Below are 55715 nucleotides of genomic sequence, written 5' to 3'. Positions count from 1 at the left end.
TGGGAGTGCTCCGGGAGGACTCCCCGGACGGCGCGCTGCCCCGGCCCCAGCCCGGCCTGGGCGACGTCGCCGCGCTGGTCGAGGAGTCACGGGCGGCCGGCACCGTCGTGCGGCTGCGCGAGGACGTCGACGACGCGGCGACGGTCCCCGGCCTCAGCGGGCGGACGGTCTACCGCGTCGTCCAGGAGGGCCTGACCAATGCGCGCAAGCACGCACCCGGCTCGGTGGCGGACGTGCTGGTCACCGGCTCCCCCGGTGCGGGGCTCGAGGTGGAGGTGACGAACCCGCTCGGCCCGACGCCGCCGTCCTCCCTGCCCGGCTCCTCCACCGGGCTGGTGGGCCTGAGCGAGCGCGTGTCGCTCGCGGGCGGCACGCTGCAGCACGGCGTGACGCCGCCCGGCCGCTTCCGCCTGCACGCCCGGCTACCCTGGCCAGGATGAACGCACCGGTGCGGGTCCTCGTCGTCGACGACGACCCGCTGGTCCGTGACGGACTCACCATGATGCTCGACGGCCTCGACGGGATCGAGGTGGTGGGGACGGCGGGTGACGGCGCCGAGGTGCCGGAGTCCCTGGCGCGGCACCCGGTCGACGTGGTGCTGATGGACCTGCGCATGCCGCGGGTCGACGGCGCCACGGCCACCTCCCTCCTGCGCGCGCGGTCCGACGCCCCGGAGGTGCTGGTCCTGACCACCTTCGACTCCGACGAGGAGATCATCGGCGCCCTGCGCGCCGGTGCCACCGGCTACCTCCTGAAGGACACGCCGCCGACCCGAATCGCGGATGCCGTGCGGCGGGCGGCCGCCGGGGAGTCGGTGCTCTCCCCGCAGGTGGCGCGCCGGCTGATGGACCAGGCGGTGGACCGGGCGGCACCGGCGGACCGCGCCCGGACCGAGCTGGCCCGGCTCACCGAGCGTGAGCGCGCCGTGGTGGCGGCGGTGGCGCGGGGCGAGACCAACGCCGAGATCGCCGCCGGGCTGCACCTCAGCGAGGCGACGATCAAGGCGCACGTCTCGCACATCCTCGCCGCCCTCGGCCTGAGCAACCGCACGCAGGTCGCGCTCCTGGCCCACGACGCCGGTCTGGTGTGAGCCTGGGGCCGATCGGCGAGCCTGTCCGGGACCGTTGGGCGTCCCGTGGTCTGGGGCGACGGCGCACCGGCCCAGCTACGCCCCGGCTCCGCGGCTCAGCGACTCAGCGACTCAGCGACTCAGCGACCGAGGTTCTCCACGAGCTCGACAGTGACCTCGTCGAGGCTGCCCACCTGTGTCGCGGTCAGCTCCAGCGCATCGGCGTCGGGCGGGAACGCCTCGTGCGGGACGGCGATCACGCGCATGCCGGCCGCGGCGGCCGACCGCATCCCGTTGGAGCTGTCCTCGATGGCGACGGCGCGGCGGGGGTCGACACCGAGCAGCTCCGCGACCTTGGCGTACCCGTCCGGGGACGGCTTCCCGCGCTCGACCTCCTCGGTGGAGACGGTCGCCCGGAAGTGGTGGTCGAGCCCGAGCTCGGCGAGCACGGTGTCGATGAGCCGACGCGGCGACGACGACGCGAGACCGAGCGGCCACCGCCCGGCCAGACGCTCGACCGCGTCGACCGCACCCGGGAGCGTCGGCAGATGCTCGTGGTAACGGGCCGCCATGTGGTTGATGGTTCGGTCCGCGACGGCCGGGGCGTCACCGTCGACGCCGATGGTGGTCGCCATGTACTCGGACCACTCCGGCGTCGACATGCCCAGCATCGCCTCGGTCGCACCGTCGGGCCACGGCACACCGTCCTCCGCGGCGAGGCCGCGGCGCACCTCGTCCCACATCGTCTCGGTGTCGGTCAGGACGCCGTCCATGTCGAAGACGACGGCTTCGATGCTGCTGGGCTCGCTCATGGTTCCCATCGTGCCCCACCGGCCCGCACGCTTCCTGCCGCGCTGGTGGACACTGGCACGGTGAGCGCGCCGACCCCCACCCCGAGCACCGACACCCTGCCGGCACCGGCACCCTCGCGACTGCGTTCGAGGATGCGCACCGAGGTGCTGATCGTGCTGGGCCTGTCGTTGGGGCAGTCGGCGGTGTACGCGGTGGTGAACATCATCGCCCGGCTCACGGTCACCACTCCGCTGGGCGAGCAGGCCACGGCGCTGAACCCGTCCCGCTCACCGCGCCCGTACCTCGACCTGACCTACCAGCTGCTGTCCATCGGCTTCGCCCTGGTGCCGGTGGCGCTGGCGCTGTACCTGCTCTCCGAGCCGGGCCGGCGGGCGACGGCGCGCATCGGGCTGGATCTGCACCGTCCGTGGCGCAACCTCGGCGCCGGCGTCGGACTGGCCGCGCTCATCGGTGTGCCCGGCCTGGGGCTGTACCTCCTGGGACGGGCGCTCGGGATCACGGTGGAGGTCCAGGCCGCCACGCTGAACGAGGTCTGGTGGACCGTTCCGGTGCTGATCCTCGCCGCGCTGCAGAACGCCCTGCTGGAGGAGGTGATCGTCGCCGGCTACCTCATCACCCGGCTCGAGCAGCTCGGCTGGCGCCCGCCGGCCGTGCTGGCTGCGAGCGCCGTCGTGCGCGGCGCCTACCACCTCTACCAGGGCTTCGGGCCGTTCGTGGGCAACGTGATCATGGGCCTGATCTTTGGCGAGTACTACCGCCGGCGACGGCGGACCATGCCTCTGGTGATCGCCCACACCCTGATCGACGTGGTCGCCTTCGTCGGCTACGCCTTGCTGCCGGAGAGCGTCCTCGCGGTGCTCGGCCTCGCGTGAGCGGCCGCCGACGTCTTCACCAGAGCCGCACAGACTGCCCGCGCGCCGCACACAAAAGCAGACGACTGACGGCACACCCCGCGCCGTAGACTCCCCGACATGAGGCAGGAGCTGGGGGAGGGCGGCACGGCTGTGTCCACGAACGCCCCCGCGGAGGATTCCTCGCCACGACGTGAGGTGCTGCTGGTCGACGCCCCGCAGACGCGGGTGCGCCGCCCGGGCGACCTCGTCGCGCTCGTCGCCTCCGCGCTCGGCATCGCCTTCGTGCTCGTGCTGGCCGTCTACGCGCACGCCACCACGCAGGGCGTCACCGAGGACGTCCAGTCCGCCGTCGCCAACACGCTGCGCCAGGTCCTGCTGCTCCCGGTGACGGTCCTCGAGGGCCTCGTGACCTTCTTCGTCCCGCTGGCGGTGCTGGTCGACCGGCTCGTGCGCCGCAGCTGGCGCTCGGCGCTGGAGGCGCTCGGCACCGGCGTCGCCGCCTACCTGCTGGCCCTGGGCGCCCTCTGGCTGCTCGACAACGTCGCCCCCTCCACCCTCACCCGCGGTCTGACGATCACCTCCGAGGGCGCGACGGTCATCGCGCTCAACGCCTACGCGGCGGGCATCGCCGGGCTGCTGACCGCCGTCGGGGACCGCTCGCACAGCCGGATGCTGCGGTGGTCGTGGAACCTGCTCTGGGTCGTCCTCGGGCTCTCCGTCGTGCAGGGCAACCAGACCCTGCCGGGCGCCGTGGTCGCCGTCCTCCTCGGCCGGTCCGCGGGGCTCGGGATGCGCTACGCCTCCGGCGTCCTGCACGAGCGGGCCACCGGGATCGCGCTGGTGCGCGGGCTGCGCCGGGCCGGGCTCGACCCCGTCCGGGTGGTCCGGATGGACCCGCTGCTCGCCGGCACCAGCGCCCAGGCGTGGACCGTCACCACGTCCTCGCCGATCGGGTACACCGAGCGGCTGCGCGAGCGCCGGAGCGACGCCGAGGATCACCAGCCCCTCCGCACGCACAAGGAGCCGGAGGTCACGACCGACGAGCCGCTGACGCCGGCGGACCTGCTCGCCGCCGTCGACCAGGAGGGCGCCAGCACCGCCGACACGATCGCGCCGGACGCGCTCACCGACCCCGACCGGGTGCTGCGCGCGGCGTCCTCCTCGGCGGCGCTGACGCTGGACGTGGAGAGCGCCCACCGCCTGTACGCCGTCTGGGGGGCCGACGGCACCCGGCACGACGTCACCGTCCTGGACGGCGACCGGCACGTCGTCGGCGTGCTCGCCAGCGTGTGGGACAGCGTCCGGCTGCGCGGGCTCGACCGGCGTCCGGCCACCACCCTGCGTGAGGCGGCCAACCGCGCCGCGCTGATGTCGTTCGCCACCCGTGCGGCCGGCGTGCGCGCGCCGGAGCTGGTGGGCATCACCGAGTCGCGCGACTCCGTCCTCATGGTGACCGAACACGTGACGGGCGCCCGGCACCTGGACGAGCTCGCCCCTTCGGAGCTCGACGACACGCTGCTCGACCAGGTCTGGTCGCAGGTGCGCGCCGCCCACTCCAAGGGCCTGGCGCACCGCGACCTGCACGCCGAGGCGGTCCTCGTCGACGCCATGGACGGGGTGTGGGTCCTCGACTGGGAGAACGGCGAGATCATCTCCTCCGAGCTGTCGCGGCGGCTGGACCTGGCGCAGCTGCTCGCGATGCTCGCGGTGCTCGTGGGCACCGAGCGAGCCCTGGCCTCGGCGGCCCGGGTGCTCACCCGGGACCAGATGGCGTCCATGGCCCCGCTCCTCCAGCCGGTCGCGATGCCTTCGCAGACCCGTGCGGCCGCTCCGGACCACCGGGACCTGCTCGCGACGCTGCGCACGGAGCTGGTCGCGCTCGTCCCGACGGCGGACGTCGCCCCGCTGCAGCTCGCCCGGTTCTCGGTCCGCACGGTCGTCACCATGACGCTCGCCGTGGCGGTCGCCTGGGTGCTGCTCTCCTGGCTCAACTTCGAGGAGGTCACCGCCGCGATCGCCGGGGCCAACCCGGCGTGGATGCTCGTCGCCTTCGTGATGGGCCTACTCACGTACGTCGGCTCGGCGATGGGCCTCGTGGCCTTCTCGCCGGAGAAGCTGAAGATGTGGCGCACGACCCTCGTCCAGGTGGCCGCCTCCGTCGTCTCGCTGGTGGCGCCGGCCGGTATCGGCCCGGCGGCCCTGAACCTGCGCTACCTCAACAAGGCGAAGATCTCCACGCCGCTGGCGGTGGCCACCGTGGGGCTCGTCCAGGTCTCGCAGTTCATCACCACGATCCTGCTGCTCGTCGTCGTCGCGCTGGTGACCGGCTCGGCCGGGACGCTCAGCGCCCCGGCCCCACCGGTGATCGCGGGCGTCGCCCTGGTCGTCGCCGCGATCGGCGTCGCCCTGCTGGTGCCACAGCTGCGGGCCTGGCTCTGGGAGAAGGCCGCGCCCACGCTGCAGCAGGTGTGGCCCCGGCTGGTGTGGGTCGTCTCCAACCCTCGGCGGCTCGTCGTCGGCATCGTGGGGAACCTCGTGATGACCACCGGCTACGTCATCGCCTTCGGTGCCTCGCTGGCCGCCTTCGGGTACCAGCTGCCGCTGACGAACCTCGCCATCACCTATCTCGCCTCGAACTCGATCGGTGCCGTGATCCCGTCGCCCGGCGGTATCGGGCCGGTCGAGGGTGCGCTCACCGGTGGTCTGACGCTGGCCGGGATCCCGGCCGCGACCGCCGTGTCGGTGGCCGTGCTCTTCCGGGTGCTCACCTTCTGGGGTCGCGTGCCGATCGGCTGGGCCGCCCTGCGCCACCTCCAGCGCAAGGACGCCCTCTGACCCGATGAGCTCTCGCCCCCCGTGGTTCCCCGGGCAGTACGGCCGTCCGGACGACGACGGCGCCGCCTTCACCGGTGAGCCGTACGCCGACGACTCCGAGGCGGAGCCGTACGCGCCCGCGTCGCTGCACACCGACGCCTCCAACCCGTACGGCGACGTGCCCGTCGACGCCGGAGGCCCGGACCCGGGCGAGGTGCCGGACTGGCTGAGCCGGTCGGCGGACCCGACCGGTCGGCCGCCGGGGACGGCGTCACCGGCCGCGGCGCAGGCCACCGACCTCGGCGACGGTGCGCCGACCGGGTACGAGAGCTTCTACGAGCCGGGCAGCCGCGGCCGCTCCTCCTGGAAGCCGCGCAAGCGCCGGTCGTTCCGCGCCCGGCGCCACGGCCCGCGCGGCGAGCACCGGGCGGACCCTTCGGGACTCGTCGCGAAGGCTTCGGAGGAGGCTGCGCCGTCGAGGGAGGGCAGCCCCGAGATCACTGTCAGGTACCCGGCGACGTCGTCGCCGGCGATGCGCTGGGGTGCCGTCACGGGCGGGAGCACCAGCACCGACACAGGCACAGGCACAGGCACCGGCAGCGCCGGCACGAGCGGCACGCCCTCGGGAAGGAGCCGCCGCGGACGCTGGGCCGTCGCGTCGGGACTCGGCGTGGGTGTCCTCCTGGTGCTCGCCGTCATCGGGGCGACGCTCGGCGACGACGACGAGCCGGACCCCACGACGGCGCCCACGCTCACCTCGCCCGCACCGTCGCCGAGCTTCTCGCCGCTGCCCCCACCGAGCCCGCTCCCCTCGCCGACCGCCGTCGCACCACCCGAGGGCGAGGTGACCGTCGGCGCCACCGTGGACGACGGACCCGTGCGGGCCGAGGTCCTCGGCGTGACGACCGGGCTGAGCGAGCTCAGCGGCACCACCGCGAGCGCCACGGCCGCGGGCGAGTACGTCGTCGTGCGGCTGCGGGTGACGGCGACCGCCCCGGGCGCGTGGTTCGTGGACACCGACCAGCGACTGACGGACGCCGACGGCACCGAGCACCTCCCCGACGTCGGAGCGGGGATGGCCGTGGACGGCAACAGGCTGTGGTTCGCCGAGCTCAAGGAGGGCGAGAGCGCCGAGGGCGTGGTGGTCTTCGACGTCCCGCCGGGCACCGTGCCGGCCACACTCACCGTGCACGGCTCGGCGACGGGCGCTGGAGCCCCGGTCGCGCTCCCCGTGGGCTGAGCCGCGTTCCATGCGGTCGACTGCCCGGTCGCCTCAGGGCCGGAGCAGGCCGGCGCGTTCCACGAGAACCGCAACGTCCACCCGGTTACGGACACCGAGCTTGGTCTGCGCACCGGACAGGTGGGTCTTGACGGTGGCGGGTGATAGGTAGAGCTGCCTCGCGACCTCGTCGTTGGTGAGCCCGCGCCCCACGGCGATGGAGACCTCGCGCTCGCGGTCCGTCAGCGCCCCCATCACCTCGCGCGCCTCCCGACGTTCCCGCTCGCCGTCGTCGCGGCCGAGGTGCTCAAGAACCTGGCGCGTGCTGCGCGGGGAGAGGACCGCGTCTCCCGCCACGACCGCGCGCACCGCAGCCTTGATCTCTTCTGGGGATGCTGATTTGAGCAGGAACCCCGAGGCACCTGCCCGGATGCATCCGATGACGGCTTCGTCGACGTCCCAGGTGGTCAGAGCGATGACGTGCGGCGCTCGCGCGAGTGCGCGGACCGCCGCGGTCGCGGTGATGCCGTCCGTGCGGCGCATGCGAAGGTCCATGAGAACCACGTCCGGACCGTGTCCGAGCACTGCCCCGACCACCTCATCGCCGTCCGCCGCCTCGGCGACGACCTCCAGGTCCGGCTCGCTGGTCAGGATCAGGCGCAGGCCGGAACGGACGAGAGGGTCGTCGTCGACGAGGAGCACGCGGTGCGGACGCGGGGACACATCCCGATCGTAGGGCGCCCCACCGACACAGATTCCTCCGCCCGGCCTACGAAGTGCTCCATGGCAGCTGGACGGTGACGCGGAAGGTGCGGCCACCGTCGTCGAGGCCATAGACGAGGGTTCCGCCGAGCAGCTCGACGCGCTCGGCCACGCCCTGAAGTCCGTGGCCGGCAGGACCCTGCACCGGACCGAGGTAGCGGTTGCGGGCGTCGATGGTCACACCCGTGACAGGCCCACCGCTGACGCTCAGGCGGATCTGCTCCCCCGCGGCGTGCTTGCGGGCGTTGGTCAAGAGCTCCTGGACGATGCGGTAGACCGCGCGCGAGAGGGTGGGCCCGGCCTGCTCGGCGCCGTCGAGAAAGATGGTCGATGAGACAGGTACGCCGGTGGTCACCGTCTCCTCGATCACCGTGGGCAGATCCACCAGAGTGAGCGCGGGAGCGGCCGGCTCGCCGCCGAGCGGGTGGCGCAGCACACCGAGCAGCGACCGCAGGTCCTCCATCGAGCTGCGAGCGCTCTCCCGCACGAGCTTGGCGCTCTCCGCGAGCTCCGGATCGGCGGTCGCGCGTGTCTCGAGTGCGCCGGCATGGAGGTTGAGCAGCGAGAGCCTGTGTCCGAGGACGTCGTGGACCTCCCGTGCGATACGTTCACGCTCGACCTGCCTGGCCAGCTGGTCACCGAGGCGCCCCGAGGTCTCGCTGACCTCGACCACCTGCTGTGATGCGACCGCGACCTCCCGCCGCGACCGGAGGACGAGTCCGGCCCCGACGGCGCCCGCCAGGAAGACCACCACCCAGATCCCGACGACCCACCAGCTCAGCTCGAACGGCACGTCACCGCCGAGGCTCGTCGGCGCGAAGACCTGCTTGAACAGGGAGGTGTCCTTCGTCGGTCCGGCGACGTCACGGATCGCCGATACGACGGTCACCGCGGTCACCGCGGCGACCGTCCACCAGACCTCCCGGCCCCGACGGCGAGCTACCAGCCCGGCGAGCGCGACGAGGGCGGTCGAGGTGCCGATCGGCAGCAGCAGGGCGACCGCGGTGGCTCCGAGGGTGACGGCCAACGGTGCCCGTCTCCGCCAGAACAGCGTCACGGGCATCGCCAGCGCGGCCAGGAGCCCGAGAAAGTTCGCGGCCATGGACCACCCGTCGGTCGCTTCGGCCGTGCGGGTGAACACCACCCCTGAGACGGACATGAAGACACACAGGACGACGTACGCAACGGTTCGCAGCCACCACCAGGTGTGATGCCCGCTCGGGGCCGTGCGCTCGGTCATGAGGCCAACGGTAGGGCGGTGCACCCACGTCTCGGCACCACCCAACGGCCGTCGATCGGACTGGAGCGCTCAGCCGGTCGGACAGGACCATCCGGCCGATCGGGCGATGCGAGCGACGAGGCGGGTGCCGGAGGCTCGAAGCACACGACCACCGGCCCGTCGCCGGTCCCCGCAACCGAAGGAGTGTCATGAGCACCAACCAGCCGTACCCGCCGATCGGCGGTCAGCCTGCCACCGTCCAGTCCCCCGTCCCGCCGGGTGCCCCGGGCTACGCGAGCCCGGGAGCACCGGGTCCGTCCTACGGCTTCCCGGGCCCACCGGAGCCGCCGGCCCCAGCACCCGAGAAGAGGAAGAGCTGGTTCGCCCGGCACAAGATCCTCACCATCGTCCTGGTGATCGTGGCCCTCGTCGCCCTCGGTCAGGCCGTGGGCAACGGCGGCGAGGAACCGGACGCCGTCCCGTCCGCTGCCGCACCCGCCGCACCCGCCGACAGCGATGCCACGGCCCCCGGCGACGTCGAGCCCGCCGACCCTGGCGACGGCGACGGGGCTCCCGCAGACGAAGCAGCCGCGGAGACCGAGGTATCGGCTCCGGATGCGACGGCGGCCGGCGTCGGGACCCCGGTCAGGGATGGAAAGTTCGAGTTCACCGTCACGGGCATCGAACCCGGCGTAGCCACGGTGGGCAACGAGTTCCTCAACGAGCAGGCACAAGGGCAGTTCGTCCTCGTGCACCTGACGGTGGCCAACATCGGCGACGAGGCGCAGGCCTTCTATGACGGCAACCAGACTCTCGTCGACACGGCGGGTCGCGAGCACTCGGCGAACACGGCGGCCGGCATCTATCTGGAGGACAACGACATGTTCTTCAACGACATCAACCCGGGGAACTCGGTCTCAGGTGCTGTGGTCTTCGACATCCCCGTCGACGCCGTCCCGGCGAGCATCACGCTGCACGACTCGATGTTCTCGGGCGGCGTCACCGTCTCACTGACCCAGTAGCGGCGAGCCATCGCCCACCGGTGACCGTCCGGACGGTCACTGCGCAGATGCCCGGACCAGCTGCGTCTGGTCTGGGCATCTGCGCGCCTTGACCAGACCGCGGTCCCGATAGGGTCTGCGGCGACGAGAACACCGAAGCTCGGTCGGCGACCCGGGGCCCGGGTGGCCGGTCGAACCGGCAGGCGACCAGGAGGCGAGGGATGCGGACTCGGCCCACGAGAGCGATGCATCTGGGCCAGGGCTCTGTCGGCTACGGACCGACCGACCGGTGGGTGCCGTGGGTCGTCGCCGTGGTGACCGCGGCGCTGTACTCGGTGTACGCGGTGACCCAGTGGCGGCTGCTGGAGGTGCCGTCCTGGGACCTGGGGATCTTCACCCAGCTGGCGAAGGCGTACTCCGGGCTCGACGCGCCGGTGGTGACCATCAAGGGCGAGGGCTTCAACCTTCTGGGCGACCACTTCCACCCCATGCTCGTGCTGCTCGCCCCGTTCTACCGGCTCTTCCCGTCCGGCCTCACGCTGCTGGTGGTCCAGGCGGTGCTGCTCGCTGTCTCGGCCGTACCGATCACAAGGGTGGCCCGCGAGCTCGTCGGTCGCGGACGCGGCACCGCGCTCGGCGTCGCCTACGCCCTGGGCTGGGGGCTGCAGGGTGCCGTCGCCGCCCAGTTCCACGAGATCGCGTTCGCCGTGCCGCTCCTCGCGTTCGCGCTCGCAGCGTTCCTGCGTGGCCGGTGGTGGGCGTGCACGGCATGGGCCGCACCTCTCGTCTTCGTCAAGGAGGACCTCGGCCTGACGGTCGCCGCCCTGGGCCTGGTACTACTCTGGCGCGGTCGTCGGCGTGCGTCCGGACAGGCCGCGAGCGGGCGACAGGTCCGGGCCGGGGCGTTCCTCGCAGCATGGGGCATGGTCTGGTTCGTGCTGGCGATCTGGGTGATCCTGCCGGCGCTGAACCCCGGCGGTACCTGGGACTACTACGACCGCGTGGGGTCGGAGGAGCAGCAGGGGCTGCTCGACGTCCTGCTGGGCGCGCTCGTCCCGGGCGAGAAGTACGTGACGCTGCTGCTCCTGGTCGCCGCGGCGGGCGTCGTCGGCGTCCGCTCCCCGCTGGTGTGGCTGTGGGTACCGACGCTGGCCTGGCGGTTCGTCGGCAACGTCGAGTTCTACTGGGGTTGGAGCTGGCACTACTCGGCGATCCTCATGCCGGTCGCGGCCGCGGCCCTGCTCGACGCCGTGACCCGGCCGCCGGACCCGAGCGCCGCGCGCCGCCCGGCCGCGCCGGGCGGCTGGGCGACGATCGGCGTGGGCGTCGCCGTGGCCACCACGGCGCTGATGATGCCGACGCTTCCGCTCGCCCGGCTGGTGGAGCCGGCCACCTACGCCGTGTCGGACCGTCACGACGGCGCGACGGCGGCGATCGATGCGGTCGCCCCCGGGAGCACCGTGGAGGCCGACATCTACCTCATGGCCTACCTGGTCCCCCGCGCGCAGGTGTACTGGGTGGGCAACGCGGGCAATCCGGCACCGGACTTCGTGCTGCTGGACACCCTGCGCCGCACGTGGCCGGACCGGGACATCACCGACGCCGCCGCCTTCGCCGAGTCGCGGCACGGCGTCGACTACGAGCTCGTGCTGGACGCCGACGGCTACCAGGTCGCCCGGCGAGTCGGGACGTCGTCATGACAGCAGCGACGCACGACGGCGCGGCGGACCGGCACCCGCCTGCCTACCTGCGTCCGGGGTCCTGGGCTGCCGTCGGGATCGGCGGGACGCTGGGCACCCTGGCCCGGCACGGCGTGGACACGCTGGCCGGGGCCGCCGACGCCCTGACGTGGTCGACAGCCGCGGTGAACCTGCTCGGGGCGTTCCTCCTCGGGCTGGTGCTCGAGATCGGCACCCGGCGCGCGACCGGCCATCGAGCACGCGAGGTTGCCTTGCTGCTCGCGGGGACCGGCTTCCTCGGCGCCTTCACCACCTACAGCACGTTCGCGGTCCAGATCGTCACGCTGCTGGAGCGGGACGCACGCGCGGCCCTGGGCTACGGCGTCGGGCTGGTGCTGTGCGGCCTGCTCGCCGCCGGCTGCGGGGTGCTGCTCGGCACGCGCCTCCGGCGCGGACGGTCCGGCCCGGGGGTGACCGGCGGAACGTCAGGACCGCCCGCGGCGGGCAGACCGCTCGATCCCCACGCGGCAGACCGACGGGTCGGTCCGCACACCACCGTCACACCGGATCCTCGCGCCACGGACGGACCTGCCGACGACGGAGCGCGCCGATGACCGTCCTCCTGCTCGCGCTCGCCGGCGGTCTCGGCGCGGTGTCGCGCTACCTCGTCGACGGCGCCGTCCGTGCCCGTACTCGCCCGGACAACCCTGCTGGAGTCCTCCTCGTCAACATCACCGGCTCGTTCCTGCTCGGCCTGGTCACCGGCCTGCTGGGGCAGAGCGCCGGCCCGCTGGCACTGGTCGTGGGCACCGGCTTCTGCGGCGGGTACACCACGTTCTCCACGTCGGTTGTCGTCGTCGTCGACCTGCTGCGCCACCGTCGGGTGGCCGCGGCGCTGCGGCTGGCGGCCGGCACGCTGGTGTCCACGGTGGCCGCAGCCGCCCTCGGCCTGGCGATCGGGACGACGGCGGCACCGTAACGGCTTGACGCACGACGGCGGAACGCCTCCTCGACCGGGTTGGCGCGAGAACGGGTTCCAAGAGGCCCTCAGGAGCGGCTTACAGTGACGAGGTGACCTATCTTCGCCCCGTCGCCCGGCTGTTCCTGCCCGTCCTCGCCGTCGTCGCCCTCCTCGGGACGCTCTCCGCCGCGCTCGCGCCGGCAGCGAGCGCGCACGACGTCCTGCTGGAGTCGAGCCCAGCGGACGGGGCAGAGCTGACCGAGGTGCCCACCGAGGTGGTGCTGACGTTCAACAACGAGCTGCTGGACGCCTCGCAGGCGATCCTCGTGACCGACACGGCCGGGGAGCCCGTCACGGACGCGCCCACCGTCGTCGCCGGCCGCACGGCGTCCGTGCCGCTGCCGGAGCTGACGGACGGCGACTACGCGGTCACCTGGTCCGTCGTCTCCTCCGACGGGCACCGCATCGACGGCGAGCTCGGCTTCACGGTGGCCGCCGGGTCGGAGCCCTCGGCACCCACGACGACGGACGCGGCACCCTCCCCGGACGAGGCGACGACGCCGGACGCGACGGTCACGGTGGAGGCCACCTCGGAGCCGGAGGAGACCGGCGCCGCGGGGCTGCCGATGTGGTTGTGGCTCGTGGTCTCGGTCGGCGCACTGGGCGGTGTCGTGGCGGTGGCGGTGCGTCGCTGGCGCGACCAGGGCTGATTCTTACGCGCGTGCCCTCGCCGAGCCCTATCGTTTCGCTTCTCGAGGGCCTGGGAGGTTCGCCATGGTCGCAGCGCGCACGGCGCGGCGGTGGCTCCGCGTCGCCGGTGACGTCCTTGCCGAGCCGGACGCCGGCTCGGCAGAAGATCGGCTACTCGCGGCGCTCGCTCAGGAGTTCGGCGCCATGTGCATCGTCCGCACCAGCGCCGGCGCCGGCGGGCACACCTGGGCCCCGCCCTGGCCCGCGGGATTCAGCGCGCCCGACGAGGTGCGCTCCCTCGCACTCGCACGTGCGGCCGACCAACCGCTCGTCGCGCATCTCGCCGCGACCGGCACGGGCGCGCCGTTCAGCCTCGCAGACGCCGAGGCCGCCGGGCGGAGACTGTCGCCGTGGGCGCGCGAGCTCATCGCGGCGCTCGGACTCACGGTGCACCAGCTGGCGCTGCCCCTTCCCGGTCCGGGCGGACCGGACGCCTACGGCATCGTCGGCGACTCGCAGTACGGCGACAAGGACCTCGAGCTCGCCCGCGAGCTCCAGCCGCTGGTGGTGGGCCTGGACCGCCATGTGCTGATGCTCCGCGAGCTCCGGCGCGCCGCAGACGGCGTGCACACTCCTGCCGGCTCCTCGATGCTGACCCCCCGCGAGCAGCTCGTCCTCGAGGGCATCGCGGCCGGCAGCACGGTCAACGGCATGGCCGTCCGGCTCGGGATCTCGCCCCGGACCGTCCACAAGCACCAGGAGAACCTGTACCGCAAGCTCCGTGCCGTGGACCGGCTGTCGGCGGTCCTGTCGGCTCAGCGCGAAGGACTGCTCCCGTCGGAGGGTGCGGGGCGAGGATGGGCGCCGTCGCCCCGGCCCCCGCACCCCCCGTCGGTGATCTAGGCCGGCAGCTCGAACCCGTCGCACGTCTCAAGGAGGTCCGCCTCGATCGCCTGCGTCAGCAGGACGAAGTCCGCCTCCTCGAGGTAGGCGAAGCCCTTCGGCGCCTTCCCCTGGTAGGCGGCGCCCGAGCCGACCGTCGCTCGCGAGTGGATGAGCGGCTCCTCCTCGATCCCGCCGGCCGCCATCCACGCCTCGACGGCAGCCGTCGCGGACGCGGCGCAGTCCGGCCGGTCGTACCCGCCCTGCTCCGCCGGGGCCGCGATGATCATCTCGCCGAGGTCGCTCAACGGCATCCAGGCCGTGCGATGCGTGGCGAGCTGCTGTCGGGCGCTGTCGTTCCAGTCGATCTTGTAGCAGTGGTGGGCGGACGCTGTGGTCGCGGTGGCGATGCCGAGCGCTGCGACGGCGGCCGTCACCGTGCCGGCGCGTCGCGCCCAGCCGCGGGCGACGCCGCGGTCAAGAATCCCGGTCACTGGATCCTCCTCCAGAAAGCGCGCCACCCCTGCGGCGGCGTCGCTCCGAAAGTGTCCTGAGACCAGGCGGGCGGCACCATACGCACCAGTGCGTATGGTGCCCGTCAGCGGACGTCGACCGGCTCGCCTGCGGGGCCGTCGGACGAGGGGGTGTCGACCGCCGCGCCACCGAGGGCGTGGCCCTCCCAGGTGAGGGCCGTCCAGCCCTCGTCCGGGCTGCCCTCGAGCACGACGGCGCCGGTGTTGGACACCGGGTTGTAGGCGACGTGATCGACGCTGACGTTGTCCGTCCGGGCGGCCGTCCAGGCGCGGATGGCGGCTCCGTGGCTGACGACGACCGCCGTGCGGACGCCGCTGGCGGCAACCTCGGCGACCGCCTCGTCGTACCGGCTGAAGAACTCGGTGCCGTTCTCGCCGCCGGGGATGCGGGTGGCCATGTTGCCGGCGCTCCACTCGAAGATCGTGCCGAGGTAGGCGCGCACCGACGCGTGGTCGCCGAGCATCTCCAGGTCTCCGGCGCGGATCTCGCGCACGCCAGGGTGCACCTGGGTCTTCAGGCGGACGGTGTCGGCGAGCGGTCGGGCGGTCTGCTGCGTGCGCACGAGCGTGGAGGCGACGATGGCCTCTACCGGTTCCCCGGCCAGCGCCTCCGGGAGGGCGGCGGCCTGCCGGCGGCCGAGGTCGGTGAGGTCGGCGCCGGGCTCGTCGGTGTCGAGCAGCCCGCCGACGTTGGACGTCGTCTGGCCGTGTCGGACGAGGATCAGCTTCATGCACCCATCATCGCCGATCCGGTACGGAGTCAGTAGTCCTTGAGCTGACCGAGCACCTCGGTGAAGACCTCGGTAGGGGCGCCGATGTTGAGCACCTTGAACCCCTCCTCGTGGTCCTCGAGCTCCTCGAGGGTGTCGATCTGGGAGCCCAGGAGGCTCGGCGGCATGTAGTGACCCTCGCGCTGCGACATCCGTTCGAGCGTGATGTCGGCAGGGGGCGCCATGTGCACGAAGATGGTGCTGCCCTTCGCGCCGCGGAGCACGTCCCGGTACTTCACCTTCAGTGCCGAGCAGGTCACGACGGTGGAGTGGCCGACCTCGGCCTCCGACGTCATCCACGCCTGGATCGACTCCAGCCAGGGGGCGCGGTCGTCGTCGTCGAGCGGGATGCCGGCGGCCATCTTGTCGCGGTTGGCCTGGCTGTGGAACTCGTCCCCCTCGGCGAAGATGTAGCCCAGCTTGCCGGCGAGCATCATCGCGATGGTGGTCTTGCCGCCGCCGGAGACGCCCATGACGACGAGATGTCGGGGCCCACGGGACCTCTTCGGCCAGGGCGGGATGCCGGTCAACGTGTCTTCGGTCACGAGGTGCACTCCGATCGGATGGCTGGTGCTCGACCGACCGTACCGGGCGGGTCGGTGCGCGGACCACGCCTTGCCAGGAGTTGCAGGCGGCGGTCAGAGGCCGAAGAGCGCGTCGGGCAGGAGGTGAGGGACCTGGAGTATCGCCCAGAAGCGGGCGAAGCGACCCAGGACGGAGAGCAGCGCGAAGAGCCACCAGCGCATCCGGACGCTTCCTGCGAGCACCGAGACGATCGCGTAGGGCGGCAGGCCGGCGAAGGCGCTCACCAGGGTCACGGCGCTCGGACCCCACACGTGCTCCTCGCACCAGCGCTCCACCGTCGTCATCCGCTGTGCCCAGCGACCGCCGGCGGTGCCGCGACGGCGGAGCCGGGCGACATCCAGCACGCCGCGGCCGACGAGGTAGTACAGCATCTTCCCGGCCACCTGGCCGAGGGCGGCCGCGAGCGCCAGCCAGCCCGGGGCCACGTCGGTGGCCAGGGCCACGCCCACCACATAGACCTCGGCCGGCAGCACGACGGCGACCGCGGAGAGCAGACAGTAGAAGAAGCTCGCGAGCAGCACTGTCACGGTGCGCCGACCGCCCGACGACGGCGGAGCTGGCGCGAGATCACCGCGCCATCATGCCGGACGCCTCGGGTCCCGCCGCGCGTGCGGGACAGGCAGCGCGTCGGACGACGGGCGTCAGCACCGAGGTCGCGTCGGCGCGGCGGCCAGAGTCCGGCCCGACGGCGCGAGCTGCGACGTCACCCGTCCTCGAGCCGCTCCAGCAGGTCGACGGCGGCACGCGCGTACTCCCCGATCCACCTGTCGTAGATGCGCTTGAGCGGTGCGGGAGCCAGGGTGAGGTGCCGCTCGCGACCCACCTTCTTGCCGATGACGAGATCCGCCCGCTCGAGCACCCGCAGATGCTGCAGGACGGTCGTGCGGTCCAGCTCGGGAAACTGCTCGCAGAGTGTGCCGGTCGTGCACGGCCCCGCCCTCAGGGCGTCGAGCATGCGGCGGCGGGTGGGCGATGCCAGGGCCTTGAACACCAGGTCGTCGTCCGACCCCTTGCCGTCGCCCTCAGACATGTTGTAAAACTATCACATGAACACCGACGACTCGCTGCGCGAGCTCTCCTTCACCGTCTCCGGACGTGTGTCACGTCCCTGCGCCGAGGTCTACGAGGCCGTCGCCGACCCGCGGCAGCTCTCGCAGTACTTCACCACCGGAGGTGCCCGCGGCCGCCTGGAGCCCGGCGCCGACGTCAGCTGGGACTTCCATGACTTCCCGGGAGCCTTCCCGGTCACCGTGGTCGCCGCGGACCCGCCCCGGCGCATCGTCATCGAGTGGGAGGGCGAGGCCAGCTCGGGCACGAGGGGCGTGACGACGACGACCTTCGAGTTCGAGCCGATCGACGGCGACACCCGCACGCTCGTGACGATCTCCGAGTCGTCCTGGCTGCCTACCGCGGACGGAGCGAGGAACGCCTTCGGCAACTGCGAGGGCTGGACCGGCATGCTCGCCGCTCTGAAGGCCTGGGTCGAGCACGGCATCAACCTGCGCGAGGGCTTCTACAAGTAGGTCGTCCTTCCACAAGTAGGTCGTCTCCGGCACCGCGGCGACGGCGGCCGGCCGGCGGGTACGGGCGCACCCTCGCGAGCGGGGCTCAGGTGCCGCCCTGGTGGGCGATGAGCAGCGCCTCGGCCCGCGCGAGCTCGGGATCCAGGTAGCGCCCGCCGCGCTCACGCGGGCGCAGCCGGGCGCCGTCGTCGACCATGCGGTAGAGCAGCGGCCGTGCGTTGGGCAGGTTGAGCGAGCGCAGCTCCGCGCCGGTAAGGTCGTCGAGCAGTGCGCACAACGCACGCAGCGAGTTGCCGTGCGCGACCACCAGCACGTGCCGGCCCGCCCGCAGGTGCGCCTCGAGGTCGGCGAGCCACGGGTGGATGCGCTCGACGACGTCGGCCAGGGACTCGGTCGCCGCCAGCGCCTCGGCCGGCAGCCGGTCGAACGGGCTGAGGGTGCGCCACAGCGCGACCACGGCGGGGTCCAGAGCGGGCGGCCGACCCTCGAGCGAGCGACGCCAGTGCAGGAACTGCTCCCTGCCGTGCGCCGCCAGGATGTCGGACTTCAGGTGGCCGGACAGGGCCCCGTAGCTGCGCTCGTTCAGCCGCCACGTGCGCCGGACGGGCGCCGACGTGCCCAGCGACCCGGCCACCAGCTGGGCGGTCCGCCAGCCGCGGACCAGCTCGGAGGTGACGATGACGTCCGGGCGCCAGCCGGACTCGACCAGCCGCTGCCCGGCGTGGTGGCACGCCTCCTCGCCGGCGGGGGTGAGGTCGACATCGAGCACCCCGCTGAACAGCTCTCGAGCGTTGCCGACGGACTCCCCGTGCCGCACGAGCACGAGGGTGCCGAGAGATCCGCTCACGGTCCAACCTTCCCACGGCCCGGTGTGCGACCGCCGGTACGACGGCGAGAGCCCGCACCCCGAGGTGCGGGCTCCTGCCTTGTCGACCGCTTCGTGCGCTGTCCGGTGCTCAGCCCTTGGTCACGGACTCCACGGTGTCGCCCACCTTGCGGTCCTTGCCGCCCTGGGCGATGTTCTGCTCGCTGATGATGCCGACGAGCTGATGACCGTCGATGACCGGCAGCCGCCGGACCTGGTGCTCGGCCATGGTTCGCATGGCCTCCTCGACCGAGTCGTCGGCACCGATCGTGACGGGCTTGCCGCGGGCGAACTCGGCGGCGGTGGCCGTCGACGGGTCCCCGCCCTCGGCGATGCAGCCGACCACGATGTCGCGGTCGGTCAGCATGCCCTTGAGCTTGCCGTCGGCGCCGCAGATGGGCATGGCACCGATGTCCAGGTCGCGCATCTTCTGGGCGGCGACCAGCAGGGTCTCCGTCTCCTGGATGCACTGGGCGTCGCGCGTCATGATGTCGCGTGCCTTCTCCATGGGTTCCTCCTCGAGCGATGGCGGACGGTGTCCTGTCACGGTAAGGAGGGTGGGGTGAGCATGCATCTCGGACCGTCCGGCCTCCTCCGGGGGCGAGCACCGTGCTGCTGACCGTCGGTCACGCCGCGCTCGACCGTGACGCGCTGACCCGGCTCCTGCGCTCGGCGTCGGTGACGCACCTGGTGGACGTGCGCCGCTTCCCGGGCTCGCGGTCCAACCCCGACGTCAAGCGGGACGCCCTGGAGCGCTGGCTGCCCGAGGCCGGTATCGACTACCGGTGGGAGGAGCGTCTCGGCGGCCGCCGGCACCTGCGCAAGGAGGACGACGCCGTCTCGCCCGACACCTGGTGGCAGGTCGCAGCGTTCCGCGCGTACGCCGGCTGGACGCGCAGCGCTGACTTCGGTGCGGCGATGACCGAGCTGCTCGAGCAGGCGACGGACGACGCCGGGGTCGTCGTCATGTGCTCCGAGGCCGTCTGGTGGCGGTGCCACCGGCGGCTGATCGCCGATGTCGCGGTCCTGGGCCACGACGTCGAGGTCCGGCACCTGATGCACGACGGCGCCCGGCGGCCCCACCCGGTGGCCGAAGGTGCGCGCAGGAAGGGCCCGGGCACGCTGGTGTGGGACGGCGCGTAGCTCAGCGCGCCCGGTTGTGCCGCACGAGGGCGCCGACGAGCCACCCGACGAGGAACACAGCGAGCAGCGCCAGCCAGATCGGGGCCCGCACGCTGACCCAGAAGAGCTGGATGCTGGCCACCGCCTGGTTCTGCAGGACGAAGACCACCGCAAGAACCGCGAGCGCCAGCCCGACCCACGTCGAGGCCGAGACGCCGCGCAGGAAGCTGACGAATCCGTTCCGGCTGCCGCTGTCCTGCCTCGTCATCGCGCTACCCCCATCACCTCGTGGTCGTGTGCTGCGCACGGTAGTCGGCGAGCACCGCGTCCACGACCCGAGCGGTGCGCAGAGCGCTCTCGCCGGTGCTCGGGGAGGTGCCGTGGCCGGTGAGCTCGTCGACGACGAGCTGGATCAGGGGTTGCTGGACCACCTCCGGGTACGGCGCGTCGATGTGCTGCTCGCCGTCCGCCGTGCGCAGGAGCAGCGGCTCGACGCCGAACGAGGAGAAGCGCAGGCTCCCGGCCGTTCCGACGATGTCGACCGAGTCCTCGTCCACCGCCGCGTCGAAGGCCCACAGGCCGGTGCCCACGACGCCGGAGGCGAAGGCGAACGTGGCGGCCACGTGGTCCTCGGCCGGGTACTGCCCGGCGAGGTTGGTCGCCACGCCGGTCACGGTCGTGATGGGGCCGAGGAGGTGGTCGAGCAGGTCCAGGGTGTGCGATCCCAGGTCGACGAAGAGCCCGCCGCCAGAGATCTCCGGCTGCACGCGCCACGGCAGGTGCTCCGGCTCCCACATCCCGGCCGGCTTCTGCGTGCGCACGCTGACAGCGCGGACCGTGCCGATCGCGCCGCCGTCGAGAAGCTCCTTGACGCGCACGAACCGCGGCATGGCGCGCCGGTAGTACGCGACGAACAGCGGGACACCGGCATGCTCGAAGGCGGTGAGCATCTCCTGCGCCTCGTCCGCGGTGCGGGCGATCGGCTTCTCGACGTAGACCGGCTTGCCGGCGGCGGCGACCCGGACGGCGTAGTCGCGGTGACTGTCCGGCGGGGTCGCGACGTACACGGCGTCGACGTCCGGGTCGGCGATCAGCGCGTCGGCGTCGTCGTACCAGCGCGCCACCCCGTGCCGGCGGGCGTAGTCGGCCGCCTTCGCGCCGTCACGGCGCATGACCGCGACGAGCGAGGAGCGCTCGGCGCGCTGCAGGCCCGGGCCGGACTTGCGCTCGGTGACGTCCCCGACGCCGATGATCCCCCAGCGGACGTGCTCGAACCCGTGCGGTGTCGTGGTCATGGTCGGAGGCTACCGGCGCGGGCGGTCCACAACTCCCACCGGTCCGGGCACCGGCCGGTCGGACGACAACGGCGGGCTCGGTCTCGTCGAGATCGCGGACCACGACGGCGAGTGGGTCGAGCTCGCCGCGGGGTCGGGCCGGCTCGCGCTGCACGCCGCCGGCCCCGAGAGCCCGCCGGCCGGCCGGACCAAGCTCGGCATCGAGGTGGTCGGCACCGACGCGTACCGGTCGGCGGCAGCTGCTGCCGGGGTCCGCGGCGAGCCGATCACGACCGACCACGGTCCTGCGTCGACGGTCGACGTGGCCGGTCTGCCCGTCGTCGTCGACGAGGCCGAGCCCGGCGTCGCCGGACGGGGTGACGCCGGGATGGGCGAGGTCACGTCGGAGACGCTCTCGGTCGTCGGCCTGGTCTACACACCGACGCCCGCGAACCACGGCGCCGCTGCGGCGGCGCTCGGGTGGCGGCCTCGCGTCGCCAGCGACTCCGGCGGCTGGTCCGATCTCACCGCACACGGGATCCTCGCCTTCCACGAGGGCGAGCTGACCGACGTCGACGGCGCCCCTGCGTGCGAGGTCAGCCTGGAGACCGGCAGGCTCGAGCCGCTCCTGGAGCGCGCCTCCGACGCCGGTCTCGACGCCCGGATCATCGACGAGTCCTACGGCCGCACCCTTCGGGTCACCACACCGGCCGGGACCGAGCTGTGGGTCAACGAGACGCAGCAGGACCTGTACGGCTACCACCTGACCGATCCGGCCGCGCAGGCGCGCTGACCATCGGCGCGGGAGGATGAGGGCAGGGCGGCGACGAGGGAGGCGAGACGATGCGCACCGACCGCGTTCGCGAGGCGATGGCCGCCGTCGACCGGCGCGACTTCCTGCCCGACGACCAGCTCCGCTTCGCCGACGCGGACCAGCCGCTGCGGATCGGCCACGGCGCCACCTGCTCGCAGCCGAGCACGGTCGAGCAGATGCTCGAGCTCCTCGACGCCCAGCCCGGCCAGAAGGTGCTGGACGTCGGCTCCGGGTCCGGCTGGACGACGGCCCTGCTGGCCCACCTGGTCGGAGCCGACGGATCCGTCGTCGGCGTCGAGATCGAGCCCGACCTGGTGGAGTCCGGGCAGGCCAACCTGCGCACCGCGGAGGTCGACGGCGCGCGGATCGAGCAGGCGGAGCCGGGACGGGTCGGCAGGCCGGAGTCGGCGCCGTTCGACCGGATCCTCGTCTCGGCGGAGGCCCGGCGGCTCCCCGAGCCGCTCGTGGGCCAGCTCGCCGACGGTGGCCGGATGGTCATCCCGGTGCGCGGCGAGCTCGTCGTCGTCGACCGCGACGGCGACGAGGTGCGCACCCGAGCACTCGGCTCCTTCAGGTTCGTACCGTTGCGGGCGGTCGAGGACTGATGCGACGACGCCAGGCCCGGCCGGCGGGTCGCCCCGGATGCTGATCGCCATGGCTGGCCTGCCCGGGTCGGGCAAGAGCCACCTCGCCGCCCGGCTCGCGGACGAGCTCGGGGTCCCGGTGGTCTCGGTCGATCCCATCGAGGCGGCGATGTGGCGCGCGGGCGTCGGTGGACCCGGCGACCCCCTGCCCACCGGGCTGGCCGCCTACGTGGTGGCCGAGGCGATCGCCGAGGAGAACCTGCGCGCCGGCCGGTCGCTCATCATCGACGCGGTGAACGCCGTCGAGCCGGCCCGTGGGCAGTGGCGCGAGCTCGCCACGCGCACCGGGGTGCCGCTGCGCTTCATCGAGACGGTGTGCCCCGACCCCGAGACGCACCACTCCCGGCTGGCCGGTCGCCGTCGGGACATCGCCGGGTTCGTCGAACCGACGTGGGAGGACGTCGTCGCGCGTTACTACGCCGCGTGGGTCGACGACCACCTCACCGTCGACACGACGGACGACGACGCCGCCACGCTCCGGCGCACGCTCGGCTACCTGCAGGAGCCGTGACGGACCACGTCAGACCGAGTCCAGGAAGGCGACCAGACCCGGCATGCGGACGAGGGCATCGCGGGCGACGAGGAACCCGACGATGCCGACGATCCAGGCGGTCGTCTCGCCGCTGCTCCTCTCCATCCACCGCGCGACGCGGTGCAGGACCGGCTCGGCCAGGCGTCGGGCCACGAGGCGCGTGGCCAGCAGGAGCAGGGCCGGGGCGATCATGACGAGGCAGTAGGCGGCGAGCACCCCGAGGCGTCCGGCTGCCGGCAGGTCGGCGGTGCTGATGATCCCGGTGGCGGCGAGATACGGCAGCATCGTCGCGACCTCGAGGACCGCCGCACCGAGCGCCAGCCCCATGAGTCCGGCGATGCCCGAGCCGCTCTCGCGCTCGCCCATCGCCCGCTCGCGCCAGCGGAGCATCCTGCCCGGGCGTGGTGCGCCGTCGTCGTCGGTCTTCTTCCTGCCGATCCGGAAGCTCCACACCAGCAGGGCGACACCGACGACGAGCTGGACCCGGGCGGCGACGGGATGGTCGAGCAGGGCGTCGAGGTCGCCCAGGAAGGCGTCCGCACCGGCGACCAGGGCGATCCCGACCAGCAGGTAGAAGGTCGCGACGGTCCCGAGGAAGACCAGCACCCGGGCAGCCCGGACGCGGCCCGGGGTCAGCAGGAACCAGATCGGGATCAGCAGCGTGCCGAAGCTGGTGGAGTCGATCAGCGCCAGCACCAGCAGGCTCCCGACGGTCGTGATGGTCATGGCACGAGCGTGGCAGGGCACGGTGCGCGCGGAATCAGGCGTTGTGACGACCGGACGTCCAGGGCCTACATCGTTCGGCCGAGGAGCGCGGGCGGCAGGCTGTGCTGAGATGACCGCATGGCGGCTCTGGCTCGGTGGTGGCGGACGTCGGTGCGGGGTACGCCGCGCGCTCGCGACGTCAGCGACGCCGTGCTCACGCTCGCCGTCGGGCTCGCCCTCATCGCCGTGGGACTTGTTGGGCTCTGGTCCGGCCCGGTCGCGGACGACGCGGGCCGGTGGTGGGCGGCCCTGCCGCTGCTCGCGATCTGTGCCGTCATGCTCGGCAAGCGGCGCCGACCGGTCCTGACGCTCGCCGTCGGGGTCGTGATCGTCGCGGTCGACGCCGGCCTCGGCGGCAGCCTCGGCACGATGGTCGCCCTCATCGACCTCATCCATGCGACAGCGCTCTACGCCGGTGCGGCAGCGGTGCGGCGGATCGAGTCCGCCGTCGCGGTGGTCGCGATCGGCACACCGACAGTGGTGTTCGTGGTGACCGGGCAGGTCCAGTCGGCCGTCTCCGCTGCACTGACGCTCGTCGCCGTGCTCGTCACCCCGCTGTGGTGGGGACGGTCGGTGCGCCAGCAGGCCGAGCTCGCCCAGCTCGCGTCGGCGCGGGCCGCGGACCTGGAGCGGCTGAGCGCCCTGCGCGAGGCGGAGGTCGTCCACGAGGAGCGCACCCGCATGGCCCGTGACCTCCACGACGCACTGGCGGGCAACCTCTCCGCGATCGCGATCCACACCGAGGCCGCCCTCACGGCGCCGGGGGCGGGGGACGGGTCCCGGGACCACGCGTCCACCAGTCCCGAGCGACGGGCGCTGGAGGCCATCCGCGCTGCGAGCGTCTCGTCGCTGGAGGAGATGCGCGCCATGATCCTCCTGCTGCGTTCCGGCGACGACGAGGTGAGGTCCCCGGCCCGGCTGAGCGAGCTCGACGATCTCGTCGCGACGGCGCGGGCCGGCGGGCTGTCGGTGCAGGTCCGCCTCCCGGACGTCCCGCCGCTGCCGTCCGCCGTCGACCAGGCCGCCTACCGCATCGTCCAGGAGTCGCTGACCAACGCCAGCCGGCACGCGCGAGGCGGTGACGTGGAGCTGGTCGTCGACGTCGACGGTGCGGCGCTCCGGCTGCAGGTGACGAGCACCGGCGGGTCCGGGACCGCGCGGCGGCCCGACCCCGGCGGCACGGGGATCGGTCTCCTGACGATGCGCGAGCGCGCCGAGGCGCTGGGGGGCACGTTCGAGGCCGGGTGGGTCGCCGGAGCCGACCCGGGCTCGCGAGACCATCAGCTGTGGCGCGTCCGCGCCACCCTGCCCATCGAGGAGACGCGTTGACCACCACGGTCCTGATCGCCGACGACCACGCCGCCATCCGCTCCGGGCTCCGCCTCATCCTCGAGGCCGCCCCGGGGATATCCGTCGTCGGCGAGGCGGGCGACGGTGGCGCCGCCGTCACCAACGCCCGCGCGCTGCGGCCCGACGTCGTCCTGATGGACATCCGCATGCCCGGCGTCGACGGCATCGCCGCCACCCGGACCATCATCGGCGAGGAGCTCGCCGACGTGCTCGTCCTGACGACCTTCGACCTCGACGAGTACGTCTTCGGTGCGCTGCGCGCCGGGGCCGCGGGGTTCCTCCTCAAGACGGCGGACGCCGCCACGCTCTCCGACGCCGTGCGCCGCGTCGCCGCCGGGGAGGGCGTCCTCGCGCCGGAGGTCACCCGGCGGCTCCTCACCGCGTTCGCCGCCGCACCGCCGCCCGCCACTGCGGCGGGGACCGGCGGGTCGCCGGCGCTCGCCGGCCTCACGGCCCGGGAGCGCGAGGTGCTGATCTGCCTCGGGCAGGGCCTGTCGAACGCCGACCTCGCGACCCGTCTGCACATCAGCGAGGCGACGGCGAAGACGCACGTCTCCCACGTGCTGGCCAAGCTGGGCTGCACCTCGCGGGTGCAGGCGGCGATCCTCGCGCGCGAGGAGGGCCTGGTGTGACCTACAGGGCGGTGGACAGCCGCCCCCGGAACTCGCGCAGCACCGCGGCGACCTCCTCGGCGCACTCGAGCCGCCACTCGATCTCCCGCGGGATCCACAGCAGGCTCATGAGGAGCTCAGGGATGGAGCCGCCGCCGATCGGCCAGTCGACGGTGCCGTCGGGACCGTCGACGGCACCGCTCGCCCAGACGCCGAAGTGGCCCCGCACCTGCTCCATGGTCGCGGACATCCGCACCACCGCGTCGTAGCGGTACCGGAGGGCGGAGTGCGCGGCCAGGACGAACTCCGCGGCGTCCTCGGCGGGCAGCTCGCGGGGCGCCACCCGCACGGCGGTGCCCAGCAGCGCGCTCATCCGGTCGATGCGGAAGGTGCGCCAGTCGCCGCGGTCGACGTCCCACGCCACGAAGTACCAGCGCCGGTCCCGCGGGACGAGCGAGTGCGGCTCGACGAGCCGGGAGGTCACCTGCCCCTGCCTGTCGGTGTACCGGAAGCGCAGCCGCTCGTGGTCGCGGCACGCCAGCGCGAGCTGGGCGAGCGCCTCCGCGGCCACGTGCGCGTCGGCACGCACGGCCGGGATGGTGTGGGCCTGCAGCGCGGCGACGCGACGGCGCAGGTTCCGGGGCAGCACCTGCTCGATCTTCGCCAGCGCGCTCAGCGAGGTCTGCTCGCCGCTGCCGATGCCCTGGATCGCGGCCGTGCGGAGGCCGACGGCGATCGCCACCGCCTCGTCGTCGTCGAGCAGCAGCGGGGGCAGGTTGCTGCCGCTCTCGAGCTGGTAGCCGCCGGCCGTCCCGGGCTGGGCGGCCACCCGGTAGCCCAGCTCGCGCAGCCGGTCGATGTCGCGGCGCAGGGTGCGCTCGGAGACCGCGAGACGGTCGGCCAGCTCGGGGCCGGACCAGAAGCGGTGCGACTGCAGCAGGGAGAGGAGCCGGAGCGCTCGGGACGTCGGATCTGACATGTCGGGAAATCTACGCCGCATCGCGGACAGGATCTGGCCTGATGCCCTTCTAGCGTGGTCGTCATGGTTACTCCACCGATCATCAGCGCCCGCGAGCTCAGCAAGCACTTCCGCGGGCCGGGAGGCAAGACCGTCGTCGCCGTGAGCGACCTGACCATGGACGTCGCACCCGGGTCGTTGACCGCGTTCCTGGGGCCGAACGGAGCGGGCAAGTCCACCTCGCTGCGGATGCTAACCACCCTGCTCGAGCCCACCGGCGGCACCGCGACCGTGTGCGGCCACGACATCGCCCGCGAGCCGGCCGAGGTCCGCGCGCGCATCGGCTACATCGGCCAGAAGAACGGCGCCGGCCAGTACCAGCGGGTGCGGGACGAGCTGCTCAGCCAGGGCGCCCTCTACGGCCTCGGCCGGGCGGAGACCCGTCGCCGGGCAGACGAGCTGGTCGAGATCCTCGGTCTCACCGAGCTGGTGAACCAGCCGACGATGAAGCTCTCCGGCGGGCAGCGCCGGCGGGTGGACATCGCGCTCGGCCTGATCCCCGGGCCGCGCCTGCTCTTCCTGGACGAGCCGTCCACCGGGCTCGACCCGCAGTCCCGCGCCCACCTGTGGCAGCACATCCTCGAGCTGCGCGAGCGGTACGGCATGACGCTCTTCCTCACCACCCACTACCTCGACGAGGCGGACCAGTTCGCTGAGCGGGTGATGGTGGTCGACCAGGGGCGCATCATCGCCGACGACACCGCCCCGCGGCTGAAGACCAGCTTCGCCGGTGACCGGATCACGCTGACCGTCGACGGCGATCCCGGCGGTGCTGTCGCGGTGGTCCGGCGGGCGGCCGCGGACTCCGCCGCGGCCGACCCGGAGCCGGAGGTGACGCCGGCCGGCGCCGGAACGCGGATCGTCGTCGGGGTCAACCACGGCGACCGCGTCCTGCCCGCGCTGCTGCGCGAGCTGGACCGGGTCGGGCACCAGGTCCTGACGGCCGAGCTCGCCCGGCCGACGCTCGACGACGTCTTCCTCAACCTCACCGGTCGGAGCCTGCGTGAGGAGAACCAGACGGCGGACGGCGTGCCCACTCCCGAGACCACCCACGTTGGAGCTGCACGATGACCACCACGACCACTCACCTCGACGCCGCCCCCGCCGCCCGCCCGTCCGGTGTCGTCCGCGACTCCGGCAGCGTGTTCGTGCGCGAGCTGCGCCCGATGGTCCGCGACCCCTTCAGCCTGGTCTTCTCGCTGATGCAGCCGCTGATGTTCCTCGCCTTCTTCGGCCCGCTCCTCGGCGGCATCACCGGGCTGCCCATCGCCGACGCGTTCCAGTGGTTCGTTCCCGGCATCGTGGTGATGATCGCCCTGTTCGGAACCGCGATGACCGGCTCGAACCTGCTCTTCGAGATCCAGTCGGGCGCGCACGAGCGGATGCTTGTCGCGCCGGTCGCTCGATCGGCGCTCATGGTGGGGCGGGCCTGCAAGGAGATGGTGCCGCTCGTGTTGCAGGCACTGGTCATCGCCGGGGTGGCCGCGATCTGGGGCTTCCGGCCGTCGATCCCCGGCATGGCGCTCGGCCTGGTGATCCTCGCGGTCTTCGGGCTCGGGCTGGGGGCGCTGAGCTACGCGCTCGCCATCGCCTCCCGCGAGCGGGACTGGATGTTCTGGACCGTGCAGCAGGGGCTGCTCTTCCCGCTCATGCTGCTCTCCGGGATGCTGCTGCCGCTGGAGTCGGGGCCGAGGTGGATGCAGGTCCTCGCGCAGTTCAACCCGCTCACGTACATGGTCGACGCGGAGCGCGCCCTGTTCAACGGCATGTTCACCGAGCCGGCGGTGTGGCAGGGGGCGCTCGCCGCTCTCGTGCTCGCCGCGCTGGGCCTGTCCGTGGGCATCCGTGCGATGCGGCACAGCATCTGAGTTCCATCCCCGTGGTCGCCCAGAAAGCCCTGGGCGACCGCGGCTGCCCGTGCCCCGAGGCGCACGAGGGCCGATGTCCACATGGCGTCCGTGACTGGACGTCATTTTCGAGGCCGACCGCCGTGCCCGGTTCGTTGCCGCAGATGGGACGCCCGACGCGCAGGCAACTGGACCGAAGCCCGAGGCACACACGACTCCCGAACCGTTCGACGTGCCAACAGCGAGCGGCTCACGGTTTTCCACAGTGGGCCGTTGTTGCCACGCTGTCCACAAATTTGGCGGAATTCCGCCATTCCTCTTGCGCCGTAGAACGCCCGTTCGATACCGTTGTGGTAGTCGGAGAGCGAGTCCGACACTCGGATGGCGGCACCGGCGACGACGCCGGAACCGAGCCGGCGACCACGAGGAGGTGGCAGCGATGTCGACGACCAGCACACCACCTCCTTCGCCCGGCGCCGGCAGCTGCGGGCCGGGCAGCCCGGGCCTGACTGCCCGGCTCGAGGCGGTCCGTGCCGACCTGGCCACCCTGGACGGGCTCGATCTGCAGGGCCTTGCCTCCCAGGAGCTCCTCGACGCCGTCGCCCAGGTAGAGACGCTGACCCGGCAGGTCGAGTCCCTCACCGCACGCGTGCTGACTGCAGCGGAGGCCGACGGGATGTGGGCAACCAGCGGCGCACGGTCCTTCGCGGCCTGGTACCGCAACACCACGGGCCGCAAGCACACCTCCGCCGCCCGGGCCGTGCGCCAGGCCCGGCTGCTGCGCGACCAGCTCCCCGCCACCGCCGCGGCCCTCAAGGCCGGAAGCATCAGCGCCGACCACGTCGCGGTGATGACCCGGCACACCACCGACACCCCAGACCGGCGCGCCCAGCTCACCGACCCCCACCTCGGCGAGGACTTCCTCATCACCCAGGCCAAGACCATGGACGCCTCCGACTTCGACAAGGTCGTGCGCCACTGGGCCATCCGCACCGACCCCGAGGCCGCCGACCGACACTGGATCGCCGAGTCCGACCGCGAGGAGCTCACGCTCGCCCCCACCACCGGCGGCTACCACCTCCAGGGCTGGCTCTCCACCGTCAACGGCCAGGCCCTACAAGAAGCCCTCGACGCCCGCATCGGCACCCCGGCCGCCGACGACAACCGCAGTACCAAACAACGTCGCGCCGGCGCCCTGGTCTCCCTCACCCACCTGAGCCTGGACTCCGGTGCCCTGAAGCCCGGCGCCCGCATCCGGCCTCACATCGGCGTCAACGTCACCTACGACACCTTCCGACGCCTCATCGCCGCCAACCGACCCGACCAGCGTGGCAGCACGGAGGCGGGCACCAGCACAGGCGCCCGCACAGGCGCCGGTTCCGGCTGCACAACAGACACCGACGGCCACCGGCCCGTCATCGCACCGGCCGACCGGGCCACCTCAGATGCCTCGGCCTCGAGGGACACCAAGAGCACCGACAGCACCGACCGCAGCGGGGCGATGGTGATCTCCACAGACCTGGACTACGACCTCCTCGTCGGCGCCGACCCCGCGACGTTGAGCGACGGGACACCGATCCCGCACCAGCTCCTGGCCCGGCTCGCCTGCCAGAGCCAGCTCCACCGCACCATCTTCGGACCGGACTCACAGATCCTGGACCACGGACGCGAAGAGCGCCTCTTCACCCCCGCCCAGACCCGAGCGATCATCGCCCGCGACCGTCGCTGCAAGTACCCCGGCTGCGACGCCCCACCAGGCGAGGGCGAGATCCATCACTCGCTGTTCTGGTACGACCAGTACGGCCCCACCAACGCCGCCTTCGGGATCCTGCTGTGCTGGCACCACCACGAGTACGTCCACCAGCACAACATCACCATCGAACGCACCGGCGACCACTGGACCTTCACGCGCCGCGACGGCACCACCATCACCCTCCCTTACGCCGACTGACGACGTTCCCCCGCGGCCATGCACCGGGATCCGGCGCAGCGGGTGCGACCGCAGCGCCGTCTCGCCATCGAAGTCACCGTAGGAGGAGGAGCGCCGTCGTCCTGGCGACGGCGGCCAAGTGCGGCGACCCGGCGCGCGCTCGAGAACCGGACGGAGGACGGGCCGGCCGAGGATGTGCTGCCGCGCGTCAGTGATGGCACGGTGCTTGGCTGGTGGCCATGTCGTCCCGTGAGGCTGTCTGACGGTGGGCGTGCTCCTCGCCCTTGGATCGGCGTTCTTCTACGGGCTCGCCGACTTCATCGGTGGACTCCTGTCACGCCGCGCCGACCCGACGACCGTCGCGCTGGTCGGACAGGTCGGCGCGCTCGTTCTCACCGTTCTAGCCGCACCGTTCGTTCCGGCAACCGGCGTCACCATGGTCGATCTGGCCTGGGGCGGACTCTCGGGAATCGGCACGGGCGTAGGCATGGTGTTCCTCTACCGCGGTCTCAGCCGCGGCAGCATGAGCGTCGTCGTCCCGCTGGTTGCCGTCGGAGGGACCCTGCTGCCAGTCCTCATCGCGGTGTCGATCCTCGGCGACCGTCCGACCGCAGTCGCCTGGATCGGGATCATCGCTGCGCTGCCGTCACTGTGGCTCATCTCCACCACGAGCAAAGGCGCCGTGAAGGCGAGAGCCGACGGAGCGGCTGACGCGTTGATCTCCAGCGTCGGCATCGCGGTCCAGTACACGGCTCTGGCCCAGGTCGCCGACGGGGTCGGCCTGTGGCCGATCGTCGCCGGCCGCGTGACTGCGGTTCTGGTGGTCCTACCCATGGCAAGGCGCACTGGGACCGGACTGCGCACCCTGCCGGTCTCGGTCTCGCTCGCGGCAGTCGCCACCGGCGGCATGGCGGCCCTCGGCCTGACGCTCTACATGCTGGCCACCCGTGAACAGCTGATGACCATCGCGGTGGTTCTCTCTTCGCTCTACCCCGTGCTACCCGTGCTGCTCGGCATCACGGTGCTGCGTGAGCGCCTCACCGCGCGCCGGTCGTTGGGCCTGGCCGGTGCCGCTGTCGCGGTCGTCCTCATCACGCTCGGCTAGCGATCACGCAGTCAGGCGAGCGCCTGGGAAGTGCTCGTTCAGTCCGTTGCGAGCACGGCGTCGGAGGAGAACACCATGCCCAGGGCGATGTCACCGGCCGTGAGCGCCTGCTTGGTGAGCGGTCCCCCGGCGTCGAGGGAGACGAACTCGGCGAAGTCCAATCCGTAGGTCTCCTCCAGACCCGGCTGGCAGAAGGGGCGGTCCGGGCACTCGACCGGCCCGCCGAGCACCAGGTCGCCGCAGGTCTCGGCGAGCTCGCTGAGCGTGCTGACCCCGTGCTCCTCCGCGAACGCCTGGGTCACGGCGTAGGCGTTCTGGTCGGCGGCGTCGGACGGTTCACCGAAGACCAGACCGGCCTCCTCGCCCAGCGATCGCAGGTTCTCGACGGTGGCGTCGAGGTCCGCGCTGGCCATCGGGTTCTCGGCCGTGGCGTCCGGACCGTTGACGGACTTGTTGAGGAACTCGGTCAAGGTGCCGACGTACTCGGGCACGACCGTCAGCTCACCCGACTGAAGGGCAGGAAGGTAGGTCTCACGGTTGCCGATGGTGCGGACCTCGGGGTCGTAACCGGCATCGGTCAGGGCGAGCGCGTAGAGCTCGCCCAGGGTGATCGACTCGGAGAAGTTCGCCACCCCGACCACCACCGGCCCCGAGCCGGACGTGTCCGTGATCTCGATGCCGGCGGTCTCGTAGAACTCCGCCGCCGCCTGCGTCGAGGTGTTCCGCTCGATGTCGACGGCCTGGTTGAGCTCGATGAGCTGGTCGGTGTCCAGGCTCGCGGAGACGGCATCCAGCGCGGCGATCATCGCCGGCTCGGCCGCCTCGGCGTTGATCGCCGGGATGACGTTGTCGACGGTCTGCAGCTGCTGGTCGTCCTCGAGGACCACGAGCTGGTCGCCGGCGATCGGCGCGCAGGCCTGCACGTCGGAGTCCGTCGCCGCAGGGTCGGACGTGGAGCCACCGCCTCCACCGGCGGATCCGGGCTCGCCGCAGGCGGCGAGGGCCAGGACGGCGAGTCCGCCCAGAACGGCGGTGAGCGAACGACGCATGGGAGACCTCCGGCACGGAGTTGCTGGACGGGGACATTCGATACCGGCGCGGCCCCGCGCGCAACCCGCTGACCAGCCGAAGCGTCCGGGCGGGACCCGCCGGTCACGGAACAGGCTTCTGCCCGAGCCACGGCGGGCCGACCGTCTGCCTCGAGCCGGCTGGGCGGCTCACGCTCCGACGACCGACGCCCCACGACGCCCATGCGGACGCCGGGAGGGCCCGGACTGGCGCATCGGCGCCGGGGTCAGCACCCTCTGGACGGCGGCCAGGATGCCCTCCAGGCCCAGGCAGACCAGCACCACGAGCAGCGCTCCGGCAAGAGCCTGCCCGTAGCGCTGGGTGAAGATGCCGTTGGTGATGATCACGCCGAGACCGCCCCCGGCCGCGAGCGCCGCGAGCGAGACGGTGGCCACCACCTGCACGACGGCCGTACGCAGACCGGCGCCGATGAGAGGCAGCGCGAGCGGCAGCTCGACGGAGAGCAGGAGGCGCCCCGACGACATGCCCATCCCCCGTCCCGCGTCGCGCGCGGCGGGATCGACCTCGCGCAGACCGGTCCACGTGTTCGACAGGATCGGCGGGACGGCGAAGATCGCGACCGCCAGGATCGTCGGCCACTGCCCCAGCCCGATGCCCGCGGTGAAGAGGTAGAGCAGTGCCAGCGTCGGCAGTGCACGGGTGAGGTTGGCGGCGGCCACCACCACGGAGCCGCCGCGCCCGGCGCGGCCGAGCCACAGCCCGATCGGCAGAGCGAGCGCGGCCGCGAGCAGCACGGCTACCAGAGTCATCCACAGGTGGTCACCGAGCAGGGCGAGGATGCCCCGGCTGCCGGACCAGCTGAGCGGGTCGTTGAGGTACGTGAACGCGTCGGCGAGCGCCGACGTGCCGTCGTTCATGCGGACCTCCGACGCAACCACGGCGTCACCGCGCGCCCGAGGAGAAGGAGGACGAGATCGGCCGCCAGGGCGATCGCCAGGCAGAGCAGCGTGGCGGTCATGATCTCCGCGCGGTACGAGGAGTTGAAGCCGCGGAACATCAGCTGACCCAGCCCGCCGTATCCCACCACGACGCCGACGGTCACGAGCGCCACCGTCGTGACCGTGGCGAGCCGCACGCCGGTGATGATTGCCGGCAGCGCGAGCGGGAGCTCCACGGTGACGAGCCGCCGGGTGCCGGAGTAGCCGAGGCCCCGGGCGGCGTCGCTGACGTCGGCGGGCACGCCCTGCAGCCCGACGAGCGTGTTGCGCACCAGCACCAGCATCGCGTAGGCCACGAGGCCGATGAGCACGGTGACGCGGCCGATGCCGGTGAACGGTGCGAGCAGGCCGAACAGCGCGAGCGAGGGCACGGTGTACAGGACGGCGGAGCCACCCAGGAGGAGACTGGCCAGCGTCGGCCGGTTGCGGGCGAGCAGCGCCAGCGGCACTGCCAGCACGAGGGCGATGAGCACGGCCTGCACGGTGAGGCTGACGTGCTGACCGGTCAGGTCGACGAGCGTGCCCCAGTTGTTCTCCACGTACCGCCAGGAGATCCACGGGTTGTCGGCGACGGCTGTCGGCTCCACGACCGAGACGCTATCGCGCCCCTGCCCGCGCCGCCGGAGGTCAGCCCGCTCGCAGACCCCGCATCCGGCGGGCCTGCGCGGCGCCCTCGAGCACCAGCAGCGCCACGGCTGCCCAGATCGGGCCGTAGGTGAACCACTCCCGCGCGGTGATGGCCTCGTGGAGCAGCACCACCGAGACCAGCGCCAGGCACACGGGCTCGACGTAGCTCAGCAGTCCGAACAAGCTGAAGGAGAGCACCTGGGAGGCCACGAGGTAGCACACCAGCGCCGTCGCGCTGAGCAGACCCATGAGCACGAGCAGACCGGTCCGGTCGACGGCCGCGCCGCCGGTCGGACCAGTCAGCAGGAACCACCCCGCTACCGGGAGCATGAGGACCAGCTCGAACCACATCCCGCCGGTGGTTGCGGTGCCGAGCCGGCGACGCAGCTCGAAGTACGCCGGATACCCCAACGCCACGAGAACCGTGGACCAGGACAGCGCCCCGACGCGCAGCAGCTCGTTGCCGACCCCGACGACGGCGCACAGCACGGCCAGCACACGCAACCGTGAGAGCCGTTCGCCATGGAGCAGGAGCCCGATGACGACCATCACCAAGGGCATGAGGAAGTAGCCGAGCGCGACCTCGAGCGCATGGCCGTTGTTCGGCGCCCAGGAGAACAGCCACAGCTGCGGTCCCAGCAGCGCGGCGGTGGCCGCGAGCCTGCCGAGCACGCCGGGGCGCGCACGGATCCTGCCCGCCATCTCGCGAACGGTCCGCCATCGACCCGACGCCGCCAGCAGGACGGCGACGAGCGGCACGGTCAGCAGCACCCGCCAGCCGTAGAACTCCTCGCCGGTGAGTCCCAGCCTGGCGGGGAGGAAGTACAGGACCCCGAACATCACGGAGGCGAGCACCGAGAGCAGCACACCGCTGGGCAACCGCACCCCTCCCTTACGCTCCTGGTGCATCGTGGCAGCACCGCCGGGCGGGAGGTGACGGTGTCCACGAGGCGCGACGGGTCGTCGGAAGATCTCGCACGAGGAGCGACAGGTCCTCGGCACAACCGTCGCCGGCACCCGGCCAGCGGTACCGTCGGGGCGTGCCCGAGACCGAGAGCCCGGCCGACCCGCTGATCCGCTTCGACGGCGTGGGCAAGACCTATGCGGACGGCACCGTCGCCGTCGAGCGCCTCGACCTAGATGTCGCCGAGCACGAGCTGCTGACGCTGGTGGGTCCCTCCGGCTCAGGAAAGTCGACCCTGCTGCGCATGGTCAACCGGCTGGTCGAGCCGACCACCGGGCGCGTTCTCGTCGACGGGTCGGACATCGCCACCCAGGACGAGGTCGAGCTGCGCCGCGGGATGGGCTACGTCATTCAGCACGTCGGCCTGTTCCCCCACCGCACGGTTTCCCAGAACATCGCCACAGTCCCGCGCCTGCTCGGGTGGGACAGACGACGGACCGCCGCACGCGTCGAAGAACTGTTGACTCTCGTCCGGCTGGATCCGGCCCTCCACGGGCCGCGGTACCCCCACGAGCTCTCGGGCGGGCAACGCCAGCGGGTCGGGGTGGCGCGCGCCCTGGCCACGAACCCGCGGGTGATGCTCATGGACGAGCCCTTCGGTGCCGTCGACCCCGAGGGCCGGCGATCGCTGCAGGAGGAGTTCGGCCGCATCCACGACGAGCTCGGTACGACGGTCCTGCTGGTCACTCACGACATCGACGAGGCAGTCCTGCTCGGTGACCGGGTCGCCGTGTTCAGCCAGGGCGGTCGGCTGGAGCAGGTCGCCCCGCCGGTGACAGTGCTGACCCGGCCCGCCACCCCGTTCGTCGAGAGCTTCATCGGCGACTCCCGCGCAGTACGCCTGCTCTCGTTGGCGAGGCTCGAGGCAGGAGACCTCCTTCCGGACGACGTCGCGGCGACCGAGGTCTCGACGGGGCAGGTGCGTCTGGGTGACACGCTCGAGGTCGCCTTCTCGGCCCTGGCCGGCAGTCGCGACGGCGTGGTGCGCGTGACCGACGGCGCAGGATCTGTCGTCGGGCTCCTCACTCCGGACCGCCTCCATGCCGCGCTGCGCCGCACGGCGCACGCGGACGTCGGTGCCTGAACGCGCACCTGGCACGACGAACGACGACGTCGGCCGCCGGGAGCCGGCGCTGCCGATGTAGAGGTGGCCCGACCCAGGGGGTGCGTCGGGACCAGGAAGGCGGGCCCCGCCGTCGGGGCCTCAGACGTTCCTCGACATGCTCGGAGGTTTCCACCTCCTCGAAACCCGGGGTGCCGGCACGGGCCGCGGTGCGCCGATCCTGCTGTGCACGCCCGGTGAGAAGTGCACCAGGGGCGGCTCCCGGACCGTGGGCAGCCCGGCTGCCGCGAGCAGCGACCCGACGGCGACGTGGGCCTCGGCCTGGTGCAGCGGCCACGGTTCGTGCTCCACCGGCACGCGCCAGAGCCGGCCCCACCGGTGGGTGTAGGCCGACCAGCGGCCGGTGAGGAAGTCGAGGCGCTCGTCAGCCTCCACGGACTCACCGACCGTCACGACGGCTCGCATCTGCGCGTCGCGCCGGCGACTGCGGTACTCGTACCGGTCCGCGCCATCCACCATCTCGACGTCGGCCCACCGGTACGGGACGGCGAATGCTCGCAGGGCAAGGACGACCGCAAGCCGCGGGCACTCCAGCGAGAAGAACCACAGTCCGGACGTGCCGTCACGGGCTCGGACATAGGTGCGCAGGTTCACCTCCGCAAAGACGGACAGGAGCGGCACCGGTGGGAGGGCGCCGGCGCGCACGTCCCGCATCCGGAACGGTGTCACGCCCACCCAGGCGTCGCCGTCGAAACTGTCGACCTCGAGCCCGTCCGGAAGGAGCCGCTGGACCACCTCGGGCCGGATGGCCCAGTGCAGGAACGTCAGCGACTCCCAGTTCTGGAGGCTCACCGGGAGACCGACCGGCTGGTCGGGCAGGCGTCCGGTCATGGAGCACCTCCTTCACGGTCGTGGCAGTCCTGCCTGTCCCGGCCGTCCTGCCTGTCCTGCCTGTCCTGCTCGTCCTGCCTGTCCCGGCCGTCCTGCCCGTCCTGCCTTCCCGGCCGCCCTGGTCCTGCTGACCGTGCTGGCCGTGCTGGCCGTGCTTGCAGCCGCGATGTTGCGGGCGCCACGACCGTTGCGACCGTTGCGACCGTTGCGACCGTTGCGACCGTTGCGACCGTTGCGACCGTTGCGACCGTTGCGACCGTTGCGACCGTTGCGACCGTTGCGACCGTTGCGACCGTTGCGACCGTTGCGATGCGACCATGGTGCTCCTGAGGAGACGGCCCCGCCCACCGGCGCGATCTGGCGGCGTCACCGGCGAGGTCGGTCCGTGCCCGCCTCCCGCTGGTGCGGGAGGTGCGCGCACTGCGCGTGGGTGCCGTCGGGAGAGGTTCTGCCTCGCCCGCACATCCGTGGCGCAGCAGGGGTTCGGGTGCCGCCCGCACACCACGACGCAGCAGGCGTTCGGATACCGCCCGCACACCACGACGCAGCAGGCGTTCGGGTGCCGCCCGGCACACCGCGACGCAGCAGGGTTTCGGATACCGCCAACACCTCCCGTGGCGCAACAGGCGTCCGGGTGCGCCGCTGCGCCCGTGGTGCGGGAGGGATGGCGGTCCCGAATACTGACGAGCCAGGCGACGCGCAGCAGCCCGCACACCGCATCCGCACCGCACCGAGGGAGAGCAACCCGTGAGCACCGAGTCCCAGGCAGACCCGTCCGGCCCGGTCGTCTCGGTGCTGTCCGTCGGCCCGCTGCTCGAGATCACCGTCGAGACGACAGCGGATGCTCCCGACGACCCACAGGTGCACGTCCACCCCGGCGGCCAGGGGCTCTGGGTGGCCCGGATGGCCACGACCCTCGGCGCCCGCTCGGTCCTGTGCGGGCCCTTCGGCGGGGAGACCGGCATGGCCGCCGCAGCACTCGCACGAGCCGAAGGTCTTGAGCTGCAGGTCACCCACACCACGGGCATCAGCGCACACATCATCGACTACCGGCAGGGCGAGCGGGACGAGATCGTCGTCATGCGCTCCCCCGCCCTCGACCGGCATGCCCAGGACGACATCTACGGCACCATGCTCGTCAACTCCATGGAGGCCGACGTGTGCGTCATCACCGGCGCCGACGACGACCTCGGCGTGCCGGCCAGCTTCTTCGGCCGGCTGGCAGCCGATCTCCGTACCGCGGGGAAACCGGTCGTCGCGGACCTCTCCGGCGACCAGGCCCGCGAGGTGGTCGGCGCCGACGGTGTGATCCTGAAGATCAGCCACGAGGAGCTCATCGAGGGCGGCTTCGCCGACGACGACAGCCTCGGTGCGCTCTGTGCGGCCGGGAAGTCGATGATCAAGGACGGCCTTGCGGCGATCGTGGTCTCACGTGCGGCCGACCCCACCCTGGTGGTGGACGACGACGGCGCCCACCTCCTGACACCACCGAAGGTCAGCACCCGGGAGAACAAGGGAGCCGGTGACTCGATGACCGCCGGGATCGCCGTCGGCACGGGACGTGGCGCTGACCTGCGCTCCGCGGTCGGTCTCGGCGTCGCCGCCGGTGCCCTCAACGTCACCCGCCGCGGTCTGGGGACCGGGCGACGGGACCAGATCGAGACCTTCGCCGAGCAGGTGAGCATCGAGCCCGTCTGACCACCTCCCCGCCTGACCCCGTCGCACACCGTTCGGCTCACGCCGCTCGCGGGCAGCGGCCGGTCGAACGCGCCCGGCCCACGTCCGCTCGGTCCACGTCCGCCCCGGCCCACGTCCGCTCGGCCACTGCCGCGCGACCTAGTGCCGCACTGCCCACCGCCGCACGGCCTGCTGCTGCCGGCCCTACGGCGTCGGCATACCGCCGTTGACGTTGAGCGTCTCGCCGACGACGAAGCTGGACTCCGGCGACGCGAGGAAGACGAAGGCGGCGGCGACCTCGGTCGGCTGGCCGGCCCGGCCGAGCGCGGTGCTCTTGCCGAACTCGGGCAGCTCCTCCGGCGGCTGGCCGTCCGAAGGCTGGATGGGTGTCCAGATCGGCCCCGGCGCGACGGCGTTGACCCGGATGCCCTTCGGCGCCAGCTGCTGCGCGAGCCCCTTGGAGAAGTTGTTGATCGCCGCCTTCGTGGACGCGTAGTCCAGCAGTATCGGCGCGGGCTGGTACGCCTCCACCGAGGTGGTGTTGATGATGGTCGACCCCTCGGGCAGGTGCTGCAGGGCCGCCCGGGTCGTACGGAACATCGCGATGATGTTCGTCTGGTACGTCTGCTCCACCTGCTCGTCGCTGAGGTCCTCGAGGTTGCGCGAGATCACCTGCTTCCCCGCGTTGTTCACCAGGATGTCCAGACCTGCGAGCTCAGCGGCAGCCTGGTCGACGACCTCCTGGCAGAACCGGGCATTCGTGAGGTCGCCGGGGATCGTGACGGCCCTGCTGCCGCAGTCGGTGATGAGCTGCGCGACCTTCTGCGCGTCGACCTCCTCCGCGGGCAGGTAGGTGATCGCCACGTCCGCCCCCTCGCGGGCGAACGCGATCGCGACGGCGGCGCCGATCCCGGAGTCTCCCCCGGTCACGAGGGCCTTGCGTCCCTCCAGGCGCCCGGTGCCGCGGTACGAGAACTCGCCGAGGTCAGCCTGCGGGACGAGGTCGGCGTCGAGGCCCGGCTCGTCCTGGTGCTGCTCGGGCGGCTCGATGGCCGAGTACCGGCTCACCGGGCTCTGGAAGAACAGCTGATCGGCATGGGTGTGGCGTGGCTCGTACATGGCGAGTCCCCTCGACGAATCTGATCGGTGCACGGGCGTGCGGCACCTGCAGGCGCGGCCGCACAGGCCCTGCCCAACCTTGGACCGCCTGGTCGGCAGCCGCACCCGGAGGTGCGGGACGGCGCCGCACCCCGGGGCGGGTGCGGGACGGCGCTGCACCGCAGATGTGGGTACGGGACGGCGCTGCACTCCGGTGCGGGTGCGGAAACGGCGCCGCATCCCCGAGGCACCGAGGGCTCGCGCCCGCACCCGGGTGCAACCTCACGGGCCTCGCGTCAGAGCCCTGAGGGCCGCCCGTACGCCGTGGAGCTCTCGGGGAATCCTGGGTCGTGGTCGAGGACGTCCACGACGGCACCGAGCTGGGTCACCCCGAGCAGGAAGCGCACCAGGTCCGGTGGGTCGATGAACCGCAGCCGCTGCTCGGGCCGGCGGTAGGCCAGGCGGGCCAGCAGGGCGATGACCGAGGAGTCCATGAAGGTCACGGACCTGGTGTCGACGTCGACGGGAAGCCCGGTCGACTCCGCGTCGTCGATCGCCTCGGTCAGTTCCTTCCGCAGGCTGCTCTCGACCTCACCCGACAGGATCAGGCGCAGACGGACCTCCGAGGTCAGCAGACTGACGGCACCGATCCCGTTGGAGCGGTCCGTCCCCACCTCGTGCGCGGTGGTGCCGTCGGGCGCCGGCTGCCCGTCGTCGTGCGCGGTCATGCCGCAAGCGTGGCACAGGAACCGCCACCAGGGACAGGACCCGGCACGGAAGATTCCGGACCGTGCTCTGCGCTGGCCCCTGCGTCTGCTTGGCCAGAGGATGGAACCCCGAGCACGGAGGTACGTCATGACGTCGCTGTGGCTGGACCGCCCCGACCTGCCCGCCTACCCGCCACCGCCCTCCGGCCGCCGGTTCGACGTCGTGGTCGTGGGCGCGGGTCTGACGGGCCTGACGACGGCGCTCCTGCTCGCACGTTCCGGGTGCTCCGTCGCCGTGGTGGAGGCCCGTCACGTGGGGGCGGGCACCACCGGCAACACCACTGCGAAGGTGACGGTGCTCCAGGGGACCAAGCTCTCGCGTATCGCCAGGCGTCACTCCCCGAGCACGGTCCGGGACTACGTCACAGGGAACATCGAGGGCCAGCAGTGGCTGCTGCGGTACTGCGCGGAGCACGACGTGCCCGTCCAGCGCCGCCCGGCGATCACCTATGCCGCGACCGAGCAGGGACGTGACGCGGTCGGGGCGGAGCACGACGCCGTGCACGAGGCGGGTCTGCCGGTGGAGTGGCTGGAGGACGCGGGCCTGCCGTTCGAGACCTTCGGGGCCGTCCGCCTCGCCGACCAGGCGCAGCTCGACCCGCTCGACGTGCTGACCACGCTCGCGCTTGACGTGGAGGCACACGGGGGCGAGATCTTCACTGGCCGCCGTGTGCTTGGCCTGGACGGCACCCGGCCGTGCCGGTTGCGGCTCGCGGACGGCGAGATCGTCGCCGACCAGGTGGTGCTCGCCACCGGCACCCCGGTCCTCGACCGCGGAGCGTTCTTCGCCCGGCTCGAGCCCTCCCGCTCCTACGCGATCGCGCTGCAGGTGCCCGGCGACATCCCGCGTCCCATGTTCATCTCCGCCGACGCCCCGACCCGGTCGCTGCGTACCGCCGGCGCCGACGGCGACGAGCGACTTCTCGTGGGCGGCTCCGGTCACCCCACCGGGCGGGCCCTGTCCGAGCGCGAGCACGTGATGGAGCTGACCCGGTGGGCCGCGGACCACTTCCCGGGGGCAACGCCGACCCACGTCTGGTCGGCGCAGGACTACCGGGGCATGGACCAGCTGCCCTCGGTGGGACCGCTGGTCCCCGGTTCCGACCGTGTCCTGGTGGCCACCGGCTACGACAAGTGGGGCATGGCCATGGCCGTCGGCGCGGCGCTGACGCTCTCGGCGATCGTCCTTGACGGCCAGATCCCCTGGGCGCACTCGCTGCGCACCTGGCGCCCCAGCGCACTGACCGGCCTGGACCAGGCCGTCCGGTTCAACGCCGGCGTCGCCGCCCGCCTCGCGGCGGACTGGGCGAGCCCGCGGGTGCGTTCGACCGGCGTGGCCCCGCCCGAGGGGGAGGGCCGGGTGGAGCTGGACGGGCAGCGCCCGGTGGCGGTGAGCACCGTCGACGGCCGCACCACGCGGCTGTCCGCAGCGTGCACGCACCTGGGTGGGATCGTGTCTTGGAACGATGCCGAGCACTCGTGGGACTGCCCGTTGCACGGCTCCCGCTTCACCGCCGGCGGCGAGGTCCTCGAGGGGCCGGCCACCTGCGCCCTGGCCCGACTCAGCCGCTCGGGCGCCCCGACGGCGGAGCCGGGGTGATCGCCGGGCCAGCGGTTTCCGCGGTCGGGGCAGGAGGCGCGGCTCGGGAGCGGGTTCGGGTGCGGGTTGTGGTTTCGGATGCCTGTGCGTGCGTGTACGGAGCCACCGCAGGAGCGAGAGTCGCCGCGGATACTCGAGAGGTGGCCGACGTCCAGACTCCCGCGACACACACGCCGTCGACGCCCACGCCCACGCCCACGCCCACGCCCACGCCCACGCCCACGACGCTCGCACCAGCTGCCGTCGCCGAGATCGGCCGACGGCACGGTCTCCCGGCCGTGGCGCCGTCGCCGGATCGTTGGGTGGGTGCGACCAGCACGGTCCTGCGGCTCACCGGCGAGATCGGGCTGAAGGTGCCCCATCTCGCCGGTGAGGCGGTGGCGGCGTGCATGACCCATGCCCGGGTGGCGGGGCTCGCACGGGAGCTGGGCGTCAGTGCACCCAGCATCTTCGGCATCGAGGACGACCCGGACCTGGCGCCGGTGCCGGTGCTCGTCACGTCCTTGTTTCCGGGTGCGAGCCTGCGTCCGGGCGACGGCGCCCCGGCTGTCTGGGAGTCGGTCGGCGCCGAGCTGGCGGCGCTCCACGCCGTCGAGCCGGCAGCAGCCCCCTCCGGCCTGCGCACCTTCCGGCAGCATCCCGAGGTGGACCCCCGCCGGTCGCTCGAGACACTCCGGGGATCGGGAGCGGTCGGGCGCGACCTCGCCGCCAGGGTCCTGAGGCTGCTCGGGCTCCTCGCCCCGTCCGCGCTCGACGGCGAGCACCTGGTGCTGTGCCACGGTGACGTGCACGCGGAGAACGTGATCGCGGCGGACGGCCGGTACGTCGGGCTCATCGACTTCGCCGGTGCGGGGCTGCTCGACGCGGCGTGGGACTTCGTCGGCATACCGGCGAGCGCCGTCGCGCCAGCCCTGCGTGGCCACGCCCGCGCGGCGGGTGAGACCGACGGCCTGCCCGCGAGGATCGTCTGGTGCCGCCTGCAGCTCGCGCTCCACCGATGCCAGGAGCCGGGTCGAGACGTCACGGCGGGCGTACGGGCGGCGCTCGCCGAGGCCGAGTCGGTTCTGTCCTGAAGCCGAAGCCTCGGGAGAGGCAGCCTGGGCGAGGGCTCGGAGCGACCGAGCCCGCGAGCCTGGGTCTCGGGGAGCCTGGGCCTCGGGGAGCCTGGGCCTCGAAAGGCTGGCTCTCGAAAGGCTGGCTCTCGAAAGGCTGGGTCTCGAAAGGCTGGGGCGCTCGCGGGCCGAGGTCCGGCCCGAGCGCCCGTGAGCCTGGGTCTCGCGAGCCTGGGTCTCGGAGGCAGGGTCTCGGGAGGCTGGGGCGCTCGCGGGCTAAGGTCCGGCCCGAGCACCCGCGAGCAGGTTCTTCAGCCCTTCAGCCTGGCCAGCCCGTGCGCGGCGGTCTCGAGCGTGGTCGTCGACTTGGCATAGGTAAACCGGACCCAGGAGCGCAGCTCCTCGGCGACCGGGCCACCCGGGGTGCAGAACGCCGACACCGGGATGGCGACCACGCCGGTCCGCCCGGGGAGCTCGCGGCACAGCTCGGCGCCGTCGTCGTGGCCGAGGCCCGAGCCGTCGGCGACGACGAAGTACGTGCCCCGCGGCACGACCGGGGCGAGGCCGGCGTCGGACAGCGCCCGGCACAGCAGGTCACGCCGGTCCTGCAGCGACCCGGCCAGCTCCGTGAGGTACGTGGACGTGGCGCCGTCGTCGTCGGAGAGGGCGACGGCCGTCGCCTCCTGGAACGGGCCGGAGGCGACGTAGGTGAGGTACTGCTTGACCGTGCGGACGGCGGTGACGAGCTCGGCGGGCCCGTGCAGCCATCCGACCTTCCACCCGGTGAAGGACAGTGACTTGCCCACCGACGACACGGTGAGGGTCCGCGCGGCCATGCCCGGCAGCGTGGCGATCGGGGTGTGCGTCGCCCCGTCGTAGGTCAGGTGCTCGTAGACCTCGTCGGTCAGTACGAGCACGTCGTGGTCGGTCGCCGCCCGGGCGACGACCTCCAGCTCGGCACGGGTGAGCACGGTGCCGGTCGGGTTGTGCGGGCTGTTGACGACCGCGAGCCTCGTGCGTGGCGTGAAGGCGCCGGCCACCTCGGCGGGGTCGAGGCGGAAGCCGTCCGGACCCGGGTGCAGGGGGATCGTCCGGTGGACGGCACCCGCCAGCGCGATCGCCGCCGCGTAGGAGTCGTAGAACGGCTCGAGCGTGACCACCTCGTCCCCGGGTCCGACGAGCGCCAGGATCGCCGCCGTCAACGCCTCCGTGGCGCCGACGGTGACCAGCACCTCCGTGTCCGGGTCGACGTCGAGGCCGTAGTACCGGCGCTGGTGCTGCGCGACCGCCCGGCGGAGGGCCGGCACACCCGGCCCCGGCGGGTACTGGTTCCGGCCCGCACGGATGGCGGCGACGGCGGCGTCCTTGACGTGCTCCGGCCCGTCGGCGTCCGGGAAGCCCTGGCCCAGGTTGACCGCTCCGGTCCGGGTGGCCAGCGCCGACATCTCCGCGAAGATCGTCGAGGTGACGGTGCCGTCCGCCGCCATGAGTCCGGACGCCTGCGCCACTCGCTCCCACCGATGCATGCCCATCGGGCGATTGTGCCCCGGTGCGGCAGGCGACGGAGACGGACCTCGGGCAGCCGCCGCCACAGGGTGCGGGACTCGGACGCCGCCCCCGCCACGGGCGACGGCGCACCCGCCACGGGCGACGGCGCACCCGCCACGGGCGACGGCGCACCCGCCACGGGCGACGGCGCACCTGCCGGGACGACGCCGCACCTGCCATGGAAACGGACGCCGGATGACGCTGCTCGCGCCCGTGGATACGGACGCCGGAGGCCGGTACGACGAGATTCGACGAGAACCGCTTCTGGGGTCGCTTCTGGCGTCGAAGCGGCCTACCGTCGAAGGTCAGACGGTTCTCGCGACGATCCTTGGGGAGGGTTGCATGGTGGAGCTGACGATGTCCTTCGGCGGCAACGGATCCGGCACGGCCGTGACGGTGACCGGCGACCTCGGCGTCGAGGAGGCCGCCCAGTTCCGGCAGATGCTCGGTGCCGTGCACCGCATCGTGGGACCGGAGGTGGAGGTGGACCTGGGGTCCGTGGTGGTCCAGGACGAGGCCGGGCATGCGGTGCTCGGCCGTATCATCCGCGAGTACCGCGAGTTCGGCGGCCGGATCCACCTGCCCGCCGGGGCAGGTGACGTAGAGTCCGAGGCCGGGCAGCGCCCACGGACGGCGACTCCTGCCTGAGGTACCGCCAGGCGACGACGCCACCGAGGGAGAGCCATGACCGCACCGTCCGCGACGTCCGGCACGAGCAGGGTCCTCGGCCCGATCGCACGGCCCTCGGGCGGGTTGGCGATGGTCGCGATGGACCAGCGCGAGAGCCTGCGCACGATGTTCGACGACGCGGGCGCGGGCCGGGTGGACGACGCCCGGATGGTCGAGTTCAAGCTCGCGGTCGCCCGCGCGCTCGGGCCCCTGGCGTCCGGTTTCCTCATCGACCGGCACTTCGGCTTCGAGGACGTGCGTGAGCAGCTGCCGGCGACCACCGGGCTGATCCTCGCGGCCGACGACCTCGAGCAGGATCCCGGCGGCCCGGTGGAGGAGACGTCGCTCGACCAGGTCGTCGTCGCCCCCGAGCTCGACCTGGCGGGGGTGGCCGCGATCAAGCTGCTGATCATCTGGCGGCGCGACGACCGCAGGGAGCAAAGGGTCGCGCTGGCCCGCGACTTCGTCGCCGCGGCGGCCCGGCTCGGCGTCCTCTCCGTCCTCGAGCCGGTGGTCCGGGCGACCCCGGTCGAGGAGTCCGACGGCACCTGGGACGCCGACGTCGCGATCCGGGAGGCCGCCGAGGAGCTGTCCGTCGTGGGGCAGAGCCTCTACAAGGTGCAGGTGCCCCGCTCGGGCCGGGGGACGGCCCAGGAGCTCGAGAGCGCCTGCACCCTGCTGAACCGCTCCATCACCGGCCCCTGGGTGGTGCTGTCCCAGGGGGTGCACCGCGACGACTACCTCGGCGCGGTCACCGCCGCCTGCCGCGCGGGCGCGAGCGGCTTCCTGGCCGGTCGGGCGCTGTGGAGCGACGTCGTCGGCACCGACGACGTACCCGCCCGGCTCGCCGAGGTCTCGGTCCCCCGGCTGGAACGCCTCGTCGACGTCGTCGACAGGTACGCCCGTCCCTGGAGCGAGGCGTGACCCGGCTGGGCCTGCTCCACACCGTGCCGGCTCTGGCCGAGGTGTTCCAGGACCTCGGCACGGAGCTGGACCCTGATCTCGAGCTCGTGCACGTGGTCGACCCGGCCCTGCTCGCCCGCGCCGCCGACGGCATCACCCCCGAGCTGGCGGCCCGGACCGCCGCGCACGCCCGGCACCTGGCCGAGCAGGGTGCCGACGCCGTCCTGGTCACCTGCTCGTCCATCGGCGAGTGCGCCGACGCCGCCGCCGACCGCACGGACGTGCCGGTGCTGCGCGTGGACCGCCCCATGGCCGAGGAGTCGGTACGGATCGCCACGGCCCCCGGCGCCAGGGGTCGCATCTCGGTGCTCGCCACGGTCGAGACCACCCTCGGGCCGACGAGCCGGCTCATCGCCGCGGCCGCGGGTGCGGCCGACGTGGCTGTGGACGCCGCCGTGGTGCCCGGTGCGGCCGACGCCCGTCGGCGCGGGGAGCAGGCCACTCACGACGAGCTCGTGCGGTCCGCGGTGGTCGCGGCGGCGGGCACGTCCGACGTGGTGGTCCTGGCCCAGGCCTCGATGGCGGACGCGTGGCGGGCCGACCCCCGGGGCGCGGGTGACACACCCGTGCTCAGCTCACCGCTCAGCGGGCTGCGCGCGGCTCTTGAGGCCGGCGCCGGCCGCGACGGCCGGGCGATCGAGGACGCCGGGCCGGTTCGACGCGCGAACCGGCCGGACTGAACCTACCGTGTGCCCCAGGTCCAACGATGGTCCGCGCAAGGGGGTGAGAGGTGCATCGAGCGGCGAGCTGGAGGTCTCTCCGCGGAGCATGGGCAGATCCGGCCGCCGCACGAGCGCGGCAGGAGCACCCGGCGCCGAGCGTCGTCCCCGCTGCCCGGGGAGGCCGGTCCACGGACCGCCACGTCGTTCGTGGCCGGATCGTTAGCAACAAGTCGTTGACCGACCCGGACTGTGTGAGTACGTTCCCATACACCGGCAGCGGTGCCGGTCCGGCGTCGGCTCGCAGGAGAGTCGCGTCGTGGCAGCTCCCGTCTCGATCCCGATGCCGAGGACGCGCTCCTCGCCGATCCCAGAGGAGAAGCACATGAGAGTCCGACACGCGCGGGGGGCGGCAGTCGTCCTCACCCTGGGCCTGGCCCTGACCGCCTGTGCCCAGGGCACGAGCGACGGCGGTGACGACCCCGGCGACGACGGCACCGGCACCGCGGGCAGCGGCGTCACCTACGACCCCGAGGCGGAGCTCGACGGCGACTTCGAGATCATGGGCTTCGGCCTCGGCGACGAGGTCGCCACCGCCCGGTTCGAGCGGGCCGAGGAGGCACTGGGCAGCGGCGTGAGCATCCAGCACGTCGAGGGTGCGCTCGACATCCAGCAGTTCCTCACCTCGGTCGCCTCCGGGAACCCGCCGGAGATCATCTACACCGGTCGCGAGCAGATCGGCTCCTTCGCCTCGCGCGGCGCGATCATGCCGCTGACGGAGTGCATCGCCGGCGAGGGCATCGAGGTCGACAACTTCCGCGAGAACGCGCTCGCCCAGGTCACCTTCAACGACGAGGTCTACGGCATCCCGGAGTTCAACACCGTCCAGGTGACGATGGCGAACTCCGACCTCCTCGAGGGCGCCGGCCTGACGATCGAGGACGTGAACGGCTCGGACTGGGACGCCCTCTCGGCAGCCAACGACGCGATCTTCCAGGGTGAGGGCGGCAACATCAGCGTCATCGGCTACGACCCGAAGCTGCCCGAGTTCTTCCCGCTGTGGGCGCGGTCCAACGGCACCGACCTCATCTCCGAGGACTCGCGCACCGCCCAGCTCAACGACCCGGCAGTCGTCGAGGCGCTGGAGTACGCCGTCGGCCTCTACGAGGCGCAGGGCGGCTTCGGCCCGGTCAAGGCCTACCGCGACACCGCCGACTTCTTCGGTGCCGGCAACCAGTTCGCGACCAACACCCTCGGCGCGATGCCCATGGAGCAGTGGTACATCAACGTCCTCAACGAGGAGTCGCCCGACGCCCCCGTCGCGTTCGACGCCTACGTCGGCAAGGACGGCACCCCGCTGGCCTACGCCGGCGGCAGCGCCTGGGCCATCCCGACCCAGGGCGACAACCCGGAGGCCGCGTGCCGGTTCGCACGTGTCATGACGGAGGTCGACAGCTGGATCGCCGCCGCGGAGGCCCGCATCGCCCTGCGCCAGGAGGAGGGCGGCACGTTCACCGGCATCCTCACGGGCAACACCGTGGCGGACGAGGCCGTGCGCGAGATGATCGAGCCCACCGGTGACGAGAAGTGGGACACCGCCATCGACGCCATGTACGAGGCGAACGACTACGCGTTCAACTACACCGCGAGCCCGGCGGACGCCGAGTTCAAGACCGCCTGGGAGGACGCGGTGAACCGCGTGCTCAACGGCCAGGAGGACGTCCAGACGTCCCTCGACCGGGCCCAGGAAGAGGCACAGGCCGCTCTGGACGAGGGCTGGGAAGCCTGGGACGAGGGCTGAGCAGTGGCTGCCATCGCTGACGCGAGTGCCCCCGACGTCTCCGGCGAGAGCCGGGGCCGTCGGGGGCGGCAGCCCAAGGAGAAGGTGCGCCCGGCGCTGCGCAAGAAGCAGCGCCGCAACCTCCGCGCGGCGCTGCTGTTCATCAGCCCCTGGATCATCGGCGCGGCGGTCTTCACCGTCTGGCCGATCGCCTACAGCGGCTACCTGTCCCTCACCGACTACGACGTCATCAACGCACCCGAGTTCATCGGGCTGGACAACTACCGCGAGATGGTCGAGGACCCCAAGGTCCGCACGGCCCTGTGGAACACCACGTTCTTCACGGCCATCCTCGTCCCGCTGCAGATCATCTTCTCGCTCTCGCTCGCCATCCTCCTCAACGAGGTCGGGCGGGCGGCCGGGTTCTTCCGCACCGCGTTCTACCTGCCGAACATGACCCCGCCGGTCGCCGTCGGGGTCATGCTCCTGCTGCTGTTCAACGGCCAGAACGGCCTGGTCAACGAGGTGCTGGGCTTCTTCGGGATCGACGGGCCGAACTGGACGACCGACGGTCCGTGGATCAAGCCCGGCCTGATCGGCATGAGCCTGTGGTCGGTCGGCTCGACCGTCATCATCCTGCTGGCCGCGCTGCGCAACGTGCCCGCCGAGATGCACGACTCGGCCCGCGTCGACGGCGCCAACTGGTGGCAGCGCACCGTCAAGATCACCATCCCGATGATCAGCGGCACGATCTTCTTCCTGGTCATCGTCAACACGATCGCCGGCTTCCAGTCCTTCACCGAGGCCTACACCGCGTACTTCGGCTCCGCCTACAGCAACGAGGCCGCGCTGTTCTACGCGATCTACCTGTTCCAGCAGGCGTTCGAGTTCCTCGAGATGGGTTACGCGTCGGCACTGGCCTGGCTGCTGTTCGTGATCATCATGGTCATCACCGCCATCCAGTTCGTCGTGAGCAAGCGCTACGTGTACTACGAGGGGGGCGACTGATGGCATCGCTGGCAACCGACCCGCGCGCGGACGCGGCGGGTCGCGCCGTCGCCCCGGCCTCCACCTACGAGCTCCGCCCGGACCGCTCCAAGCGGCCGCTGGTCGTGAAGATCGTCCTCGCGGTGCTGATGCTGGGTTTCACCCTGCTGTTCATCTACCCGTTCGTGTGGCTCATCAGCGCCTCGTTCAAGCCACGCGGCGAGGTGTTCGACAACAAGCTCATCCCGGACACCTTCACCTTCGACAACTACATCCAGGTGTGGCAGGAGGCGCCGCTGGCGCTGTGGATCCTCAACACGGTCATCGTCACCGTGCTGGCGGCCACCGCCGTGACGCTCGCGAGCGCCATGGTGGCGTGGGGGTTCGCGTACTTCCGCTTCCGCGGGCGCAAGACCCTGTTCGGCGTCGTGCTGGCGACGATGATGCTGCCCGGCGCGGTGACGATGGTCCCCGTCTTCCTGATCTGGAACGCGCTGGGGATGGTCGGCACCCTCACCCCGCTGTGGGCGGGCAACCTCTTCGGCAGCGCCTTCTACATCTTCCTGCTGCGCCAGTTCTTCCTGGGTCTGCCCCGGAGCCTCTTCGAGGCCGCCCGGGCCGACGGCGCCAACAACTGGACGATCTTCACCCGGATCGCGATGCCGCTGTGCAAACCGGCCCTGATCGTCACGCTCATCTTCGAGTTCCAGGCGTCGTGGACGAACCTCATGGCGCCGCTGATCTACCTGCGGGACTCGTCGACGTTCACCGTGCCCCGCGGCCTGAAGGCGATGCTCGACCAGTTCGGCTTCGGCGGTGAGTCGCAGTGGGAGATCGTCGTGACCGCGAGCGTGATCACAACCATCCCGATGGTCATCCTGTTCTTCCTGGCCCAGCGGCACTTCGTCGAGGGCATCGCCACCACGGGCGTCAAGGGCTGATCGAGGATCGTCGACGCCGGTCTGACCATGAGCATCCCGCCCGGGTTCCTCTGGGGCGCCGCCACGTCGGCGTTCCAGATCGAGGGAGCGCAGGACGTCGACGGGCGCGGCGAGTCGGTGTGGGACGTCTTCGCGCGCCGCCCGGGTGCCGTCGAGGGTGGCGCGGACGGCTCCCGCGCGTGCGAGTCGTACCGGCGGTGGGCCGACGACGTCGACCTGCTCGCCGAGCTCGGCCTGAACGCCTACCGCTTCTCCGTCTCCTGGGCACGCATCCTGCCCGACGGCGCCGGCCCGGTGGAGCAGCGCGGGCTGGACCACTACGAGCGCCTCGTCGACGCGCTCCTGGCTCGGGGCGTCACCCCGGTCCTCACCCTCAACCACTGGGACATGCCCCAGGCACTCATGGCCGACGGCGGCTGGACCGGCCGCGGCAGCGTCGACGCCTTCGCCGGGCTCGCAGACGCCGTCGCCGCCCGGCTCGGCGACCGGGTGCCGTGGTGGATCACCCAGAACGAGCCGTGGATCGTCTCGCTGCTCGGCTACCAGCTCGGTCTGCACGCCCCCGGGGTGGCCGACCTGCGGGCCGCCGTCACGGCCGGGCACCACCTGCTGCTCGGCCACGGCGCCGCGGCGGACGTCATCCGCGGCCACGGCGCCGGCCGTGTCGGTGCGGCGCTGAGCCTCTTCCCGTGCGACCCCGCCACGGACTCGGCCGCCGACGTCGAGGCGGCGCACGGCTCCGACGGCTACGTCAACCGCTGGTACCTCGAGCCGCTCCTCGGGCAGGGGTACCCGGCCGACATGCGCCAGCACTGGGAGCGCGCCGTCGGCCCGCTCGACTTCGTCCGCGACGGCGACGAGGCGGCGATCGCCGGCCGCAGCGACTTCCTCGGCGTCAACTACTACACCCGCCGGGTCATGGCAGCCGCGGCCACCGGGCCGGGGCGCCCCTTCCCCTGGCAGGTGGTGCCGCCGAGCGGCGACGTCGAGCGGACGGACGCCGGGTGGGAGGTGAGCCCCGCCGCCTTCCGCGACCTGCTGCTGCGCCTGGGGCGCGACCACCCCGGCACCGCGATCCTGGTGACCGAGAACGGCGGGGTCTTCGGCGAGACACCCACCCACGACGGCCTGGTGCACGACACCCGACGCATCGCCTTCCTCCGGGAGCACGTGCAGGCGATGGCCGAGGCGATCGCCGCCGGGGTGGACGTGCGGGGGTACTTCCACTGGTCGCTCCTGGACAACTTCGAGTGGGCGATGGGCTACCGGCCCCGCTTCGGCCTCGTCCACGTCGACTACGCCACCGGCCGGCGCACGGTGAAGGACTCGGGCCGCTTCTACGGCGAGCTCGCCCGCACCGGCCGGATGCCGTCCGAGCAGGTGATCGCCCGGTACGGCTGACCCGCCCGGTACGGCTGACCCGCCCGGTACGGCCGACCGAGGGGCAGACCGACGAGCCGACCGACGAGCCGACCGCCCGCCCACCGGGCCCTGACGGCCGGCTCCTGACACCCGGAGACCCATGGACCTGACCACCAGCCCCGGCGCCACCACCGTCACCGCCGAGACGTACGTGCTCGAGGTGCGGCACGACCCGCCCAAGGCGGTCCTCGCCGACCCGGACGGCCGGATCTGGTCCCACCTGAGCCTGACGGCGTCGGTCGACCGGGCCGACGGCGTGGACGAGTCGTACGCGGCGCGTCCCGCCGTCGTCGAGAGGGGCGAGGACGGCGTCACGGTGGTGGCGGTGTCGAGCAGCTCGGTGTGGGAGCACAAGGAGGTGCGCCTGGTCTGCCGCCCCACCTCCCTGGAGCTGACCGTGACCGTCCGGGGCGACGGCGACCTCGCGGACGTCAGCCTCCTCGGCGGCCGCGGCGTCCGGGCCAGCGGCGCAGCCGGCACCTTCCGGTCCTCCATCGAGTACCGGTCGGTCTTCTGCCCCACCCCGACCGAGCCCGTGCAGGTGGTCCGGCCGGCGCACTCGGCCGCGACGCTGGGGGTGGTAGGCGACGCCCACGCCGGCCGGCTGCACGCGGTCTTCTCCCCTCCCCCGCTGTGCCTCGTCCTCGGCCGGGAGGAGGCGGCGCACGCGACGGACGTGCCCGCCGGCCGCTGGCTCTCGCTGGCGCTGCGGGCCGGGATCGAGAAGATGACGTTCACCGAGCTGCGCTACGAGCCGGTCGACGGCGGGTTCCTGCTGCGGCTGGACTACGACGGCCACACCCGCGTGCGCGGTGAGTTCACCACACCTCCCCTCGTGCTGAGCCCGACGGCGGACCCGTTCACCGCCCTGACCGAGAACCGCGAGGACCTCGTCCGGCACGGCCTCGCGCCCGCCGGCCCCGTCCACGAGCCGGCCGCGTGGTGGCGCGAGCCGATCTTCTGCGGCTGGGGCGCCCAGTGTGCCCGCGCGCCGTTGCCCGGGGCGCCACCCTCCCACCCGTACTTCCTCGCCGACCTCGCGCCCGCCGTCGTCCCGGCCGGGGTGGCGGTGGCGGCCGACATGGCCCGCGAGGACTTCTACGACGAGGTGCTCGAGCACCTGGCCGCCCATGACGTCGTCCCCGGCACTGTCGTCCTCGACGACCGCTGGCAGTCGCGGTACGGCTGCGGGGAGCCCGATCCCGAGCACTGGGCGGACCTGCGCGCCTGGATCGCCGCGCGCCACGCCGCCGGGCAGCGGGTGCTGCTGTGGTGGAAGGCGTGGGATCCCGACGGCGTCCCCGCCGGGGAGTGCGTGCGCGACCCCGGCGGCACCCCCGTCGCCGTCGACCCGGGCAACCCTGCCTACCTGGAGAGGCTGGCCCGGACCGTCGCGCAGATGGTGGGGCCGGACGGCCTGGACGCCGACGGCGTGAAGGTCGACTTCACCCAGCGGGCCCCGGCAGGCCGGTCGTTGCGGGCCTACCCGGTCCCCGCCCGCGCCGACCCGGTCCCCGCCCCCACCGACCCGGGCCCCGCCCCAACCGCCCCCGGCGCCGACCGCGATCCCGGTCCCGCCGGCCGGGGCGCCCGCTCCCCGCAGGGTGTGTGGGGCATGGCGGCGCTGCACACCATGCTCGCGACGATGTACCGGTCGATGAAGGCCGCCAAGCCCGACGCGCTGATGATCACCCACACGCCGCACCCGGCCTTCGCGGACGTGTGCGACATGGTGCGGCTGAACGACGTGCTCGAGCGCGACCCTGCCACCGGCGTCGTCCCGGTGGCGGACCAGCTGCGCTTCCGGCACGCCGTCGTCTCCGCGACGATGCCTAGGCACCTCGTCGACACCGACCAGTGGCCCATGCCCGACCGGGCGCAGTGGCGCTCCTACGTCGAGGCCCAGGCCGACCTCGGCGTCCCGGCGCTGTACTACGCGGAGGCGATCGACCGCTCCGGAGAGCCGCTGACCGAGGCCGACCTGGCGCTGGTCGCCAGGTCCTGGGCCGAGTACCGGGCACGTACGACGGCGGGGGTGCGGCGGTGAGGGAGCACGACGACGACGCGGCGACGCCGAAGCACGCCGGCCCCGACCTGGGTCCGGCAAGCACGGCTGCAGCGCGCGCGCCGCGCACGATCACCTCCGCGGACGTCATCGTCTACGCCGCGACGTCGGCCGGTGTCTGCGCGGCCGTGGCCGCCGCCCGGCACGGTGCCCAGGTGCTCCTCCTGGAGCCCGGGCACCACGTCGGCGGCATGACGTCGGGCGGTCTGGGGTACACGGACATGGGTGATCCGCGGGTGGTGGGCGGGATGGCCGGGAGGTTCCGGCAGGCGGTCGCGGACCACTACGGAGTCGCGCCCGGCACGTACGCCGGTCCGGAGCCGCACGTCGCCGAGGCGATCTTCGACCGGGGGCTCGAGGAGGTCGGCGTGACCGTCCTCCACGGGCGCCGGCTCACCGGTGCGGAGGTGGGGCCGGACCGGCGCATCAGGTCGGTCACCGCCGGTGACGAGGCGTTCTCCGCCGGGGTGTTCGTCGATGCCAGCTACGAGGGGGACCTGCTCGCCGCCGCGGGGGTGCCCTACGCCGTCGGGCGCGAGGACCGGACGCTGCACGGCGAGCGGTACGCGGGCCGTCAGGAGCTCGTGCCCGGCCGGCACACCATGCCGCCGTGGATCTCCCCGTTCGTGGGCGACCCGGTCGGAAACCGCGAGGGTCCGCTACTGCCCCAGATCCGCCCCGGACCGATGGCGCCGGTCGGCGCCGGGGACGGCGGCGTGATGTCCTACGGCTACCGCGTCTGCCTGACGACGGCGCCGGACCGCATTCCCTTCGAGCGCCGGCCGGGGTACGACGAGGCCCACTGGGAGCTCGGCCGCCGGCTGTTCCACCACTGGGCCGGGCAGGGCGTCGAGGTGTCGGCGGGCCGGCTGATCGGGCTGGAGCCGAACCTCCCGCACGGGAAGTCCGACGCCAACTCCCTCGGGCCGTTCTCGCTGAGCGTGCTCGACGGGTCCGCCTGGGAGTATCCGGACGCCGGTCCGGCCCGGCGCGAGGAGATCCGCCTGCACCACCTCCACCACGCCCAGGACTTCCTGTGGTTCCTCTCCCACGACCCGGCGGTGCCCGCGCCGGTGCGCACAGAGATGCAGCGTTGGGGCCTGCCCCGAGAGGAGTTCGCCGACACCGACCACCTGCCGCACCAGCTCTACGTGCGCGAGGCGCGCCGGATGGTCGGCGAGTACGTGCTGACCGAGCACGACCTGCTGGCCGGGCGTCGCCAGGGCGACGTCGTCGCGATGGGGTCCTACCACCTCGACGTCCGCGAGGTGCAGCGCACGTGGCGGTGGGTGCACGAGCACCCGAACCCGGTGGCCATGGTGTTCACCGAGGGCTACCTGTCCGTGCCGGTGGTGCCGTACGCGGTCCCGTACCGCTCGCTCGTGCCGCGCTACGAAGACTGCACGAATCTGCTGGTGCCGGTGTGCGTCTCGGCCTCGCACGTCGCCTTCTCGTCGGTGCGGATGGAGGTGCAGTACCAGATGCTCGGTCACGCGGCCGGTGTCGCGGCCGCCGCAGCCGTGCGCACGGGACGCGACGTCCAGGCGGTCGACGTCGCCGACGTCCAGGACGTCCTGCGCGACGAGGGCCAGGTGCTGGGGCTCTGAGACGTCACCGGCGCTACGTGCGGGCGGGCACCAGCTCGTCCAGCGCCGCCTCGACCA

58 protein-coding genes (2 of these 58 cut by a window edge) are annotated in these 55715 nt (G+C 72.6%); 35 read left to right on the top strand and 23 right to left on the bottom strand.

Annotated features, from left to right (window positions below; genetic code table 11):
- Together GD748_RS05970 and GD748_RS05965 are read left to right on the top strand one after the other, a co-directional pair.
- Positions 1 to 440 carry the final stretch of a sensor histidine kinase gene (locus GD748_RS05970; RefSeq protein WP_226920807.1) on the top strand. Its footprint begins 727 nt before the window's first position, so the window shows 440 of its 1167 coding nt (coding positions 728–1167); its start codon lies off the left edge, out of view; its stop codon occupies positions 438 to 440.
- Positions 437 to 1090, top strand: a complete 654-nt coding sequence (locus GD748_RS05965) for a response regulator (protein ID WP_193312832.1) — start codon at positions 437 to 439, stop codon at positions 1088 to 1090. Before GD748_RS05970 ends, GD748_RS05965 begins: the two co-directional genes overlap by 4 nt.
- Before the next feature lie 119 nt (positions 1091 to 1209).
- Here the strand turns inward: GD748_RS05965 and GD748_RS05960 are convergent, their stop codons facing one another.
- On the bottom strand, positions 1210 to 1881 hold the full coding sequence (locus GD748_RS05960; RefSeq protein WP_152194198.1) for an HAD family hydrolase: 672 nt from the start codon (positions 1879 to 1881) through the stop codon (positions 1210 to 1212).
- Between the two features lie 132 nt (positions 1882 to 2013).
- Between GD748_RS05960 and GD748_RS05955 the strand changes: the two genes are divergently transcribed.
- The 3 genes from GD748_RS05955 (at position 2014) to GD748_RS05945 (ending at position 6790) form a co-directional block, all read left to right on the top strand.
- On the top strand, positions 2014 to 2754 hold the full coding sequence (locus GD748_RS05955) for a CPBP family intramembrane glutamic endopeptidase (RefSeq protein WP_152194412.1): 741 nt from the start codon (positions 2014 to 2016) through the stop codon (positions 2752 to 2754).
- 99 nt (positions 2755 to 2853) lie between these two features.
- Positions 2854 to 5571 carry a lysylphosphatidylglycerol synthase transmembrane domain-containing protein gene (locus GD748_RS05950; RefSeq protein ID WP_152194197.1) on the top strand — a complete coding sequence of 906 codons (2718 nt, stop codon included), beginning with the start codon at positions 2854 to 2856 and terminating at the stop codon, positions 5569 to 5571.
- 4 nt (positions 5572 to 5575) lie between these two features.
- The gene (locus GD748_RS05945; protein ID WP_152194196.1) at positions 5576 to 6790 is read left to right on the top strand and encodes a DUF4352 domain-containing protein; all 1215 of its coding nucleotides are present in this window, start codon (positions 5576 to 5578) and stop codon (positions 6788 to 6790) included.
- A 33-nt stretch (positions 6791 to 6823) separates the two neighbouring features.
- Here the strand turns inward: GD748_RS05945 and GD748_RS05940 are convergent, their stop codons facing one another.
- Both GD748_RS05940 and GD748_RS05935 read right to left on the bottom strand, forming a co-directional pair.
- On the bottom strand, positions 6824 to 7471 hold the full coding sequence (locus GD748_RS05940; protein WP_452176682.1) for a response regulator transcription factor: 648 nt from the start codon (positions 7469 to 7471) through the stop codon (positions 6824 to 6826).
- A 67-nt stretch (positions 7472 to 7538) separates the two neighbouring features.
- Complete coding sequence (locus tag GD748_RS05935; protein ID WP_152194194.1) at positions 7539 to 8771, bottom strand: sensor histidine kinase; 1233 nt, start codon at positions 8769 to 8771, stop codon at positions 7539 to 7541.
- A gap of 188 nt (positions 8772 to 8959) precedes the next feature.
- On the opposite strand from GD748_RS05935, the gene GD748_RS05930 reads away from it, so the two are divergent.
- The 6 genes from GD748_RS05930 (at position 8960) to GD748_RS05905 (ending at position 13984) form a co-directional block, all read left to right on the top strand.
- A complete protein-coding gene (locus GD748_RS05930; RefSeq protein ID WP_152194193.1) occupies positions 8960 to 9772 on the top strand; it encodes a DUF4352 domain-containing protein in 813 nt (270 codons plus the stop codon).
- Between the two features lie 200 nt (positions 9773 to 9972).
- Positions 9973 to 11451 carry a DUF2079 domain-containing protein gene (locus GD748_RS05925; protein ID WP_226920802.1) on the top strand — a complete coding sequence of 493 codons (1479 nt, stop codon included), beginning with the start codon at positions 9973 to 9975 and terminating at the stop codon, positions 11449 to 11451.
- Entirely contained in the window at positions 11448 to 12044 is a 597-nt protein-coding gene (locus GD748_RS05920; protein WP_152194192.1) for a fluoride efflux transporter FluC, read from the top strand. The genes GD748_RS05925 and GD748_RS05920 overlap by 4 nt, the downstream gene beginning before the upstream one ends.
- Positions 12041 to 12409: a fluoride efflux transporter FluC gene (locus GD748_RS05915; RefSeq protein ID WP_152194191.1), complete on the top strand. Its 369-nt coding sequence runs from the start codon at positions 12041 to 12043 to the stop codon at positions 12407 to 12409. Before GD748_RS05920 ends, GD748_RS05915 begins: the two co-directional genes overlap by 4 nt.
- Before the next feature lie 92 nt (positions 12410 to 12501).
- Positions 12502 to 13101: a copper resistance CopC family protein gene (locus GD748_RS05910; protein WP_152194190.1), complete on the top strand. Its 600-nt coding sequence runs from the start codon at positions 12502 to 12504 to the stop codon at positions 13099 to 13101.
- A 64-nt stretch (positions 13102 to 13165) separates the two neighbouring features.
- Entirely contained in the window at positions 13166 to 13984 is an 819-nt protein-coding gene (locus tag GD748_RS05905; RefSeq protein ID WP_152194189.1) for a response regulator transcription factor, read from the top strand.
- Here the strand turns inward: GD748_RS05905 and GD748_RS05900 are convergent.
- From GD748_RS05900 to GD748_RS05880, 5 genes are all read right to left on the bottom strand, one after another.
- Positions 13981 to 14457 (bottom strand): hypothetical protein, encoded by a 477-nt coding sequence (locus tag GD748_RS05900; RefSeq protein WP_152194188.1) that lies wholly within the window; start codon positions 14455 to 14457, stop codon positions 13981 to 13983. The genes GD748_RS05905 and GD748_RS05900 overlap by 4 nt on opposite strands.
- 104 nt (positions 14458 to 14561) lie before the next feature.
- Positions 14562 to 15227 (bottom strand): histidine phosphatase family protein, encoded by a 666-nt coding sequence (locus tag GD748_RS05895; protein ID WP_152194187.1) that lies wholly within the window; start codon positions 15225 to 15227, stop codon positions 14562 to 14564.
- A 29-nt stretch (positions 15228 to 15256) separates the two neighbouring features.
- Complete coding sequence (locus GD748_RS05890) at positions 15257 to 15739, bottom strand: gluconokinase (protein ID WP_152194410.1); 483 nt, start codon at positions 15737 to 15739, stop codon at positions 15257 to 15259.
- Positions 15740 to 15904: 165 nt separating this feature from the next.
- Positions 15905 to 16378: a YqaA family protein gene (locus tag GD748_RS05885; protein WP_152194186.1), complete on the bottom strand. Its 474-nt coding sequence runs from the start codon at positions 16376 to 16378 to the stop codon at positions 15905 to 15907.
- Positions 16379 to 16554: 176 nt separating this feature from the next.
- Positions 16555 to 16881, bottom strand: a complete 327-nt coding sequence (locus tag GD748_RS05880; protein WP_152194185.1) for an ArsR/SmtB family transcription factor — start codon at positions 16879 to 16881, stop codon at positions 16555 to 16557.
- Between the two features lie 16 nt (positions 16882 to 16897).
- Here GD748_RS05880 and GD748_RS05875 point away from each other — a divergent pair, with 16 nt between their 5' ends.
- Positions 16898 to 17374, top strand: a complete 477-nt coding sequence (locus GD748_RS05875) for an SRPBCC domain-containing protein (RefSeq protein WP_152194184.1) — start codon at positions 16898 to 16900, stop codon at positions 17372 to 17374.
- An 85-nt stretch (positions 17375 to 17459) separates the two neighbouring features.
- Here the strand turns inward: GD748_RS05875 and GD748_RS05870 are convergent, their stop codons facing one another.
- Together GD748_RS05870 and GD748_RS05865 are read right to left on the bottom strand one after the other, a co-directional pair.
- Positions 17460 to 18221 (bottom strand): 2,3-bisphosphoglycerate-dependent phosphoglycerate mutase, encoded by a 762-nt coding sequence (locus GD748_RS05870; protein WP_152194183.1) that lies wholly within the window; start codon positions 18219 to 18221, stop codon positions 17460 to 17462.
- A gap of 109 nt (positions 18222 to 18330) precedes the next feature.
- On the bottom strand, positions 18331 to 18747 hold the full coding sequence (locus GD748_RS05865) for a CBS domain-containing protein (protein WP_152194182.1): 417 nt from the start codon (positions 18745 to 18747) through the stop codon (positions 18331 to 18333).
- 101 nt (positions 18748 to 18848) lie between these two features.
- Here GD748_RS05865 and GD748_RS05860 point away from each other — a divergent pair, with 101 nt between their 5' ends.
- Positions 18849 to 19382 carry a DUF488 domain-containing protein gene (locus GD748_RS05860; RefSeq protein ID WP_152194181.1) on the top strand — a complete coding sequence of 178 codons (534 nt, stop codon included), beginning with the start codon at positions 18849 to 18851 and terminating at the stop codon, positions 19380 to 19382.
- Position 19383: 1 nt separating this feature from the next.
- Here the strand turns inward: GD748_RS05860 and GD748_RS05855 are convergent, their stop codons facing one another.
- Positions 19384 to 19629 (bottom strand): LapA family protein, encoded by a 246-nt coding sequence (locus GD748_RS05855; RefSeq protein WP_226920798.1) that lies wholly within the window; start codon positions 19627 to 19629, stop codon positions 19384 to 19386.
- 13 nt (positions 19630 to 19642) lie between these two features.
- Positions 19643 to 20656 (bottom strand): Gfo/Idh/MocA family protein, encoded by a 1014-nt coding sequence (locus GD748_RS05850; RefSeq protein ID WP_152194180.1) that lies wholly within the window; start codon positions 20654 to 20656, stop codon positions 19643 to 19645.
- On the opposite strand from GD748_RS05850, the gene GD748_RS05845 reads away from it, so the two are divergent.
- From GD748_RS05845 to GD748_RS05835, 3 genes are read left to right on the top strand one after another with little or no spacing between them, the layout of a single operon-like run.
- Positions 20649 to 21428 (top strand): hypothetical protein, encoded by a 780-nt coding sequence (locus GD748_RS05845; protein WP_193721600.1) that lies wholly within the window; start codon positions 20649 to 20651, stop codon positions 21426 to 21428. The two genes, GD748_RS05850 and GD748_RS05845, sit on opposite strands and share 8 nt — an antisense overlap.
- Before the next feature lie 50 nt (positions 21429 to 21478).
- Positions 21479 to 22054 (top strand): protein-L-isoaspartate O-methyltransferase, encoded by a 576-nt coding sequence (pcm, locus tag GD748_RS05840; RefSeq protein ID WP_152194178.1) that lies wholly within the window; start codon positions 21479 to 21481, stop codon positions 22052 to 22054.
- Positions 22055 to 22103: 49 nt separating this feature from the next.
- Complete coding sequence (locus tag GD748_RS05835) at positions 22104 to 22604, top strand: AAA family ATPase (protein WP_227659299.1); 501 nt, start codon at positions 22104 to 22106, stop codon at positions 22602 to 22604.
- A 9-nt stretch (positions 22605 to 22613) separates the two neighbouring features.
- Here GD748_RS05835 and GD748_RS05830 read toward each other — a convergent pair whose 3' ends face one another.
- A complete protein-coding gene (locus GD748_RS05830) occupies positions 22614 to 23351 on the bottom strand; it encodes a GAP family protein (protein ID WP_152194176.1) in 738 nt (245 codons plus the stop codon).
- A gap of 117 nt (positions 23352 to 23468) precedes the next feature.
- On the opposite strand from GD748_RS05830, the gene GD748_RS05825 reads away from it, so the two are divergent.
- Both GD748_RS05825 and GD748_RS05820 read left to right on the top strand, forming a co-directional pair.
- Positions 23469 to 24719 carry a sensor histidine kinase gene (locus tag GD748_RS05825; RefSeq protein WP_152194175.1) on the top strand — a complete coding sequence of 417 codons (1251 nt, stop codon included), beginning with the start codon at positions 23469 to 23471 and terminating at the stop codon, positions 24717 to 24719.
- Positions 24716 to 25372, top strand: coding sequence for a response regulator (locus GD748_RS05820; RefSeq protein ID WP_152194174.1), 657 nt, complete (start codon positions 24716 to 24718; stop codon positions 25370 to 25372). Before GD748_RS05825 ends, GD748_RS05820 begins: the two co-directional genes overlap by 4 nt.
- Position 25373: 1 nt before the next feature.
- Here GD748_RS05820 and GD748_RS05815 read toward each other — a convergent pair whose 3' ends face one another.
- Positions 25374 to 26330, bottom strand: coding sequence for a helix-turn-helix transcriptional regulator (locus tag GD748_RS05815; protein WP_152194173.1), 957 nt, complete (start codon positions 26328 to 26330; stop codon positions 25374 to 25376).
- Positions 26331 to 26393: 63 nt separating this feature from the next.
- On the opposite strand from GD748_RS05815, the gene GD748_RS05810 reads away from it, so the two are divergent.
- The 4 genes from GD748_RS05810 (at position 26394) to GD748_RS05795 (ending at position 31251) form a co-directional block, all read left to right on the top strand.
- Entirely contained in the window at positions 26394 to 27440 is a 1047-nt protein-coding gene (locus tag GD748_RS05810) for an ABC transporter ATP-binding protein (RefSeq protein ID WP_152815216.1), read from the top strand.
- Positions 27437 to 28237: an ABC transporter permease gene (locus GD748_RS05805; protein ID WP_152194172.1), complete on the top strand. Its 801-nt coding sequence runs from the start codon at positions 27437 to 27439 to the stop codon at positions 28235 to 28237. The genes GD748_RS05810 and GD748_RS05805 overlap by 4 nt, the downstream gene beginning before the upstream one ends.
- A 418-nt stretch (positions 28238 to 28655) precedes the next feature.
- Positions 28656 to 30167, top strand: a complete 1512-nt coding sequence (locus tag GD748_RS05800) for an HNH endonuclease signature motif containing protein (protein WP_152194171.1) — start codon at positions 28656 to 28658, stop codon at positions 30165 to 30167.
- Positions 30168 to 30411: 244 nt separating this feature from the next.
- Positions 30412 to 31251 (top strand): DMT family transporter, encoded by an 840-nt coding sequence (locus tag GD748_RS05795; RefSeq protein ID WP_152194170.1) that lies wholly within the window; start codon positions 30412 to 30414, stop codon positions 31249 to 31251.
- A gap of 38 nt (positions 31252 to 31289) precedes the next feature.
- Here the strand turns inward: GD748_RS05795 and GD748_RS05790 are convergent, their stop codons facing one another.
- From GD748_RS05790 to rarD, 4 genes are all read right to left on the bottom strand, one after another.
- Positions 31290 to 32300 carry a glycine betaine ABC transporter substrate-binding protein gene (locus GD748_RS05790; protein WP_152194169.1) on the bottom strand — a complete coding sequence of 337 codons (1011 nt, stop codon included), beginning with the start codon at positions 32298 to 32300 and terminating at the stop codon, positions 31290 to 31292.
- A 168-nt stretch (positions 32301 to 32468) separates the two neighbouring features.
- Entirely contained in the window at positions 32469 to 33197 is a 729-nt protein-coding gene (locus tag GD748_RS05785; protein WP_152194168.1) for an ABC transporter permease, read from the bottom strand.
- Positions 33194 to 33865 (bottom strand): ABC transporter permease, encoded by a 672-nt coding sequence (locus GD748_RS05780; RefSeq protein ID WP_152194167.1) that lies wholly within the window; start codon positions 33863 to 33865, stop codon positions 33194 to 33196. Before GD748_RS05780 ends, GD748_RS05785 begins: the two co-directional genes overlap by 4 nt.
- 40 nt (positions 33866 to 33905) lie before the next feature.
- On the bottom strand, positions 33906 to 34784 hold the full coding sequence (rarD, locus tag GD748_RS05775) for an EamA family transporter RarD (protein WP_152194407.1): 879 nt from the start codon (positions 34782 to 34784) through the stop codon (positions 33906 to 33908).
- A 161-nt stretch (positions 34785 to 34945) separates the two neighbouring features.
- On the opposite strand from rarD, the gene GD748_RS05770 reads away from it, so the two are divergent.
- The gene (locus tag GD748_RS05770) at positions 34946 to 35953 is read left to right on the top strand and encodes an ABC transporter ATP-binding protein (RefSeq protein WP_226920794.1); all 1008 of its coding nucleotides are present in this window, start codon (positions 34946 to 34948) and stop codon (positions 35951 to 35953) included.
- 120 nt (positions 35954 to 36073) lie between these two features.
- Here the strand turns inward: GD748_RS05770 and GD748_RS05765 are convergent, their stop codons facing one another.
- Complete coding sequence (locus GD748_RS05765; protein WP_152194166.1) at positions 36074 to 36823, bottom strand: YqjF family protein; 750 nt, start codon at positions 36821 to 36823, stop codon at positions 36074 to 36076.
- Between the two features lie 747 nt (positions 36824 to 37570).
- On the opposite strand from GD748_RS05765, the gene GD748_RS05755 reads away from it, so the two are divergent.
- Complete coding sequence (locus GD748_RS05755) at positions 37571 to 38521, top strand: 1-phosphofructokinase family hexose kinase (RefSeq protein ID WP_152194165.1); 951 nt, start codon at positions 37571 to 37573, stop codon at positions 38519 to 38521.
- A 183-nt stretch (positions 38522 to 38704) separates the two neighbouring features.
- On the opposite strand, the gene GD748_RS05750 is transcribed toward GD748_RS05755, so the two are convergent.
- On the bottom strand, positions 38705 to 39619 hold the full coding sequence (locus GD748_RS05750; protein ID WP_152194164.1) for an SDR family oxidoreductase: 915 nt from the start codon (positions 39617 to 39619) through the stop codon (positions 38705 to 38707).
- A 275-nt stretch (positions 39620 to 39894) separates the two neighbouring features.
- On the bottom strand, positions 39895 to 40326 hold the full coding sequence (locus tag GD748_RS05745; protein ID WP_152194163.1) for an STAS domain-containing protein: 432 nt from the start codon (positions 40324 to 40326) through the stop codon (positions 39895 to 39897).
- 127 nt (positions 40327 to 40453) lie between these two features.
- Here GD748_RS05745 and GD748_RS05740 point away from each other — a divergent pair, with 127 nt between their 5' ends.
- Both GD748_RS05740 and GD748_RS05735 read left to right on the top strand, forming a co-directional pair.
- The gene (locus GD748_RS05740; protein WP_152194162.1) at positions 40454 to 41965 is read left to right on the top strand and encodes an FAD-dependent oxidoreductase; all 1512 of its coding nucleotides are present in this window, start codon (positions 40454 to 40456) and stop codon (positions 41963 to 41965) included.
- A gap of 302 nt (positions 41966 to 42267) precedes the next feature.
- Entirely contained in the window at positions 42268 to 43038 is a 771-nt protein-coding gene (locus GD748_RS05735; protein ID WP_193312830.1) for an aminoglycoside phosphotransferase family protein, read from the top strand.
- A gap of 290 nt (positions 43039 to 43328) precedes the next feature.
- Here GD748_RS05735 and GD748_RS05730 read toward each other — a convergent pair whose 3' ends face one another.
- On the bottom strand, positions 43329 to 44549 hold the full coding sequence (locus tag GD748_RS05730; RefSeq protein ID WP_152194160.1) for a pyridoxal phosphate-dependent aminotransferase: 1221 nt from the start codon (positions 44547 to 44549) through the stop codon (positions 43329 to 43331).
- 358 nt (positions 44550 to 44907) lie between these two features.
- Here GD748_RS05730 and GD748_RS05725 point away from each other — a divergent pair, with 358 nt between their 5' ends.
- The 9 genes from GD748_RS05725 to GD748_RS05685 all read left to right on the top strand — a co-directional run bounded on the left by GD748_RS05725 (position 44908) and on the right by GD748_RS05685 (position 55658).
- Positions 44908 to 45213: a hypothetical protein gene (locus tag GD748_RS05725; protein WP_152194159.1), complete on the top strand. Its 306-nt coding sequence runs from the start codon at positions 44908 to 44910 to the stop codon at positions 45211 to 45213.
- Between the two features lie 36 nt (positions 45214 to 45249).
- Positions 45250 to 46158, top strand: coding sequence for a hypothetical protein (locus GD748_RS05720; RefSeq protein WP_152194158.1), 909 nt, complete (start codon positions 45250 to 45252; stop codon positions 46156 to 46158).
- Positions 46155 to 46877: an aspartate/glutamate racemase family protein gene (locus tag GD748_RS05715; protein ID WP_152194157.1), complete on the top strand. Its 723-nt coding sequence runs from the start codon at positions 46155 to 46157 to the stop codon at positions 46875 to 46877. The genes GD748_RS05720 and GD748_RS05715 overlap by 4 nt, the downstream gene beginning before the upstream one ends.
- Positions 46878 to 47241: 364 nt before the next feature.
- A complete protein-coding gene (locus GD748_RS05710) occupies positions 47242 to 48657 on the top strand; it encodes an extracellular solute-binding protein (protein ID WP_152194156.1) in 1416 nt (471 codons plus the stop codon).
- Between the two features lie 84 nt (positions 48658 to 48741).
- A complete protein-coding gene (locus GD748_RS05705; RefSeq protein WP_152194404.1) occupies positions 48742 to 49644 on the top strand; it encodes a carbohydrate ABC transporter permease in 903 nt (300 codons plus the stop codon).
- Positions 49644 to 50564, top strand: coding sequence for a carbohydrate ABC transporter permease (locus GD748_RS05700; RefSeq protein WP_152194155.1), 921 nt, complete (start codon positions 49644 to 49646; stop codon positions 50562 to 50564). The genes GD748_RS05705 and GD748_RS05700 overlap by 1 nt, the downstream gene beginning before the upstream one ends.
- Before the next feature lie 27 nt (positions 50565 to 50591).
- On the top strand, positions 50592 to 51965 hold the full coding sequence (locus tag GD748_RS05695) for a GH1 family beta-glucosidase (RefSeq protein ID WP_152194154.1): 1374 nt from the start codon (positions 50592 to 50594) through the stop codon (positions 51963 to 51965).
- A gap of 121 nt (positions 51966 to 52086) precedes the next feature.
- A complete protein-coding gene (locus tag GD748_RS05690) occupies positions 52087 to 54033 on the top strand; it encodes an alpha-amylase family protein (RefSeq protein ID WP_152194153.1) in 1947 nt (648 codons plus the stop codon).
- Positions 54030 to 55658, top strand: a complete 1629-nt coding sequence (locus GD748_RS05685) for an FAD-dependent oxidoreductase (RefSeq protein WP_226920792.1) — start codon at positions 54030 to 54032, stop codon at positions 55656 to 55658. Before GD748_RS05690 ends, GD748_RS05685 begins: the two co-directional genes overlap by 4 nt.
- A gap of 13 nt (positions 55659 to 55671) precedes the next feature.
- On the opposite strand, the gene GD748_RS05680 is transcribed toward GD748_RS05685, so the two are convergent.
- Positions 55672 to 55715 carry the end of a beta-N-acetylhexosaminidase family protein gene (locus GD748_RS05680; protein WP_152194152.1) on the bottom strand. Its footprint extends 2500 nt past the window's final position, so only the last 44 of its 2544 coding nucleotides appear in the window; its start codon lies off the right edge, out of view; the stop codon is at positions 55672 to 55674.

This window comes from Georgenia subflava, assembly GCF_009193155.1.
Taxonomy (GTDB): Bacteria; Actinomycetota; Actinomycetes; order Actinomycetales; family Actinomycetaceae; genus Georgenia; species Georgenia subflava.
The sequence above is the reverse complement of the archived record's forward strand: the minus strand, read 5'-3'. Positions and strand labels throughout refer to the sequence as shown.

Bases quoted from the DNA above. Each gene is read 5' to 3' on its own strand.
- GD748_RS05965 (WP_193312832.1), top strand. From the start codon at position 437: ATGAACGCACCGGTGCGGGTCCTCGTCGTCGACGACGACCCGCTGGTC.
- GD748_RS05960 (WP_152194198.1), bottom strand. From the start codon at position 1,881: ATGAGCGAGCCCAGCAGCATCGAAGCCGTCGTCTTCGACATGGACGGC.
- GD748_RS05955 (WP_152194412.1), top strand. From the start codon at position 2,014: ATGCGCACCGAGGTGCTGATCGTGCTGGGCCTGTCGTTGGGGCAGTCG.
- GD748_RS05950 (WP_152194197.1), top strand. From the start codon at position 2,854: ATGAGGCAGGAGCTGGGGGAGGGCGGCACGGCTGTGTCCACGAACGCC.
- GD748_RS05945 (WP_152194196.1), top strand. From the start codon at position 5,576: ATGAGCTCTCGCCCCCCGTGGTTCCCCGGGCAGTACGGCCGTCCGGAC.
- GD748_RS05935 (WP_152194194.1), bottom strand. From the start codon at position 8,771: ATGACCGAGCGCACGGCCCCGAGCGGGCATCACACCTGGTGGTGGCTG.
- GD748_RS05930 (WP_152194193.1), top strand. From the start codon at position 8,960: ATGAGCACCAACCAGCCGTACCCGCCGATCGGCGGTCAGCCTGCCACC.
- GD748_RS05925 (WP_226920802.1), top strand. From the start codon at position 9,973: ATGCGGACTCGGCCCACGAGAGCGATGCATCTGGGCCAGGGCTCTGTC.
- GD748_RS05920 (WP_152194192.1), top strand. From the start codon at position 11,448: ATGACAGCAGCGACGCACGACGGCGCGGCGGACCGGCACCCGCCTGCC.
- GD748_RS05915 (WP_152194191.1), top strand. From the start codon at position 12,041: ATGACCGTCCTCCTGCTCGCGCTCGCCGGCGGTCTCGGCGCGGTGTCG.
- GD748_RS05905 (WP_152194189.1), top strand. From the start codon at position 13,166: ATGGTCGCAGCGCGCACGGCGCGGCGGTGGCTCCGCGTCGCCGGTGAC.
- GD748_RS05895 (WP_152194187.1), bottom strand. From the start codon at position 15,227: ATGAAGCTGATCCTCGTCCGACACGGCCAGACGACGTCCAACGTCGGC.
- GD748_RS05890 (WP_152194410.1), bottom strand. From the start codon at position 15,739: ATGGGCGTCTCCGGCGGCGGCAAGACCACCATCGCGATGATGCTCGCC.
- GD748_RS05880 (WP_152194185.1), bottom strand. From the start codon at position 16,881: ATGTCTGAGGGCGACGGCAAGGGGTCGGACGACGACCTGGTGTTCAAG.
- GD748_RS05875 (WP_152194184.1), top strand. From the start codon at position 16,898: ATGAACACCGACGACTCGCTGCGCGAGCTCTCCTTCACCGTCTCCGGA.
- GD748_RS05865 (WP_152194182.1), bottom strand. From the start codon at position 18,747: ATGGAGAAGGCACGCGACATCATGACGCGCGACGCCCAGTGCATCCAG.
- GD748_RS05855 (WP_226920798.1), bottom strand. From the start codon at position 19,629: ATGACGAGGCAGGACAGCGGCAGCCGGAACGGATTCGTCAGCTTCCTG.
- GD748_RS05850 (WP_152194180.1), bottom strand. From the start codon at position 20,656: ATGACCACGACACCGCACGGGTTCGAGCACGTCCGCTGGGGGATCATC.
- pcm (WP_152194178.1), top strand. From the start codon at position 21,479: ATGCGCACCGACCGCGTTCGCGAGGCGATGGCCGCCGTCGACCGGCGC.
- GD748_RS05835 (WP_227659299.1), top strand. From the start codon at position 22,104: ATGGCTGGCCTGCCCGGGTCGGGCAAGAGCCACCTCGCCGCCCGGCTC.
- GD748_RS05830 (WP_152194176.1), bottom strand. From the start codon at position 23,351: ATGACCATCACGACCGTCGGGAGCCTGCTGGTGCTGGCGCTGATCGAC.
- GD748_RS05825 (WP_152194175.1), top strand. From the start codon at position 23,469: ATGGCGGCTCTGGCTCGGTGGTGGCGGACGTCGGTGCGGGGTACGCCG.
- GD748_RS05815 (WP_152194173.1), bottom strand. From the start codon at position 26,330: ATGTCAGATCCGACGTCCCGAGCGCTCCGGCTCCTCTCCCTGCTGCAG.
- GD748_RS05810 (WP_152815216.1), top strand. From the start codon at position 26,394: ATGGTTACTCCACCGATCATCAGCGCCCGCGAGCTCAGCAAGCACTTC.
- GD748_RS05805 (WP_152194172.1), top strand. From the start codon at position 27,437: ATGACCACCACGACCACTCACCTCGACGCCGCCCCCGCCGCCCGCCCG.
- GD748_RS05800 (WP_152194171.1), top strand. From the start codon at position 28,656: ATGTCGACGACCAGCACACCACCTCCTTCGCCCGGCGCCGGCAGCTGC.
- GD748_RS05790 (WP_152194169.1), bottom strand. From the start codon at position 32,300: ATGCGTCGTTCGCTCACCGCCGTTCTGGGCGGACTCGCCGTCCTGGCC.
- GD748_RS05785 (WP_152194168.1), bottom strand. From the start codon at position 33,197: ATGAACGACGGCACGTCGGCGCTCGCCGACGCGTTCACGTACCTCAAC.
- GD748_RS05765 (WP_152194166.1), bottom strand. From the start codon at position 36,823: ATGACCGGACGCCTGCCCGACCAGCCGGTCGGTCTCCCGGTGAGCCTC.
- GD748_RS05750 (WP_152194164.1), bottom strand. From the start codon at position 39,619: ATGTACGAGCCACGCCACACCCATGCCGATCAGCTGTTCTTCCAGAGC.
- GD748_RS05745 (WP_152194163.1), bottom strand. From the start codon at position 40,326: ATGACCGCGCACGACGACGGGCAGCCGGCGCCCGACGGCACCACCGCG.
- GD748_RS05740 (WP_152194162.1), top strand. From the start codon at position 40,454: ATGACGTCGCTGTGGCTGGACCGCCCCGACCTGCCCGCCTACCCGCCA.
- GD748_RS05730 (WP_152194160.1), bottom strand. From the start codon at position 44,549: ATGGGCATGCATCGGTGGGAGCGAGTGGCGCAGGCGTCCGGACTCATG.
- GD748_RS05725 (WP_152194159.1), top strand. From the start codon at position 44,908: ATGGTGGAGCTGACGATGTCCTTCGGCGGCAACGGATCCGGCACGGCC.
- GD748_RS05720 (WP_152194158.1), top strand. From the start codon at position 45,250: ATGACCGCACCGTCCGCGACGTCCGGCACGAGCAGGGTCCTCGGCCCG.
- GD748_RS05710 (WP_152194156.1), top strand. From the start codon at position 47,242: ATGAGAGTCCGACACGCGCGGGGGGCGGCAGTCGTCCTCACCCTGGGC.
- GD748_RS05700 (WP_152194155.1), top strand. From the start codon at position 49,644: ATGGCATCGCTGGCAACCGACCCGCGCGCGGACGCGGCGGGTCGCGCC.
- GD748_RS05695 (WP_152194154.1), top strand. From the start codon at position 50,592: ATGAGCATCCCGCCCGGGTTCCTCTGGGGCGCCGCCACGTCGGCGTTC.
- GD748_RS05690 (WP_152194153.1), top strand. From the start codon at position 52,087: ATGGACCTGACCACCAGCCCCGGCGCCACCACCGTCACCGCCGAGACG.